This window comes from Paraburkholderia atlantica (assembly GCF_000092885.1).
Taxonomy (GTDB): Bacteria; Pseudomonadota; Gammaproteobacteria; order Burkholderiales; family Burkholderiaceae; genus Paraburkholderia; species Paraburkholderia atlantica.
Map to the genome: position 1 here is coordinate 2,062,252 of NC_014117.1, position 56,559 is coordinate 2,118,810.

General features: G+C 64.6%; 55 protein-coding genes (1 of these 55 only partly in view). 10 read left to right on the forward strand and 45 right to left on the reverse strand.

Translation table 11 applies throughout. The annotated features are described in order from the left end of the window. Positions 1–91: 91 nt before the first annotated feature. From BC1002_RS09180 to ndk, 16 genes are all read right to left on the reverse strand, one after another. Positions 92–664 (reverse strand): phosphoribosyltransferase, encoded by a 573-nt coding sequence (locus BC1002_RS09180; RefSeq protein ID WP_013089770.1) that lies wholly within the window; start codon positions 662–664, stop codon positions 92–94. A gap of 18 nt (positions 665–682) precedes the next feature. After that, complete coding sequence (locus tag BC1002_RS09185) at positions 683–2,029, reverse strand: adenylosuccinate synthase (RefSeq protein ID WP_013089771.1); 1,347 nt, start codon at positions 2,027–2,029, stop codon at positions 683–685. A gap of 219 nt (positions 2,030–2,248) precedes the next feature. Beyond that, positions 2,249–3,400, reverse strand: coding sequence for an ATP phosphoribosyltransferase regulatory subunit (locus BC1002_RS09190; RefSeq protein WP_013089772.1), 1,152 nt, complete (start codon positions 3,398–3,400; stop codon positions 2,249–2,251). Positions 3,401–3,616: 216 nt separating this feature from the next. After that, positions 3,617–3,808: a DUF2065 domain-containing protein gene (locus BC1002_RS09195; RefSeq protein WP_013089773.1), complete on the reverse strand. Its 192-nt coding sequence runs from the start codon at positions 3,806–3,808 to the stop codon at positions 3,617–3,619. Positions 3,809–3,851: 43 nt separating this feature from the next. Then, complete coding sequence (gene hflC, locus BC1002_RS09200; protein WP_013089774.1) at positions 3,852–4,757, reverse strand: protease modulator HflC; 906 nt, start codon at positions 4,755–4,757, stop codon at positions 3,852–3,854. A gap of 15 nt (positions 4,758–4,772) precedes the next feature. Next, entirely contained in the window at positions 4,773–6,176 is a 1,404-nt protein-coding gene (gene hflK / locus BC1002_RS09205; RefSeq protein WP_013089775.1) for an FtsH protease activity modulator HflK, read from the reverse strand. A 49-nt stretch (positions 6,177–6,225) separates the two neighbouring features. Continuing rightward, entirely contained in the window at positions 6,226–7,413 is a 1,188-nt protein-coding gene (hflX, locus tag BC1002_RS09210) for a GTPase HflX (protein ID WP_041734653.1), read from the reverse strand. 57 nt (positions 7,414–7,470) lie between these two features. Beyond that, positions 7,471–7,707 carry an RNA chaperone Hfq gene (gene hfq / locus BC1002_RS09215; protein WP_006051315.1) on the reverse strand — a complete coding sequence of 79 codons (237 nt, stop codon included), beginning with the start codon at positions 7,705–7,707 and terminating at the stop codon, positions 7,471–7,473. A 175-nt stretch (positions 7,708–7,882) separates the two neighbouring features. Beyond that, on the reverse strand, positions 7,883–9,220 hold the full coding sequence (gene der, locus BC1002_RS09220) for a ribosome biogenesis GTPase Der (RefSeq protein ID WP_013089777.1): 1,338 nt from the start codon (positions 9,218–9,220) through the stop codon (positions 7,883–7,885). 467 nt (positions 9,221–9,687) lie between these two features. Beyond that, positions 9,688–10,833 (reverse strand): outer membrane protein assembly factor BamB, encoded by a 1,146-nt coding sequence (gene bamB, locus BC1002_RS09225; protein WP_013089778.1) that lies wholly within the window; start codon positions 10,831–10,833, stop codon positions 9,688–9,690. A 71-nt stretch (positions 10,834–10,904) separates the two neighbouring features. Then, positions 10,905–11,534 (reverse strand): YfgM family protein, encoded by a 630-nt coding sequence (locus BC1002_RS09230; RefSeq protein WP_013089779.1) that lies wholly within the window; start codon positions 11,532–11,534, stop codon positions 10,905–10,907. A 66-nt stretch (positions 11,535–11,600) separates the two neighbouring features. Continuing rightward, positions 11,601–12,941 carry a histidine--tRNA ligase gene (gene hisS / locus BC1002_RS09235; protein ID WP_013089780.1) on the reverse strand — a complete coding sequence of 447 codons (1,341 nt, stop codon included), beginning with the start codon at positions 12,939–12,941 and terminating at the stop codon, positions 11,601–11,603. A gap of 21 nt (positions 12,942–12,962) precedes the next feature. Next, positions 12,963–14,279, reverse strand: a complete 1,317-nt coding sequence (ispG, locus tag BC1002_RS09240) for a flavodoxin-dependent (E)-4-hydroxy-3-methylbut-2-enyl-diphosphate synthase (protein WP_013089781.1) — start codon at positions 14,277–14,279, stop codon at positions 12,963–12,965. 85 nt (positions 14,280–14,364) lie between these two features. Continuing rightward, positions 14,365–15,501, reverse strand: a complete 1,137-nt coding sequence (locus BC1002_RS09245) for a helix-turn-helix domain-containing protein (protein ID WP_013089782.1) — start codon at positions 15,499–15,501, stop codon at positions 14,365–14,367. A gap of 211 nt (positions 15,502–15,712) precedes the next feature. Further along, positions 15,713–16,864, reverse strand: a complete 1,152-nt coding sequence (rlmN, locus tag BC1002_RS09250) for a dual-specificity RNA methyltransferase RlmN (protein ID WP_013089783.1) — start codon at positions 16,862–16,864, stop codon at positions 15,713–15,715. A gap of 217 nt (positions 16,865–17,081) precedes the next feature. Continuing rightward, the gene (gene ndk, locus BC1002_RS09255) at positions 17,082–17,507 is read right to left on the reverse strand and encodes a nucleoside-diphosphate kinase (protein WP_013089784.1); all 426 of its coding nucleotides are present in this window, start codon (positions 17,505–17,507) and stop codon (positions 17,082–17,084) included. 270 nt (positions 17,508–17,777) lie between these two features. On the opposite strand from ndk, the gene BC1002_RS09260 reads away from it, so the two are divergent. Then, positions 17,778–18,476 carry a Bax inhibitor-1/YccA family protein gene (locus tag BC1002_RS09260; RefSeq protein ID WP_013089785.1) on the forward strand — a complete coding sequence of 233 codons (699 nt, stop codon included), beginning with the start codon at positions 17,778–17,780 and terminating at the stop codon, positions 18,474–18,476. 147 nt (positions 18,477–18,623) lie between these two features. On the opposite strand, the gene BC1002_RS09265 is transcribed toward BC1002_RS09260, so the two are convergent. From BC1002_RS09265 to BC1002_RS09310, 10 genes are all read right to left on the reverse strand, one after another. Continuing rightward, positions 18,624–19,397 carry an MBL fold metallo-hydrolase gene (locus BC1002_RS09265; RefSeq protein WP_013089786.1) on the reverse strand — a complete coding sequence of 258 codons (774 nt, stop codon included), beginning with the start codon at positions 19,395–19,397 and terminating at the stop codon, positions 18,624–18,626. 7 nt (positions 19,398–19,404) lie between these two features. After that, positions 19,405–20,544, reverse strand: coding sequence for an outer membrane protein assembly factor BamC (gene bamC / locus BC1002_RS09270; RefSeq protein ID WP_013089787.1), 1,140 nt, complete (start codon positions 20,542–20,544; stop codon positions 19,405–19,407). Between the two features lie 123 nt (positions 20,545–20,667). Continuing rightward, positions 20,668–21,585 (reverse strand): 4-hydroxy-tetrahydrodipicolinate synthase, encoded by a 918-nt coding sequence (dapA, locus tag BC1002_RS09275; protein ID WP_013089788.1) that lies wholly within the window; start codon positions 21,583–21,585, stop codon positions 20,668–20,670. A 43-nt stretch (positions 21,586–21,628) separates the two neighbouring features. Further along, positions 21,629–22,231 (reverse strand): class I SAM-dependent methyltransferase, encoded by a 603-nt coding sequence (locus tag BC1002_RS09280; RefSeq protein ID WP_013089789.1) that lies wholly within the window; start codon positions 22,229–22,231, stop codon positions 21,629–21,631. A gap of 28 nt (positions 22,232–22,259) precedes the next feature. Next, positions 22,260–23,462, reverse strand: coding sequence for a tryptophan--tRNA ligase (locus BC1002_RS09285; RefSeq protein WP_013089790.1), 1,203 nt, complete (start codon positions 23,460–23,462; stop codon positions 22,260–22,262). A gap of 6 nt (positions 23,463–23,468) precedes the next feature. Beyond that, the gene (locus tag BC1002_RS09290) at positions 23,469–24,131 is read right to left on the reverse strand and encodes a site-2 protease family protein (RefSeq protein WP_013089791.1); all 663 of its coding nucleotides are present in this window, start codon (positions 24,129–24,131) and stop codon (positions 23,469–23,471) included. Between the two features lie 56 nt (positions 24,132–24,187). After that, on the reverse strand, positions 24,188–24,823 hold the full coding sequence (locus BC1002_RS09295; RefSeq protein WP_013089792.1) for an L-threonylcarbamoyladenylate synthase: 636 nt from the start codon (positions 24,821–24,823) through the stop codon (positions 24,188–24,190). A 113-nt stretch (positions 24,824–24,936) separates the two neighbouring features. Beyond that, positions 24,937–25,767 (reverse strand): 3',5'-nucleoside bisphosphate phosphatase, encoded by an 831-nt coding sequence (locus BC1002_RS09300; RefSeq protein WP_013089793.1) that lies wholly within the window; start codon positions 25,765–25,767, stop codon positions 24,937–24,939. A gap of 176 nt (positions 25,768–25,943) precedes the next feature. Beyond that, positions 25,944–26,828, reverse strand: coding sequence for an alpha/beta fold hydrolase (locus tag BC1002_RS09305; protein ID WP_013089794.1), 885 nt, complete (start codon positions 26,826–26,828; stop codon positions 25,944–25,946). Positions 26,829–26,926: 98 nt separating this feature from the next. Next, a complete protein-coding gene (locus tag BC1002_RS09310) occupies positions 26,927–27,802 on the reverse strand; it encodes a ferritin-like domain-containing protein (protein WP_013089795.1) in 876 nt (291 codons plus the stop codon). 280 nt (positions 27,803–28,082) lie between these two features. Here BC1002_RS09310 and BC1002_RS09315 point away from each other — a divergent pair, with 280 nt between their 5' ends. The 3 genes from BC1002_RS09315 (at position 28,083) to BC1002_RS09325 (ending at position 30,191) form a co-directional block, all read left to right on the forward strand. Next, positions 28,083–28,607: a gamma carbonic anhydrase family protein gene (locus BC1002_RS09315; protein ID WP_013089796.1), complete on the forward strand. Its 525-nt coding sequence runs from the start codon at positions 28,083–28,085 to the stop codon at positions 28,605–28,607. A 63-nt stretch (positions 28,608–28,670) separates the two neighbouring features. Then, positions 28,671–29,621, forward strand: coding sequence for an Hsp33 family molecular chaperone HslO (gene hslO / locus BC1002_RS09320; protein ID WP_013089797.1), 951 nt, complete (start codon positions 28,671–28,673; stop codon positions 29,619–29,621). A gap of 207 nt (positions 29,622–29,828) precedes the next feature. Then, positions 29,829–30,191 (forward strand): hypothetical protein, encoded by a 363-nt coding sequence (locus tag BC1002_RS09325; protein ID WP_013089798.1) that lies wholly within the window; start codon positions 29,829–29,831, stop codon positions 30,189–30,191. 99 nt (positions 30,192–30,290) lie between these two features. Here the strand turns inward: BC1002_RS09325 and ftsB are convergent, their stop codons facing one another. The 9 genes from ftsB to BC1002_RS09370 all read right to left on the reverse strand — a co-directional run bounded on the left by ftsB (position 30,291) and on the right by BC1002_RS09370 (position 41,528). Beyond that, complete coding sequence (gene ftsB / locus BC1002_RS09330; protein WP_013089799.1) at positions 30,291–30,728, reverse strand: cell division protein FtsB; 438 nt, start codon at positions 30,726–30,728, stop codon at positions 30,291–30,293. A gap of 113 nt (positions 30,729–30,841) precedes the next feature. After that, complete coding sequence (gene eno / locus BC1002_RS09335; protein WP_013089800.1) at positions 30,842–32,125, reverse strand: phosphopyruvate hydratase; 1,284 nt, start codon at positions 32,123–32,125, stop codon at positions 30,842–30,844. Positions 32,126–32,290: 165 nt separating this feature from the next. Then, on the reverse strand, positions 32,291–33,145 hold the full coding sequence (gene kdsA / locus BC1002_RS09340) for a 3-deoxy-8-phosphooctulonate synthase (protein ID WP_013089801.1): 855 nt from the start codon (positions 33,143–33,145) through the stop codon (positions 32,291–32,293). Beyond that, a complete protein-coding gene (locus BC1002_RS09345; RefSeq protein ID WP_013089802.1) occupies positions 33,142–34,803 on the reverse strand; it encodes a CTP synthase in 1,662 nt (553 codons plus the stop codon). The genes kdsA and BC1002_RS09345 overlap by 4 nt, the downstream gene beginning before the upstream one ends. Positions 34,804–34,946: 143 nt before the next feature. Continuing rightward, entirely contained in the window at positions 34,947–35,750 is an 804-nt protein-coding gene (locus BC1002_RS09350; RefSeq protein WP_013089803.1) for an alpha/beta fold hydrolase, read from the reverse strand. Positions 35,751–35,864: 114 nt separating this feature from the next. Further along, positions 35,865–38,498, reverse strand: a complete 2,634-nt coding sequence (locus tag BC1002_RS09355) for a DNA internalization-related competence protein ComEC/Rec2 (protein WP_013089804.1) — start codon at positions 38,496–38,498, stop codon at positions 35,865–35,867. A 113-nt stretch (positions 38,499–38,611) separates the two neighbouring features. Then, positions 38,612–39,400, reverse strand: a complete 789-nt coding sequence (locus tag BC1002_RS09360; protein WP_013089805.1) for a TatD family hydrolase — start codon at positions 39,398–39,400, stop codon at positions 38,612–38,614. Positions 39,401–39,526: 126 nt separating this feature from the next. After that, the gene (lolD, locus tag BC1002_RS09365) at positions 39,527–40,243 is read right to left on the reverse strand and encodes a lipoprotein-releasing ABC transporter ATP-binding protein LolD (RefSeq protein WP_018435427.1); all 717 of its coding nucleotides are present in this window, start codon (positions 40,241–40,243) and stop codon (positions 39,527–39,529) included. Positions 40,244–40,274: 31 nt separating this feature from the next. Next, complete coding sequence (locus tag BC1002_RS09370; RefSeq protein WP_013089807.1) at positions 40,275–41,528, reverse strand: lipoprotein-releasing ABC transporter permease subunit; 1,254 nt, start codon at positions 41,526–41,528, stop codon at positions 40,275–40,277. A 306-nt stretch (positions 41,529–41,834) separates the two neighbouring features. On the opposite strand from BC1002_RS09370, the gene BC1002_RS09375 reads away from it, so the two are divergent. From BC1002_RS09375 to BC1002_RS09395, 5 genes are all read left to right on the forward strand, one after another. Next, on the forward strand, positions 41,835–42,935 hold the full coding sequence (locus BC1002_RS09375) for a hypothetical protein (RefSeq protein WP_013089808.1): 1,101 nt from the start codon (positions 41,835–41,837) through the stop codon (positions 42,933–42,935). 16 nt (positions 42,936–42,951) lie between these two features. Further along, the gene (recJ, locus tag BC1002_RS09380; protein ID WP_013089809.1) at positions 42,952–44,658 is read left to right on the forward strand and encodes a single-stranded-DNA-specific exonuclease RecJ; all 1,707 of its coding nucleotides are present in this window, start codon (positions 42,952–42,954) and stop codon (positions 44,656–44,658) included. A 110-nt stretch (positions 44,659–44,768) separates the two neighbouring features. After that, positions 44,769–45,873 (forward strand): peptide chain release factor 2 gene (gene prfB, locus BC1002_RS36175; RefSeq protein WP_013089810.1). Its coding sequence is split into 2 segments (ribosomal slippage): positions 44,769–44,849 and positions 44,851–45,873, totalling 1,104 coding nucleotides; the frame shifts between segments, so codons are not numbered across the junction. A 135-nt stretch (positions 45,874–46,008) separates the two neighbouring features. Continuing rightward, positions 46,009–47,565 carry a lysine--tRNA ligase gene (gene lysS / locus BC1002_RS09390; RefSeq protein WP_013089811.1) on the forward strand — a complete coding sequence of 519 codons (1,557 nt, stop codon included), beginning with the start codon at positions 46,009–46,011 and terminating at the stop codon, positions 47,563–47,565. Positions 47,566–47,911: 346 nt separating this feature from the next. Continuing rightward, on the forward strand, positions 47,912–48,655 hold the full coding sequence (locus BC1002_RS09395) for a glycine zipper 2TM domain-containing protein (RefSeq protein WP_013089812.1): 744 nt from the start codon (positions 47,912–47,914) through the stop codon (positions 48,653–48,655). Between the two features lie 110 nt (positions 48,656–48,765). On the opposite strand, the gene iscX is transcribed toward BC1002_RS09395, so the two are convergent. The 10 genes from iscX to BC1002_RS09445 all read right to left on the reverse strand — a co-directional run bounded on the left by iscX (position 48,766) and on the right by BC1002_RS09445 (position 55,994). After that, the gene (iscX, locus tag BC1002_RS09400; protein WP_008922031.1) at positions 48,766–48,963 is read right to left on the reverse strand and encodes a Fe-S cluster assembly protein IscX; all 198 of its coding nucleotides are present in this window, start codon (positions 48,961–48,963) and stop codon (positions 48,766–48,768) included. Positions 48,964–48,978: 15 nt separating this feature from the next. Further along, complete coding sequence (gene fdx / locus BC1002_RS09405; protein WP_013089813.1) at positions 48,979–49,320, reverse strand: ISC system 2Fe-2S type ferredoxin; 342 nt, start codon at positions 49,318–49,320, stop codon at positions 48,979–48,981. Between the two features lie 132 nt (positions 49,321–49,452). Further along, a complete protein-coding gene (gene hscA / locus BC1002_RS09410; RefSeq protein ID WP_013089814.1) occupies positions 49,453–51,324 on the reverse strand; it encodes a Fe-S protein assembly chaperone HscA in 1,872 nt (623 codons plus the stop codon). A 182-nt stretch (positions 51,325–51,506) separates the two neighbouring features. Next, entirely contained in the window at positions 51,507–52,034 is a 528-nt protein-coding gene (gene hscB, locus BC1002_RS09415; RefSeq protein WP_013089815.1) for a Fe-S protein assembly co-chaperone HscB, read from the reverse strand. Positions 52,035–52,172: 138 nt separating this feature from the next. After that, on the reverse strand, positions 52,173–52,496 hold the full coding sequence (gene iscA / locus BC1002_RS09420) for an iron-sulfur cluster assembly protein IscA (RefSeq protein ID WP_013089816.1): 324 nt from the start codon (positions 52,494–52,496) through the stop codon (positions 52,173–52,175). Between the two features lie 81 nt (positions 52,497–52,577). After that, positions 52,578–52,991 (reverse strand): Fe-S cluster assembly scaffold IscU, encoded by a 414-nt coding sequence (gene iscU, locus BC1002_RS09425; RefSeq protein WP_013089817.1) that lies wholly within the window; start codon positions 52,989–52,991, stop codon positions 52,578–52,580. A 72-nt stretch (positions 52,992–53,063) separates the two neighbouring features. Beyond that, positions 53,064–54,287: an IscS subfamily cysteine desulfurase gene (locus BC1002_RS09430; RefSeq protein ID WP_013089818.1), complete on the reverse strand. Its 1,224-nt coding sequence runs from the start codon at positions 54,285–54,287 to the stop codon at positions 53,064–53,066. 83 nt (positions 54,288–54,370) lie between these two features. Beyond that, complete coding sequence (iscR, locus tag BC1002_RS09435) at positions 54,371–54,901, reverse strand: Fe-S cluster assembly transcriptional regulator IscR (protein ID WP_013089819.1); 531 nt, start codon at positions 54,899–54,901, stop codon at positions 54,371–54,373. A 201-nt stretch (positions 54,902–55,102) separates the two neighbouring features. Beyond that, positions 55,103–55,603, reverse strand: a complete 501-nt coding sequence (locus tag BC1002_RS09440; RefSeq protein WP_013089820.1) for a low molecular weight protein-tyrosine-phosphatase — start codon at positions 55,601–55,603, stop codon at positions 55,103–55,105. Positions 55,604–55,754: 151 nt separating this feature from the next. Next, positions 55,755–55,994 (reverse strand): hypothetical protein, encoded by a 240-nt coding sequence (locus tag BC1002_RS09445; RefSeq protein ID WP_013089821.1) that lies wholly within the window; start codon positions 55,992–55,994, stop codon positions 55,755–55,757. A gap of 274 nt (positions 55,995–56,268) precedes the next feature. Between BC1002_RS09445 and BC1002_RS09450 the strand changes: the two genes are divergently transcribed. Then, positions 56,269–56,559, forward strand: the 5' portion of a protein-coding gene (locus BC1002_RS09450; protein WP_041734376.1) for a hypothetical protein. 204 nt of this gene lie beyond the right edge of the window; the window shows 291 of its 495 coding nt (coding positions 1–291); its start codon is at positions 56,269–56,271; the stop codon falls past the right edge of the window.

Here is a 56,559-nt window from a genome sequence, read left to right on the forward strand (position 1 = left end):
GCGGACGTCCCGGCGCCGCGTGGCTCATAAAAAAACGGAGCCCGACTGGGCTCCGTTTTGTGACACCGCGATTGATCCGCGCGGCCTCGCATCAATTGCCCGACGCCTCCTCGGCCTGGGCAATGCCGCGCTTGATCCACGCGCCGAGGTTATGCGGACGCACCGTGTCCCACTCCTCGAACGGCTGATGAATCCACGGGTTGGTGGGCAGGTACTGCACGTGGTAATCGGGCTTCACTTTCGAGCAGCCCTTGTACCACAGCACCGCCGAGCGCACCGCGGTGATGGCCGGATAGCGTTCCTTCAGATGCTGCTGTACGCGCGCGAGCGTGACACCCGAATCGACGAGGTCGTCGACGAGCAGCACGTTGCCGTGCAGTTCGCCGCGGGTCATCGTGATGTATTGCGCGATGTCGAGTTCGCCCTGCTGCGTGCCCGCCGCCTCGCGATACGAACTCGTTGCGAGAATGGCCAGCGGCAGATCGTAGATGCGCGACAGCTGGTCGCCGACGCGCAGACCGCCGCGCGCGAGGCACAGGATCTTGTCGAACTTCCAGCCCGATTCGTGCACGGCGAGTGCGAGCACCTCGATCAGCCGGTGATATTCGTCCCAGCCGACCCACAGGTTCTTGTCGTCGTTACGCGGATCTTTCATCGCGATCATTGGTACACCTTGCATCACTTAGACCTTGAACGGATGACGCAGCAGAATCGTTTCGTCGCGATCCGGACCGGTGGACACCATGTCGATCGGAATACCCGCAACTTCCTGCACGCGCGTCAGATACGCACGCGCGTTGGCGGGCAGCTTGTCCCATTCCTTGATGCCGACCGTGCTTTCCTTCCAGCCCGCGAAGGTTTCGTAGACCGGTACGCAGCGTGCGACTTCGGTCGCGCCGCGCGGCAGCAGATCGACGTTCTGGCCGTCAACCGTGTAGCCGACGCACAGCTTCACTTCGTCGAGACCGTCGAGCACGTCGAGCTTGGTCATGCACAGACCCGTCACGCCATTGATCTGGATCGAGCGGCGCAGCGCGGAGACGTCGAGCCAGCCGGTGCGGCGCGGACGGCCGGTGACCGAGCCGAATTCCTTGCCGACGGTGGCCAGTTCGAGACCGATCGGGTCCTGGCGCGAGGCATTGTCCGCATCGTACAGTTCGCTCGGGAACGGGCCCGAACCGACACGCGTGCAGTACGCCTTCGTGATGCCGAGGATGTAGTTGAGCTTCTGCGGACCGACACCCGCGCCCGCTGTCGCGGCGCCCGCGACGCAGTTGCTCGACGTGACGAACGGATAGGTGCCGTGATCGATGTCGAGCAGCGTGCCCTGCGCGCCTTCGAACAGCAGGTTGCCGCCGTTCGCGTTGACGTCGTACAGACGGCGCGACACGTCGGTCACCATCGGCTTCAGACGGTCGGCGTAGCTCAGCATCGTGTCGAGCGTTTGCTGGAAGTCGACCGCGGCGGCGCCGAGGTACTGCGTGAGCACGAAGTTGTGATAGTCGAGGTTTTCGCGCAGGCGCTCGGCGAAGGCCGGCGCGTCGAACAGGTCCTGCACGCGCAGGCCGCGGCGCGCGACCTTGTCTTCGTAAGCCGGGCCGATGCCGCGGCCGGTCGTGCCGATCTTGCTCGCGCCGCGGCGCGCTTCGCGGCCCTGGTCGATCGCGATGTGATACGGCAGGATCAGCGTGGTGGCTTCGGAAATCAACAGGCGCTTCTGGACGTCGATGCCGGCGGCTTCGAGTTCGCCGATTTCCTTGAACAGCGCTTCCGGCGACAACACGACGCCATTGCCGATATAGCACGCGACGCCGGGATGCATGATGCCCGACGGAATCAGACGCAAGATGGTTTTCTTGCCGCCGATGATGAGCGTGTGACCGGCATTGTGACCGCCCTGGAAGCGAACGACGCCCTGAGCGTGGTCCGTCAGCCAGTCGACGATCTTGCCCTTGCCCTCATCACCCCATTGGGTACCCACGACGACGACGTTGCGCCCGGGGTTCACATTCACTGCGCTGGCAGACATGTTGTTTCGTAAGCTGGTTAAAAACGTATTTTACCTAGGTTCGCGGAAGCTTCCGGAATTTTTCCGTTTCCGCTCAACGGTATGCACGTTATGTTGAGTATTGCGAGGGATGCGCGGCCGCGAAGAGTCGCTCGGCCGCGCCCGGTTCGGGCGATGGTTCACCGCCCTGGGGCGAACGCCGGAAATGTGTTTCCGGCAGAGTCGATCGGAATGCGCGGCTCAAGCGCGCGGTTCGACCACCCATGCGCCATTGCGCTCGACCAGCACGCGGTCGAACGCGAATTCATCGAGATCGTGCTTGTGGCCAGGCAGCGCCTGGATCACCACTTCACCGGCGTCGCGCAATGCCGCGACCGCCACGCGCAACGCTTCGTCGTGCCGCCACGGCGCGAGGATCGCGCTGCTGCGCGCTTCGATCGGCGAGATCCGCGCGACTTCACGCAGATCCAGCGAAAAACCCGTTGCCGCGCGGGCGCGGCCATAGGCCTGGCCGACGTGGTCGTAACGGCCGCCGCGCGCCACCGCGTTAGGCACACCGTCCACGTAAGCGGAGAACATCACGCCACTGTGGTACGCGTAGCCGCGCAGATCGGCGAGGTCGATCATCACTTCGGCGCCGTCGACCTGGCTCGCGAGGAACGCGAGGTCGTCGAGCGCGCGGGCAATCGCCGGCGAATTCGGCAGACGCGCGCGGGCCTCTTCGAGCACCGATGCGTCGCCGTACAAAGTGGGCAGCGCGCGCAGCGCATCGCGAATCACCGGCGAGAATTGCGCGGTCATCTCGACGAGGCGCGGCACGTCCTTGCCGGCCAGGGCGTCGTAGAGCGCCTGGCCGAGTTCCTCTGCGGCCGGCTCGGCTTCGATCAGCGCCGCCAGCACGCCCGCGTGACACAGGTCCAGACGCACCTTCGCGAGTCCGGCGAGACGCAGTGCGTCGAGCATCAGCTGCTGGATTTCGAGGTCCGCTTCGAGGCCCGCGTGGCCGTAGATTTCCGCGCCGATCTGGATCTGCTCACGCGTCGCATGCAGGCCGCGCGGCCGCGTATGCGCGACGTTGCCCGCGTAGCAAAGACGCGTCACGCCCTGGCGGTTCAGCAGATGCGCGTCGATGCGCGCGACCTGCGGCGTGATATCGGCGCGCAGACCGAGCGTGCGGCCCGACAACTGATCAACGAGCTTGAATGTGCGCAGATTCAGATCGTGCCCACCGCCGGTCAGCAGCGACTCAAGGTATTCGAGCAGCGGCGGCATCACCATCTCGTAGCCGTACGAGCGGAAACGGTCCAGCAAATGACGCCGCAATTCTTCGATCTTGCGGGCCTCCGACGGCAGCACGTCGGCGATATTCTCAGGAAGCAACCAGGTCGACATCGATACAGTCCTACGGCGTTGAACACGGCGTCTTGAAGCGCCGATGATGAGAGTGAATGGCGTGTAGCGGCTTGATTCTGGCGGCTGACACCGACGCTCGGGCGGCGGTTTGCGGCTCGCGTCCGACCTGCGGCGGCTGGACCGGACAATCGGCGCTTCGCTCGGGCGGTGAAACACGCCGCAACGCGCGGCGTTCGTCAGACAAGCAAGCCGGCTTCAGGTCGCGATGAACAGTAGAACCAGCCCGAGCAACATCACGATGAGCCCACCGACACGAATCTGATGCGGCGGTCGTTCCGCTATTTTACGGAACGTGTCGCGCCAGGCGCTCGGAAAAACGAACGGAAACATCCCCTCGATAATCAGCATCAGCGCGATCGCGAGCAGTAACGAACCAGCTATGTCCATGCGAGTGAAGCGGCCGCGATGCGGATGCCGCGGCCTTCGGTAATCAGCGTTTGTGCGCAGCAGGCGCGGAAGCGTCCGGCGCGACGCCGCCGGTCGGGCTACGCATGAAGCGGAAGAACTCGCTGCTGGAGTCGACCACGATCAGATCGCCCGGTTTGAAGGTCTTCCGATACGCCTGCATGCTTTGATAGAACTGGTAGAACTGCGGATCCTTGCCGAACGCTTCGGCGGCGATCTCCGCGGCCTTCGCATCGCCTTCGCCACGAATGCCCTGCGCCTGCGCGAGGCCGTCGGCGAGCACCGCCTGTTGCTTCGCGAGCGCGTCCGCGCGGATCTGATTCGCTTCGGCGGCGCCCTTCGCGCGCTCGTCCGCCGCGATCTGCTGGCGCGCGGCGATCATGCGCTTGAACACCGAGTCGGCCACCGCCGCCGGGAAATCGACACGCGTGAGCTGCACATCCACGACCGACACGCCGAGCGATGCCGCGCTCTTGTCCATCGCACCGCGCGCCTCTTCGGCGACCGCCTGCTGTTTGGCGAGCGCGTCGGACAGCGTGAACTTGCCGAACGCGTCGCCGAGCGCGCCGCGCGACAGCAGCGCGAGCCGGTCCGCCAGGCTTTGCGGATCACCCTTCGTTTCGGCGATCAGCTTCAGCGGATCGGTCACACGAAACTTGACGACCGGGTTGACCAGCAGATCGGTTTTATCGGACGTGACGTAATGATCTTCGTCGGGTGCGTCGAGCGACTGGATGCGATTGTCGACGAACGTCACCGTTTGCAACGGCGGCGGCAGCTTCACGTGCAACCCCGGGCCGAGCAGCTTGGGCATGGCGTCGCCGCGCGCGGACAGCACGGCCATATGCCGTTGATCGACGACGAACACCATCGACGATGCCGCGAACAGCACGATGACTACGGCGACGACGAGCGCAATGATTCGGTTCATATTCTCGTGCGCTCCTTATTGAACGTCTTCTTCGCGCATGCGATTGCGGAACGCTTCGCGCGAACGCAGCGACGCGGCACTCGGCCGGCTCGCCGGCGCAGGCGCGGAAGCGGCGGGGCCAGATGCGCCCTCGGCGGCGGAGCCCGCCGCGGCACCGGTCTCAGCGGCCGACGCGGCTGACGGCGCAGCCGCACTCGCCGCTTGCGGCGCGCCCGCGACAGCAGGACCCGAAGCGGCGGCGCCCGCCGCCGCGGCCTGACGTTCGCGGTTCTGCTCGACGAGCCTGTCGAGCGGTAGATACAGCACGTTGTTGCCGTTCTTCGCGTCGACGAACACCTTGGTCGCGTTCGCGTAAATCTGCTGCATGGTTTCCATGTACAGGCGGAAGCGCACGAGCGCCGGCGCCTTCGCGTATTGCGCGTAGACCTGCTTGAAGCGCTCCGCCTCGGCCTGCGCCTGCGCGATCACGGTCTGGCTGTAAGTCTTGGCTTCCTGCACCTGACGATCGACGTCGGCCTGCGCGCGCGGCACGAGATCGGCGGCATAAGCCTGCGCATCGCGTTTCAAGCGTTCGTTTTCGTCGTGCACCTTCGCGGCGTCGGCGAACGCGGGTTGCACCTGCTCGGGCACCTGCACGCTCTGAATCGTCACACCCGTGACCCCCAGCCCGGACTGATACTGGTCGAGCGATTGCTGGATCGACGCGATCAGCTGCTGGCGCAGTGTTTCGTGATCCTGATCGAGAATATCGCTGGTGCTGTGCGCGCCGACGATGCCGCGCACCGCCGCCTGCGCGGCATGCATCACGCTCTGATCGGGATCGACGCTGCGAAACAGGAAGTCGTTGGGCTTGCGGACCTGGTACTGCACGGCGAAGCGCACGTCGACGATGTCGCCGTCGTGCGTGAGCATCGATGCGTCCTTTACGTTCGCGAGACGCACCACATTGCTACGGCCTATCTCGACCTGGCGGATCTGGCCGACGTTGACGAACTCGTGGGACTCGAACGGATACGGCAGACGCCAGTGCACGCCCTGCGCCGCTGTATAGCGATACTTGCCGAACTGCAGCACGACCGCCGCCTGGCCATCCTGCACGACGAACACGCCGCTGCCGAGATAGATTGCGATCAGCACGCCGATCACGATGCCGACGCCGATGCGCGCGCCGCGGCCGTTGTCCGGACGGCCACCGCCGCCGCCGCCGCCCTTGCGTCCGAAAATCCGGGACAGACGGTGATTGAAATCGCGCCACATTTCGTCGAGATCGGGCGGACCTTCACCGTCGCGCCCCGGTCGCTTCGGATCGTTCGGCCGTTGCCGGTCGCCGTTGCCGTCGCCCCGGCCCCAACGCGGATCGTTCAGTGAAAGCAAGGCGCGCATACGCAGCCAGATACTCCGCTCGTTGTAATCGTTCACCTGTGTTCGTTCACCAGAGTAGACAGCGGGTCAGTGCAATTGGAACGGGTCAGTGCCCGAGTTCTGGAATCTTGTGGTCTTCGCGCAGTTGCGCCGAGCGGCCGTCTTGCGACGCATCGAGCGGCATGTCGGCAAGCGGTTCGGCTGTAGCGATTTCAGCGATGGCAGCGCGCAACGCATCCAGCCCCTGCCCGGTGCGCGCGCTCAAAAAGACGCGCGAAATATTACCATACTCGTCCCGCTCGACCGCGTCCCCACGGGCTGCCAGCTCTGGCACCGCATCTATTTTGTTGAACACGAGAACCTGGCGGATCGTGTCCGCGCCGATCGCGTGCAACACCTCGTTGACCTGATCGATCTGATCGAGCCGCACCGCGCTCGATGCATCGACGACATGCAGCAGCAGGTCCGCGTGAATGGTTTCCTCGAGCGTCGCGCGAAACGCCGCGACGAGCTGATGCGGCAGTTCGCGGATGAAACCGACGGTATCGGACACCACTACCTGCCCCGCTTCGTCACCCAGATACACGCGCCGCGAGGTGGTATCGAGCGTCGCGAACAGCTGGTCGGCGGCATACGCCTGCGCCTTGGTCAGCGCGTTGAAAAGCGTCGATTTCCCCGCGTTCGTATAGCCGACGAGCGACACCGACATCGTCTGGTTGCGACTACGCGCGCGGCGCTGCGTGCCGTGCTGGCGGCGCAGCTTGTCGAGGCGGATCTTCAGCGCCTTGATGCGCTCGCCGATCAGCCGGCGGTCGGTTTCGAGCTGCGTTTCACCCGGACCACGCAAACCGATCCCGCCCTTCTGACGTTCGAGGTGGGTCCACGCGCGAATCAGCCGGGTCGACAGATATTGCAACTGCGCGAGCTCGACCTGCAGCTTGCCTTCGTGGCTGCGCGCGCGCTGCGCAAAAATGTCGAGGATCAAACTGGTGCGATCGACCACGCGCCGATTAAGCGCCCGCTCCAGATTGCGCTGCTGCGCAGGCGCCAGCGCATGGTTGAAGATCACGAGTTCGATGTCGTTCGCTTCACAGGCAAGGCGCAATTCTTCGGCCTTGCCGCTGCCGACGAACATCTTCGCGTCGGGACTGGAACGGCGTCCGGTGAGAGTGACTACGGGATTCGCGCCCGCGCTTTGCGCGAGCAGGCTGAGTTCTTCGAGACTGGCTTCGAAATCGATCTTGCCGAAGTCGATGCCAACGAGCGCTGCATTGATCAAATTGGAGGGTATCAAAATGACGCGGCCGGGAGTGATCGCCAACGGGCGACGCTGTGCCGGCCGCGGCGAGGGTTAGGACTGTTCGGAATCCGGGTGGAAATTCACCGGACGGGCCGGCACGACCGTCGAAATGGCGTGCTTATAGACCATCTGGGTGACCGTATTCCGGAGCAACACGACGTACTGGTCGAACGATTCGATGTTCCCTTGAAGCTTGATGCCGTTGACCAGGTAGATCGACACCGGCACATGCTCTTTACGCAGTGCGTTCAAAAACGGGTCTTGTAACAATTGCCCTTTGTTGCTCATAGCAAACTCCGTATTTTTTTGCAGGTTGACTGAATTGACGGCGAAGAAAAAGAGATCCGCCACCAACCGCTACACTATAGCTGATTTTCATTTCGACGCGCGGGCCCGGGATCCCCGGCCAAACCCAACGTACATGCGGGTTTCAGCCCTGGCTTAAGACCCGCTTCAGCGTGCTTCAGCCTTTGTCCGCGTAGGGGTTGGTCGACGATCTGAACTCTATTCGCAATGGAGTCCCCGTCAGCTTGAAAGTTTCCCGGAAGCGATTTTCGAGGTACCGCTTATACGTGTCGGTGATCGCGTCGAGCGCATTGCCGTGAATCACGATAATCGGCGGATTCTGCCCGCCCTGGTGTGCATAACGCAGCTTCGGCCGCACCGGACCGCGGCGGCGCGGTTGCTGGAACTCGACCGCCTCGATCAGCGCGCGTGTCAGCTTCGGCGTCGGCAGCTTCGACATCGCGGCCGTGTACGCGTCGTCGACCGAACGCATCAGCGGCCCAATTCCGGTTTTTTCCGCGGCGGAAATGAAATGGAATTTGGCGAAGTCGAGGAATTTTAGTTTGCGTTCGAGGTCGGCTTTGGTGCGCTCGCGCACATGCGGATCCAGACCGTCCCATTTGTTCACGCCAACCACCAGTGCGCGGCCCTGCTCGACGACGAAGCCGGCGATGTGCGCATCCTGATCCGAGATGTCCTGACGCGCGTCGAGCAGCAGGATCACGACGTTCGCATCGGAGATCGACTGCAACGTCTTCACGACCGAGAACTTTTCGATCGCCTCGAACACCTTGCCGCGACGGCGCAGGCCGGCCGTGTCGATCAGCGTATACGGCTTGCCGTTACGTTCGAAATCGACGTAGATCGAGTCGCGCGTAGTGCCAGGCATGTCGAACGCGATCACGCGTTCTTCGCCGACCAGCGCATTGATCAGCGTCGACTTGCCGACGTTCGGCCGGCCGACGATCGCGATCTTCACGCCGCGCGCTTCCTTGTCTTCCTCGCTCTCTTCCGGCTGACCGGCATACGCGACTTCGAGCGCCTCGTTGATCATGTCGGTGACGCCGTCGCCGTGCGCGGCCGAGATCGCGCGCGGGTCGCCGAGGCCGAGTTCGTAGAAGTCGGCCGCGACGTTGGTGTACTTCATGCCCTCGGCCTTGTTGACGACGAGGAAGATTGGCCGGCCGACCTTGCGCAGATAGTCGGCGATCGACTTGTCCTGCGGCGCGAGACCGTTGCGGCCATCGACGATGAACACGACGACGTCCGACTCCTCGACCGCCTGGCGGGTCTGGCGCGCCATCTCATGCAGGATGCCGTCTTTGGCGACCGGCTCGAAGCCACCGGTATCGACGACCAGATAAGGCCGCTCGCCGGTGCGTCCTTCGCCGTAGTGGCGATCGCGCGTCAGACCGGGCAGGTCGGCAACCAGCGCGTCACGCGAACGCGTGAGGCGGTTGAACAGCGTGGATTTCCCCACATTGGGGCGCCCAACGAGGGCAATAACGGGTTTCATCTGATGTTGTTCACGGTGAAACGCGGGATCGCAATCGATCGCGCGCGTAGCGACGCCAGGCAGCCGCCACGCGGCGGCGTTTTGACGAAATTATCACGAATTCAGCCTGCTCCGGATGCGCGATCGTTACGCGCACCCAGGCGGACGGGAGTGGGCTGCACAGACGCCATCGGGGGTCGCCTGCTTCAGACCGGGCGGCTCGACGACTGACGCTCGCGTGCGAGCGCGCTGGGGTTCGCAAAGCCGCCAACCAAGCGCACGCGCCGCCTTCGATGCCGGCGGGTGCAGCTTCGATCCGGCTTGCCGGACCAACCCGTCCGGCGATTTCTTCTATTGAGCCTGCCCGATCACGCGACGGACGGAGTGGCAACCCGACGCAGGAGCCGTGCGCCAAAGCCCACGCAGACTTCAACTAAAAAGCGCGCGGCCGGCAAAGCCGGCCTGCGCGCCTGACATCACTACAGCGATCAGCGCGGACGATAGCCGAACAGGCCGCCATCGCGCGTCTGTACGACCAGCGTGTCGCCGGCCAGCACCGGCGCCGCGGTGATCGCGCTGCCGTCGGTCTTGACCCGCGCGACGAGCGTGCCGTCGGCGGTCGATAGGAAATGCACGAAGCCTTGGTAGTCGCCGAACACGGCCGCGCGGCCGAGCAGCATCGGCACGCTCAGTTCGCGGTTCTTCAGTGCCTCGTTCTTCCACAGCACCGAACCGTTGTTCACGTCGAACGCGGACACGACCGACCAGTCGTCGGCGGCGACCACGCTGCGCTCATCCTGCGCGAGGCCACTCGTGCTCGAGAACGGCTTGCCCCACAGCGCGCGGCCCGAGTTCGCGTCGAAACAGCCAATCTGGCCCTGGAACGTCACCGCGCACGTCTCCGAACCCACCAGCGTGGGCGGGCCGGTCACGTCGTTGATACGCTCAACCTCGGTCACGCCCTTCGGATAAGACACCGGCGTCTGCCAGTAGGCGTCGCCTGTCTGCAGATTGATAGCGGCGAACGAACCGCCCGGGAAGCCGGCCAGCACCGCGGCATCGCCTGCGAACGTCATGCCCGACGACACGCGCAGGTTCAACGGCACCGCGCGGTTGCGGAAGTTCCACTTCTGCTCGCCGGTTTGCGCGTTGAACGCGACGATCTGACCGTCGATCGTGCGCACGACCACGAGACCGTTGCCGACGAGCGGCGGCGAAATGATTTCGCCCGGCGCCTTCGCTGTCCACAGCTCCTTGCCGTCCGCGCCGAGCACGTACACGTCGCCCTTCAGGCCGCCGACCGCGGTGAGTGTGCCATCGCTGCCGACGCCCGCCGACAGATCGTCATGCAGCTTGACGCGCCACACGTCCTTGCCGGTTTGCGCGTCGATCTTGGCGACCGTGCCGTTCGTGCCCGCAGCGTACACGGCATTGCCGACTGCAACCGGCGAGAACATATAGCGGCCCGCCTTGCCAACGCTTGCCGACCAGGACTGCTGCACGTCGAGCACGGGTTTGAACTCGGTGAGCGGCGTCGGCACACGGCGCTCGTCTTTCGTGGATGAGCAAGCCGCCAGCGTGAGAACGGTCATCGCACAGATAACGGGCACGGCGTAACGTTTCAGCAGATTCATCGGTGGACGAAGCATTCAGGAAATGGATTAAGGGAGACCGTCTTGCGGTCGTGGCTCGCGGCGCGGGACGCTCAGCCGCCAAGCGCATCCAGCTTGAACTGGATCAGTTGGCGCGCCGAACTGTCGCTCTTCGACAGCGAGTCGAGCGCGAGCTTGTAGGCTGCGCGCGCGTCGTCGCGCTTGCCCTGGGCGGCGAGCAGGTCGCCGCGGCGGTCCGCCACGACGCCCTTGAAGGCATCGGATTGCGGCTCGGCCAGAAGCGCGAGGCCCTGGTCGTAGGCCTTGTCGTCGAGCAGCAGCGATGCCATGCGCAGCTTCGCGACCTGCTTGAACTCGTCGTCTTTTGCGTGATCGATCGCCCACTGCAGTTGCGCCTTCGCGCCGGCTTCGTCGCCGGCGGCGTAGAGCGCCTTGGCAACGCCGAGCGCGGTCATCTGAGCGTAGGCGGTGCGGCCGAACTTGTCTTCCATGTCGGCGGCGACGCGTGCAATCCGCGCCTTGTCGCCGGTTGCCGTGGCTTGTTGAACCTGGTCATACAGCACCGCGGCTTCCGCGGCCTGACGACGCTGCCAGAAATTCCAGCCATTCCAGCTCGCGCCTGCCAACAACACCACCAGAACGATCCACGTGGTCGCATTGCCCCACTGATTCCACCATGCCTTCAGACTTTCAATCGATTCTTGTTCGTCGTGGTAACTCATTGCCCGGCGATTTCCTCATTCTTGCTACGTGTGCGTGTCGAGCCAACCGGTTCGACGACATCGCGATCAGTCGTCGCCGTCTTCGGCGGATGCAACCATCGCATTGATTAGATATTCGGTCAAGTCTTCGGCAGGCACGTTCTGTTGCTCGTTCTTACCGCCGTGGGCCTGGGTATCGCGCAGCGGTTTCACGCCGACCGTGCCATTGGCGATCTCGTCCTCGCCGAGCACGACCGCAAACGCTGCGCCGCTCGCGTCGGCGCGCTTCATCTGCGACTTGAAGCTTGCCGACTGACCGTCCGCGCTGCAATGCAGGATCACGTCGAGACCGGTATCGCGCAGACGCTCGGCGATGATGAAAGCCTGCTCGCGCGCGGCGTCGCCCTGATGGACCACGTACACGTCGCAACCTTCGTCTTCCGGCACGAGCTGCTCTTCCTTCAGCAACTCGAGAATCCGCTCGATGCCCATCGCCCAGCCGCACGCGGCGGTGGGCTTGCCACCGAGCTGCTCGATCAGGGGATCATAACGGCCGCCCGCCGCGACCGTGCCTTGCGCGCCGAGCTTGTCGGTCACCCACTCGAACACGGTCAGATTGTAGTAATCAAGACCGCGCACGAGACGCGGATTGATCGTAAACGGAAGATTGTTGGCCTTCAGGAGACGCTGCAGACCTTCGAAGTGCGCGCGCGATTCTTCGCCGAGAAAGTCGATCAGCTTGGGCGCGTTCTGCGCGACTTCCTGCAGTGCGGGATTCTTCGTATCGAGCACCCGCAGCGGGTTCGTGTATAGCCGGCGCTTCGCGTCTTCGTCGAGCACGTCCATGTGCTTTTCGAGGTACGCGATCAGCTCGACGCGATGCGCGGCGCGCTCTTCAGCGAGACCCAACGAGTTGATTTCGAGCTTGATGCCGGTCAGGCCGAGGTCGTCCCACAGACGCTGGCACATTATGATGATTTCCGCGTCCGCATCCGGACCCGCGAAGCCGAGCGCCTCGACACCGACCTGGTGGAACTGCCGATAACGGCCGCGCTGCGGACGCTCGTGACGGAACATCGGACCGATGTACCACAGGCGCTTCGGGCCGTCGTACAGCATGTTGTGCTCGATCGACGCGCGCACTACCGCCGCCGTGTTTTCCGGGCGCATCGTCAGGTTTTCGCCGTTCAATGCATCGGTGAAGCTGTACATCTCTTTTTCGACGATGTCGGTCACTTCGCCGATACCGCGTGTGAACAACTGCGTGTGCTCGACGATCGGCGTGCGGATATTCTGGTATCCGTACGAACGCAGCATCGACTTGACGGTGGTTTCGAAAAATTCCCAGAGCCCGGCTTCCTGCGGAAGGATGTCGTTCATGCCCTTCACGCCGGAAAGCTTCTCGAGCTTTTTCTTCTGTTCAGTCATCTGTGTTTCGATTGCCGATATTTAGTTGAGCGCTTCGGCGCGGCCATAGCGGCGCTCGACGTAGTCGCTCACGATTTGCTGGAATTCTTGCGCGATGTTCTCGCCGCGCAGCGTCTTCACCTTCTCACCGTCGATGAACACCGGCGCGGCCGGGTTCTCGCCTGAGCCCGGCAGGCTGATGCCGATATTCGCCTGCTTCGACTCGCCCGGGCCGTTGACGATGCAGCCCATCACCGCGACGTGCATCTGCTCGACGCCGGGATACTGGTCACGCCACACCGGCATCTGCTGACGCAGATAGGTCTGAATCTGCGACGCGAGTTCCTGGAACAGCGTGCTCGTGGTGCGGCCGCAGCCCGGGCACGCGATCACCATCGGCGTGAACGAGCGCAAGCCCATGGTCTGCAGGATTTCCTGACCGACGATCACTTCGCCGGTGCGCGACGCGCCGGGTTCCGGCGTCAGCGAAATACGGATCGTGTCGCCGATGCCCTGCTGCAACAGGACCGACAGCGCCGCAGTCGACGCGACGATGCCCTTCGAGCCCATGCCTGCTTCGGTCAGGCCCAGGTGCAGCGCGAAATCGCAACGGCGCGCGAGTTCGCGGTACACGGCGATCAGATCCTGAACGCCGCTGACCTTGCACGACAGAATGATCTGGTCGCGCCCGAGACCGAGTTCGACCGCACGTTCCGCCGAGCCGATCGCCGACTGGATCAGCGCTTCGTACATCACGCTTTGCGCTTCCCACGGCGTAGCGCGCGAGCCGTTCTCGTCCATCATTTTGGCGAGCAGGTCCTGGTCGAGGCTGCCCCAGTTCACGCCGATGCGCACCGGTTTGTCGTATTTGACCGCCGCCTCGATCATCTGCGCGAACTGCGTGTCGCGCTTCGCGCCGTGCCCGACGTTGCCCGGATTGATCCGGTACTTCGACAGCGATTCCGCACAGCCCGGATAGTCGCGCAGCAGAAGATGGCCGTTGTAATGGAAGTCGCCGACGAGCGGCACCATCACGCCCATGCGGTCGAGCTGCTCACGGACCGCCGGCACAGCCGCTGCCGCTTCCGGTGTATTCACGGTGATACGCACCAGTTCGGAACCGGCTTGCGCCAGTTCCTTGATCTGGATCGCGGTGCCGATCGCGTCGGCGGTGTCGGTATTGGTCATCGACTGCACGCGCACCGGCGCATCGCCGCCGATGGTCACGAGCTGGCCGCCCCAGCGGACGTTGACCGCATGCGATTTGCGCCGCATCGCGGGGCCGCCGAACACCGGCTCGTCTGAAACGATCTTGCTACAGGATTGGGATTGAGCTTCGGTTTGCATCGAAAAACCCATTTACGCCGCATGCGCTATGCAAAAACGCAGCGCCTCAATTGAAAAAGCGCCGCGGACCGATTGGCCGCGGCGCGTACCGTGTCTGTCAAGGCAGCGCAAAGCGCGCCACATTGCCCTTGGCTGCCGCATATTTCGACGGATCGACCGGCTGGCCGTCGAGAGTCACCGACTCGAGACCCGCCTTGTTGCCGACCGTCACCTTGAACGGACCGGCGCCCGTCACTTCCTTCGGATCGCCAGCATGCACGAGGCCGGAGAACAGTTCCTTGCCGTTCTTGTCACGCACGCTGAACCAGCTGTCCTGCGTCACGCGCAGCGCGACGACCGACTCGCCGGGCGCTGGCGTAACCGCGGGTGCCGACGCGCTCGCCACGGCCACCGGCGCATTCGCGCTCTCCATGACAGCCTGTGCCTGAGCCTGCGAGCCGGCCTTTGGTGCCGCTGCCGTGGGCGCCGGCATTGCCGCTGTATTCGCTGCCGGGGCCGAGCCTGGCGCGATGCCGGTGGCAAGCGGCGCGGGCATCGGCGTTGCCGACGCAGACGCCGCATTATCCACGCTCGCCGCGTTGTCCGCCGTGACCGCCGCGTCTGACGTCGATGCGCCTTCCGCCGTCGCCGGGCCTTGCGCGACCGCGCCCGACGCCGCCGTGTCGCTGCTCGTCGAACTATTCGCGCTGGCCTTCAGGCGCGCGAGCCACGCGGACGAATCGCCGCCGTTGGTGCGCCACATGCCGAGCGCGATGACCGCGACGACGATCGCTGCAACGCCCCACAGCCACGAACGGCTCTTGTGCCCGCTGTCACCGAGCGACAACGAAACCTTGCCGCGCGGCAGATCCTTGCCCGATGACGCGGGCATCGACAGATTCGGCGCCGGCACCCCTCTCTCGCGACGCAGCGCCGCCGTAAAAGGCGCCGGATCAGCGCCCAGCATTTTCGCGTAGCTGCGCACGACACCGAGTGCGAACGTCGTGTCCGGCAGATGGCTGATGTCGCCCGCCTCGAGCGCGCTCAGCTTGACGACCGACACCTTCAGTCGCGCCGATACGTCCTCGATCGCCCAGCCTTTCGACTCGCGCAACTGGGTCAAGCGCGCGCCAACCGCTGCCAACGAATCGAGGGCCGGCTGCACGACAGGCTGGACCACAGCCCTTGCAACGGGTGCCGGATGGCCATCGTTCGTGTCTGTCTCGTGCGGCTGCGGGTGCTGCGGCTCACTCATCCCAAATCCTTTCGCGTCGATTCTTTTAATCGTGCGACCGGACGGGCTCGAGCCTCACGTCCAAATCGCAGACCGTTTATAACAAAATGTGCGGCTTTGTGTGCCGCTCCCGATCGATTCTGCAAACTTTCTTTTCAACCGCCGGTGGCATCGGAGCATTTTTGCGCTCGCGGCACAATGCCCCGAACGCCGACGCCCTGCTGCCCGACGACTACACGGCGCGAACCTCGATGACCTTTGCCGCCTTCCCGGTGCGCTCAGCAAGACGCGTGCGGTCTTTCACCGCGCCGGCCAGCTGACCGCAGGCAGCATCGATATCGTCACCGCGGGTCTTGCGCACAGTCGTGACGACGCCAGCGTCGATCAACACCTGCGCAAACCGCTTGATCTGTTCCGGCTTCGAGCGAATGAGGCCCGATTCGGGGAACGGATTGAACGGAATCAGATTGAACTTGCACGGCACGTCGCGCGTGACGGCGAGCAGCTCGCGCGCATGCGCCTCGCTGTCGTTCACGCCATCGAGCATGCAATATTCGAACGTAATGAAATCGCGCGGCGCCACTTTGAGGTAGCGCTCGCACGCCGCCATCAGCTCGCGCAGCGGATACTTTTTGTTGAGCGGCACCAGCACGTCACGCAGCGCGTCGTTCGACGCATGCAGCGACACCGCGAGGGCCACGGGTACGTCCGCGCCGAGCCGGTCCATCATCGGTACGACGCCCGAAGTGGACAACGTGACGCGCCGGCGCGACAGGCCGTACGCATTGTCGTCGAGCATCAGACGCATGGCGGGCACGACCGCGTCGTAATTGAGCAGCGGCTCGCCCATCCCCATCATCACGACATTCGTGACGACGCGCTCGCCCTTGCCGTCGCCGCCGATCGCGCGGCCGCCGGCATCGCCACGCGACGCGCGCAGCGCAAACTCGGCCATACGCAACTGGCCGATGATTTCGCCGGTGGTGAGATTGCGGGAGAACCCCTGCTTGCCGGTCGAGCAGAATCGGCAGTTGACCGCACACCCGGCCTGCGACGACACACACAGCGTGCCGCGCGTTTCTTCGGGGATGTACACGGTTTCAACGGCGTTGCCGTTACCGACGTCGATCAGCCACTTGCGTGTGCCGTCCGACGAAATATGGTCGCTGACGACGCCCGGCATTGTGATCGTGGCGCGCCCTTTGAGCTTTTCGCGCAAGGACTTCGCGAGATCGGTCATGCCGTCGAAGTCGGCAGCGTTGTATTGGTGAATCCAGCGCTGCAATTGCTTGGCGCGAAACGGTTTCTCGCCCAGGCTGTCGCAATACGCGACGAGCCCTTGGGCGTCGAGGTCGAGAAGGTTGACGGAGGGACTGCTCGTCATATCGAATCCTGCCATTTCAGTGCGAGACTACATTCATGCAACAAGCTGCATGAACGCCATGCCGTTCGCGCCCATTCCTGCTGCTTTTACCTTACTACTTTTGCCGTGCACCGCGCGCGATTCATGCGATAAAACAGTTCGACCGCACGAAACGCGCCACGAGAAAGAGGCTTGCGATACGCGACTGAGGTCAGTGCTCGACCTCAGCGCGAGGCGCTCAACGCGAGTAGACGTTGACTTGGGGGAAGAAGAACGCGATTTCAGCCGCAGCCGTTTCCGGCCCGTCCGAACCGTGCACCGCGTTGGCGTCGATGCTGTCGGCGAAGTCGGCACGGATCGTGCCCTTTTCTGCCTTCTTCGGGTCCGTCGCACCCATCAGGTCACGGTGCTTCAGGATCGCGTTCTCGCCTTCCAGCGCTTGCACGACCACCGGACCCGAGATCATGAATTCAACGAGGTCTTTGAAGAACGGCCGTGCTGCGTGGACAGCGTAGAACTTCTCGGCGTCAGCACGCGACAGGTGAACCATGCGCGATGCCACGATCTTCAGGCCAGCGTTTTCGAAACGGGTGTAGATCTGGCCGATCACGTTCTTGGCCACTGCGTCCGGCTTGATAATCGACAGGGTGCGCTCGATCGCCATAAAAACTCCAAAAAATTAAGAGGTTACAGATTCAAATGAATCCGCTATTGTAGCATGTTCCCGTGTATCATTGCCATTGAACCCTTACAGAATTGAAAGGATCAAGGCAAGGGGCGCAAAATACTGGTAGCGTAGGCCATGGAGGGCGACTGAAAGGTATTGAAACTCCGTGCCGCCGCGCTAATCTTACGGATGAACGGTGCGCCCGCCGGCGCTTCGCAAACTTCCGTATCACCATCACGAAACATGCTTCCGAGGTAAGGAGAGACCATGAACGAACATCCGTATATGTTTGGCCGCAACGGCGCGGTCAGCACGGTCGAAACACGCAACCGCGTGCTACGGAACACCTACTGGCTGCTGGCGCTGTCCATGATTCCAACCGTGCTCGGCGCCTGGGTCGGTCTTGCCACCGGCTTCTCGCTGTTCGCCGCCACGAGCCCCGCCATGAGCATGTTGGCGTTCTTCGCGATCGCCTTCGGCTTCATGTTCGCGATCCAGCGCACCAAGGACAGCGCCATCGGCGTCTTCGTACTGCTCGGCTTCACGTTCTTCATGGGGCTGATGCTGTCGCGCATTCTCGCGTTCGTTCTCGGCTTCTCGAACGGCCCGTCGCTGATCATGCTCGCGTTTGGTGGCACTGGTGTGATCTTCGCGGCCATGGCAACCATCGCCACGGTCAGCAAACGAGACTTCTCGGGCCTCGGCAAGTGGCTGTTTATGGGCGTGATCGTGATCTTGCTGGCTTCGGTCGCGAACGTGTTTCTGCAACTGCCGGCACTGATGCTGACGGTTTCGGTCATGGCAATCGTGATTTTTTCCGCCTACATCATGTTCGACGTGCAGCGCGTCGTGAACGGCGGCGAGACGAATTACATCACCGCGACGCTCGCGATCTACCTGGATCTGTATAACGTGTTCGTCAACCTGCTCGCGCTGCTCGGCATTTTCGGCGGCAACCGCAATTAAGCTTGGCCAGTCGCGCGGCGTGACCTACGCCGCGCTCGACGCCCAAAGCAAAAGCCCATAACGATTGATCGTTATGGGCTTTTTTTCATTACCTGAGCACCTGACGCATGATGCCCGGCGTGACCGGAGGCCAACCCCGCGCCACAGTCACAGAGTCAACCACGCGAAACCTTCACTCTGCGACGCAACCACCACCTCGGTGAGGGCCGCGCCAAGCACGCCCGCCAGCGCCGCCTGCGCGAGTTCCGGCAGATTGTTCTGCTGGCTCAGATGCGCGGCGACCAGATGCCGCAAGCGCGAGTGGTCGAGCGACGCCAGTATTTCAGCCGCCGCGTCATTGTTCAGATGCCCGTGATTGCCGCCGATACGCGCCTTCAGCGACGGCGGATAACGACTGCCCGCGAGCATTTGCACGTCGTGATTGCATTCGAGCACGAGCGCGTCGCAACCACTCAGCACCGCGCTGATATGTGGCGTGGAGGTGCCCACGTCGGTGAGCACGCCGAGCCGGCTCGCGCCATTCGAGAACACATATTGCAACGGTTCGCGGGCGTCGTGCGGAACGGTATAAGGGAGAACGCTGAGCTCGCCGATCGCTACCGCCTCGTCGCCCCATAGCACCTGCAGGTCGACATCGGCATCGTCGGCGCCCACCGCGCGCGCGGTGCCCCAGCTCATGTAGAGCGGAATCGACCATTTGCGCGCCAGCGTCAACGCGCTGCCGATGTGGTCGCTATGTTCATGCGTAATCAGGATCGCATCCAGATGCTCGGCGCTCGCGCCGAGCCGCGCGAGACGCCGCTCGACTTCACGCGCGGAAAACCCGCAATCGAGCAGCACGCGCGTGGTGCTCGCGCCGCTGTGCGCTTCCACCAGCAGCGCGTTGCCTTCACTGCCGCTGCCGAGGCTTGCGAAGCGCACGACCCGCCTAGTTCAGTTGCGCGTGCAGCAGCGACACGATGCGCTGCGCGTCCGACGACGTATCGATCTGGCCGTTCGCGTTGACGACCGCAACCTGCGTCACCGCGTCGCCCTTCGCGCGCACGTTGACGAGGAATTCCTGGCCCGGCTTGCGCGTCGAATTGCCGCTGTAGAACAGTTTGCCGAACAGGCCTTCCTTCTTCAGCTCCTGCATCGAATCCGCGTAGCGCACGTAGTAGATGCCCTTCTCGCGATCGCGGTTGTCGACTGTGAAGTTGGTGCGATCGAGCGCGAGGCCCACACGCAACCAGGCGCGGTCGAACGACTCCTGCAGATCGAGCGTCGACGCGCCCGCGTTCTGCTCGATGGTGGTCGGCGCGCTGGCCGGGCGCGCGTCGGTCAGCAGCTGCTTCGACTGTGCTTCGGTCAGGCCGAACTTCTGCATCAGCTTGGCGAGGAACAGCGCCTCGAGCGCCGGGTCACGCGGACGCTCTTCCCAGCGCGAAGACGTCTTGTCCTGCCCGGTCATAACCTCTTCCATCGCACTGTGCGTGATCGAGATATCGGTCGCACTGTCCGAACCGCGCGAGACCAGCGTGCGGAAACTGTCGCGGGTGCCCGACGAATAGGCGAAGTCGATGACCTTGCCGATCGTGCGGCGGAACCAGTCGTCAGGAATGTTCGCGCGGTTCTCCGCCCAGTCGGTCGTCATGATGCCGGTGGCCGGCGCGTCGGTCTTCAGCACGAAGCCGTTCTCCTGCCAGAACTCCTGCAGTTGCGGCCACAGCTGTTCCGGGGAACGGCCGTCTACCACCAGCCAGCGACGGTCGCCGTCGCGCTCGATATGCATGCCGAGCGGATCCTGCGCGGTCGGCTGACCTTCGGTCGCGTTGCCGGCGGCCGTGACAGCGCGCGTCGGCGTGCCACCGAGCGCCAGATTGGCGGGCGGCGCCACATAGCGCTGGTCGTTCGGCGACGTGCTCAGGTCGCTCGGCACGGCGAGCGGCGGCGCGCTCGAGGTCGCCTTGTAGTTGACGCGGTCGGAAGCGAACCAGTCGTTCAGCGTGTCACAGCCGGCGAGCGTCGACAGGGCAAGCGCCAGCGCCGCCATGCGGGTTGCGTGGAGGGAAAGTGCGGAACGTTTCATGAGGTCCTTCGTGATGCTGGAACGCGATGCCTCGTTCGGTCTGCCGGGAACGTGGGCTGAAGCGACGTCGGTTAATGAAATGCCGGTGGCGGTCTGGCGTGGGCGGCTGGACGGGCGGGCCGTTCAGCCGAGCAGGCCCGCTTCGCGCAGCGCGCCGCGCACCACTTCGTGGTATTGCGCGTCGAGCGGCGTGAGCGGCAGGCGGATGCCGCCCTGCACACGCCCCAGTTGCTGCAGCGCCCACTTCGCCGGAATCGGATTCGCTTCGGCAAACAGGTATTTGTGCAGCGACAGGAGTTTCAGATGAATCTCGCGCGCGGTTTTCGCGTCCGCGGCGAGCGCGGCCTTGCACAGCTCGCTCATTGCGCGCGGCGCGACGTTCGCGGTGACCGAAATATTGCCGTGACCGCCGAGCAGCATAAGCGCGATCGCAGTGGGATCGTCGCCGCTATAGATGCTGAAGTTTGCCGGCGCCGACTTGATCAGATGCGCCGCGCGGTCGATGTTGCCCGTGGCTTCCTTCACGCCGACGATCCCCGGCACCTGCGCGCAGCGCAGGATGGTCTCGTTGCTCATGTCGGCGACAGTGCGGCCCGGCACGTTGTACAGGATCACCGGCAGATCGACGGATTCGGCGATCTTCGCGAAATGGCGGTAGATGCCTTCCTGAGTCGGCTTGTTGTAATACGGCACGACCTGCAGCGTGGCGTCCGCGCCGACGTCTTTCGCGTGCTGCGTGAGTTCGATCGCCTCCGCGGTGGAGTTGGCACCCGCGCCCGCGATGACAGGAATCCGTCCAGCGGTGTGGTCGACCGCGGTCTTGACCATCAGCACGTGCTCTTCGACCGACAGCGTGGCCGACTCGCCGCTCGTGCCGACCACGACGAGCGCATTCGTGCCTTCCTCGATGTGCCAGTCGATCAGTTTGCGAAACGCCGGCAGATCGAGGCTGCCGTCTTCGAGCATCGGAGTGATGATGGCAGGAATGCTGCCGCGGATCTGAACGCCGTCCTGGTGACCGCTGTGGTTGCCGTTAGTCATGAAACGCCATGAATATGATCAGGTAAACCGCGATTGTAGCGGATTAGCCAGCCAACTCGTAACAAGGTGGCGGTGTTGCCCGTGCGGGATCATCCGCACGGGCCGCTTCCCGAACCGCGCAGATGCGCTGAACGTAGGCCGGACGCGGCTCGGCGAGAAACCCGTCCTGAAATGCGATCACCCGCAGATGGCCCCGCACGATGTCGAGCAGCTCGCCAGGCGCGAGCAAAAACGCCGGATTGGAGGGTTTGCCGACGCTTTCGTTTCCTTGCGCAAAGGTCTCGTAAACCAGTACGCCGCCGGGCGCGAGCGCGCGCAGCAACTGCGGAAAAAGCGGCCGGTGCAGGTAATTGGTGACCACGACGGCGGCGAACACCGCCTCGCCCGGTAATGGCCACGGCGCGCCTTCGAGGTCGGCCGCGACAGGGGTGACGAGCGGCGCGTCGCCCAGCAGGCCGAGGGCAGCCGCGTCCCGATCGATCGCGGTGACCGGATGGCCGAGCGACGCAAAAAAGCGCGCGTGCCGCCCGGCCCCCGAGGCCACGTCGAGCACCGCGCCGCCCGGCGCGATCAGGTGCGCCCAGTGACGCACCCAGCGCGACGGTTCACCGAGGCCATGCAAGCCAGGAGTAACGGGCGTGCTCATCGCTGCGGTGCGGCGCCACGAGTGCGCATCAGTTGTACGAAAGCCCCATCGCCTCACGAACGTCGCGCATCGTTTCGGTCGCGAAGCGGCGTGCCTTGTCGCAGCCATCGGCGACGATCGCGCGCAACAGCGACGGGTCGTCCATGTACTTCTGCGCACGCTCGAGCATCGGCTGCTGCTCGCGCAGAATCCCTTCGACGACCGGCTGCTTGCAATCGAGGCAACCGATGCCCGCCGAGCGGCAGCCCTTCTGCACCCACTCGTGGGTTGCTTCGTCGGTATAGACCTGATGCAGCTGCCACACCGGGCACTTGTCCGGATCGCCCGGATCGGTGCGGCGCACGCGCGCGGGGTCGGTCGGCATCGTGCGGACCTTTTTCGTGATCGTTTCCGCGTCTTCGCGCAGGCCGATCGTGTTGCCGTACGACTTCGACATCTTCTGGCCGTCGAGACCCGGCATGCGCGACGCCTCGGTCAGCATCGCCTGCGGCTCTACCAGGATGATCTTGCGCGAACCTTCGAGATAGCCGAACAGGCGCTCGCGATCGCTCATCGACAGGCTTTGCGATTCCTGCAGCATCGCCCGCGCGCGTTCGAGCGCTTCGTCGTCACCTTCCTGCTGATACGCGTTGCGCAGCTCGTGATACAGCTTCGAGCGTTTGCCGCCGAGCTTCTTCGCGGCTTCGTTCGCCTTCTCCTCGAAGCCCGGCTCGCGGCCGTACAGGTAGTTGAAACGACGTGCGATTTCGCGCGTCATCTCGACGTGCGGCACCTGGTCTTCACCGACCGGCACGAGCGAGCCGCGATACAGCAGAATGTCCGCCGCCATCAGCACCGGGTAGCCGAGGAAGCCGTAGGTGGACAAATCCTTGTCCTTCAGCTTTTCCATCTGCTCCTTGTAGGTCGGCACGCGCTCGAGCCAGCCGAGCGGTGTGCTCATGCCGAGCAGCAGCGCGAGCTCGGCATGCTCGGGCACCCTGCTCTGGATGAACAGCGTCGCCTGCGCCGGATCGATGCCGGAAGCGAGCCAGTCGATCAGCACGTCCCACACGTTCTTTTCGATCACTTCGGGCGTTTCATAGTGCGTCGTCAGTGCGTGCCAGTCGACCACGCAGAAGAAGCACGGGTACTCGGACTGCAGCCGCACCCAGTTTTTCAGCACGCCGTGATAGTGGCCGAGGTGCAGCGACCCGGTGGGCCGCATGCCGGAGAAGATACGGTCTGGGAACATGGTTATTTAGAAAAGCGAGACAAGAGGAGTCAGAATTGCGGTAATCGCGCTATAGCCGAGCGTAACGAGTGGCCTCAGCCAGAAACGCGTGAGGGTACCCGTCATCACGAGCGCCATCACGATGAAAAAGCCGTACGGCTCGAGCCGCGACAACGCGAACGATTGCTTCGGCGGCAACAGCGCCATCACGACGCGGCCGCCATCGAGCGGCGGCAGCGGAAACAGGTTCAGTACGCCGAGCACCAGATTGACGCCGACGCCCGCGCCCGCCATACGTGTAAAAAACGGTTCGTTGACATTGAGCACCGCGAGCACGATGCCGAACACGCCCCAGAGCAGCGCCTGGAAAAAATTGCATACCGGCCCGGCCGCCGCGACCCAAAGGCTGCCCCAGCGCGGATTGCGCAGATTGCCGAACGCGACCGGCACCGGCTTCGCATAGCCGAACATGAACGCGCCGCTCGTCGCGAAGTACAGCAGCAACGGAATGGCGATCGTGCCGAGCGGATCGATATGCCGCATCGGGTTGAGCGACACGCGGCCGAGCACGTACGCGGTGTTGTCGCCGAGCCAGCGCGCGACGTAGCCGTGCGCAGCCTCGTGCAGTGTGATCGCGAAGATCACCGGCAGTGCGTACACCGCAATCGTCTGTATCAGGGAAGAATCCATAACTCGCTATTGTAACAATGCGCTTGCGCGTGTCTGTCCGCTTTCGCTCGGGCCGCTCACGCCGTTTGCTCGAGGCCGAACGGCTCGAGCTGGCCGCGCCCTGCCCGCACCAGCACCGGCTCCGAGCCGGTCAGATCGATCACGGTGGACGGCTCGCACACGCACGCGCCCCCGTCGATCACCAGATCGAGCTGCTTTTCGAGCCGCGCGCGGATTTCCTCGGGGTCGTTCAGTGGCTCGGTTTCGCCGGGCATGATCAGCGTCGTGCCGAGCAGCGGCTGGCCGAGCTCCTCGAGAATCGCGAGCGTGATCGCATGATCCGGCACGCGCAGACCGATCGTCTTGCGCGACGGGTGCGACACGCGTCGCGGCACTTCCTTGGTGGCCTGCAGCACGAACACGTACGGACCTGGCGTCACCGATTTCAGCAGCCGATACTGCCAGTTGTCCACCATCGCAAAATTAGCGAGTTCCGACAGATCGCGCACGAGCAGCGACAGCAGCTGCTTTTCGTCGAGTCCGCGGATACGCCGCAGGCGTTCGACCGCATCCTTGTCGTCGAGACGGCAGGCGAGCGCGTAGGTCGAGTCGGTCGGCAAGGCGACCACGCCGCCGTCGTTGATGATCTGCGCGGCCTGCTTGACGAGGCGCGGCTGCGGATTGTCGGGATGAAGCCGAAAGTATTGGGACATGGAGACTCACGATGGCGGCAGACGAACTGCGGCGGATGGGCTGCGGCGAGCAGAGCGCGTGCCGCATCCAGCCGGCCCGCGCGCGAGACGTGCCGTTCCGGCACGGCGCGCGGTCACAGCCAGCGTTCCCAGACCGGCTTCAAATCGGCGGGTAGCGGCGGCAGTGTGCCGAGTTCGATGCGGCCTTCGCCGGGCGCATGGAAGTCGGAACCGCGCGAGGCCTCGAAGCCATAGCGACGCGCGACGTCCGCATATTCGCGGTATTGGTCGGGCGTATGGCTGCCGGTCACGACCTCGATCGCCTTGCCGCCGAGGTCGATGAATTCACCGAAGAATGCGTCGAACTCGAGTTGCGAATAGGCGTAGCGGCCCGGATGCGCGACGATCGCGACGCCCCCCGCGGCATGGATCCAGCCGAGCGCGTCGGCGAGCTTGGCCCAGCGGTGCGCGACGTAACCCGGCTTGCCGTCGCCGAGATAGCGGTCGAATACTTCCTGGGTGTTTGCGCAGTGGCCGTGTTCGACCATGAAGCGCGCGAAATGTGTGCGCGACATCATGTCGGGATTGGACACGTAACGAAGCGCGCCCTCGTACGCGTCTGGAATGCCGAGCGTGGCCAGTTGCTCGCCGATTGCTTCGGCGCGCGCGGCGCGGCCGTCGCGCGTGCGAGCGAGACCGTCGATCAGGATCTGGCTGGTCGGATCGATGCCGAGTCCGACGATGTGCACGGTGCGCCCCGCCCACGTGACCGAAATCTCGACGCCGCTCAGGTAGTTCATGCCGAGCGCCTCGGCCGCGGCGCGCGCCTCGTGCTGGCCACCCACTTCGTCGTGATCGGTGAGCGCCCACAGCGTCACGCCGTTTGCGTGCGCGCGGCGCGCGACGTCGGTCGGCGCGAACTGGCCGTCGGAAACGGTGGAGTGGCAGTGAAGATCGGCGTTCATCGTGGTCCTGGAAGGGTTCTGCGGTCATTTTACTGCAATGCAGTAAGGGTCCGCAGGGGTATCTCGCGACGCCGGCCGCGGCTTACCCGCGTGCCGCGAGGTAGAACCGGGCAGTGCCGAGACCGCCGTCCGGGCGACCCGCGAGCGCCGTTTCAGCCGTAGCTTCATTCACCGTGCTACGCGCAGAAACCCTCGATCAACGCGGCGATCTGCTCCGGCTGGTCGTGATGCACCATGTGCCCCGCGCCGTCGATGATCTTTTCGCGCCAGTCGGCAAACGCGTGGAAACGCGCCTTGAATTCGTCGAGCGGCACGTCGCCGGCGATCCGCGCGAGCGTCGCCGAGCCGGCGGCCTCGACGTGCAGCACCTTTGCGCTGACCTTGCGCCACACCGCCATCACTTCGTCGAGGCGATACAACGTCGGGCCACGGACCTTGTGCGCCGGATCGGCGAGCAGCATGAAGCGCCCTTCGCCATCCGGCTTCGACCAGTGCTGCGCGAGAAACTGCGCGCGCCGCGGATCGAGGCGCGGATTGGTTTTGATCAGGCGCGCGGCGACCTCGTCGAGCGACGCGTAGCGCTTCAGCTGCGGTGGATCGCGCAGTTCGTCGAGCCAGGTCAGCAGGCGCTTCGGCGCCTGCGCCGGATGCGAATGCGCGAGCCCGAAGCCCTCCAGATCGACCACGCGCCGTACTCGCTCCGGCCGCACGCCCGCGTACAGGCACACGACGTTGGCACCCAGGCTGTGACCGACGAGGTTCACCTCGCCGTCGGGCGCGTAGTGGTCGATCAACGCGTCGAGATCGCCGAGATAGTCATGCACCCAGTAGCTGCCGCCGCCGCTCTCGGCGACCGGCCAGTCGGACAGACCGAAGCCGCGCATGTCGGGCGCGATCACCTGCCAGTCGCCGCCGAGCGCATCGACGACGAACTGGAACGACGCGCCGACGTCCATCCAGCCGTGCAGCATGAACAGCATCGGCGCGTCGGGACGTCCCCAGCGCCGCACGTGCAGCCGGACGCCATGCGCGGTAACGAACTCAGAGCGGGAAGTATTCATCAACGTCGCACCCGTAAAAAGAATGGTCGTTCGATTATAGGGACGGAGGCGCAACAGGTGGTGACGGATTGTTGGGGCGACGCCGGGTCGTCCGTAGCCTATGTGCCTTGCTGCGCATCCTCACGGGCGAGCGCGGCGAGTTCGGCATCGTCGAAACCAGCGTCGCGGCGTGCTTCGAAATTGAACGGGCCACGCAGTTTCGGCGCGTGATACTGGTCGGCCAGACGCAGATACGTCTGGTGCGGATCGAGGCCGTCCGCGTCGCACAGGTGACGAAACCAGCGGTTGCCGATCAGCACGTGGCCGATTTCATCGCGCAGGATCACGTCGAGAATCGCCGCCGACGCGTGATCGCCGGCCTGCTGCAGACGCGCGCGGATCGGCGGCGACGCGTCGAGGCCCCGCGCTTCGAGCGTACGCGGCACGAGCGCCATGCGCGCGAGTACGTCGCCGCGGGTGCGCTCGCACATGTCCCACAGGCCGCCATGCGCCGGGAAATCGCCGTACGCGTGGCCGTGTTCGGCGAGACGCGCGGCGAGCAGCGAGTAGTGATATGCCTCTTCGGCGGCGACCTTGAGCCAGTCGGTATAGAACCCGGCGGGCATGCGGGGGAAGCGCCAGACTGCGTCGAGCGCCAGATTGATCGCGTTGAACTCGATGTGCGCGAGCGCGTGGAGCAGCACCGCACGGCCCTGCGGCGACTGCATGCTGCGTCGCCCGAGTTGGCGCGGCTCGACCAGTTCCGGCCGTTCAGGACGGCCCGGCAGGCCGGCGGGCTCGGCGAGATCGAGGTCGGCGTCACAGAGCGCGCGGCCGTTGAGTACCGCAGCGTACAGTTCGCGGGCCGCCGCGGCCTTCGCGGCCGGTTCCCGCGCGCACAGCGCGGCGAGCGCGGCGCGGCGCGCACACAACGGCTCGTCGTGAGAATTCGATGCGGAAGACGCGACAGAAACGGGCGAAGCGGCGGACGTCATGACAAAGGGATAGGCGACGGAAGCGGTGAAGGCGATGGAAAGACGGCGCCGGACCCGCACGCGAGCGGCCGAGCGGCTCAAGCACACAACCGTTTACAATACCCGATTCGACCATCCGGCGCGCTTCCGGGCACGCCCGTCAGTTGGCGACGCAGGACCGCCAAACTCGCACCGCGCCGGGCGCACGCCGCCCTGCCCATGCGAGGCAATCGATCAGACACCCATCGTGCACGGGATCGGAGCAGCCCCAAGGCCTGGCTCCGACCGACAAGGAGACATTGTGACGATTTACAAGCTGGGCGAAGCCGCCCCGATCATTCATGAAAGCGTGTTCGTCGCGGATTCGGCGAACATCATCGGCAACGTGACGCTCGCGGAGAACGCAAGCGTGTGGTTCGGCGCGACGCTGCGCGGCGACAACGAGCCGATCACGATCGGCGCCGGCAGCAACGTGCAGGAAAACGCGGTGCTGCACACCGACCCCGGCTATCCGCTGACGGTCGAGTCGAACGTGACGATCGGCCATCAGGCGATGCTGCACGGCTGCACGATCAGGGAGGGCGCGTTGATCGGAATTCAGGCGGTGGTCTTGAATGGCGCGGTGATCGGCCGCAACTGTCTGGTCGGAGCGGGTGCGATCGTCACCGAGGGCAAGGTGTTTCCGGACAATACGCTGATCCTCGGCGCGCCCGCGAAGGCGGTCCGCGAATTGACGGAAGCGGATATCGCCAACCTGCAGCGCGCCGCGGCAAGCTATGCCGGGCGGCGCGAGTATTTCAAGGCGCAGCTCGTACGCATCGGCTAGACGGCCAGCGCGCGGCGCGCAAAGGCGCGGCATCACGCCGCGTCATTCCAGCGAGGAAAAGTTGTGAGCGACCAGTTGCAAAAATTCATGTTCAGCGCGGCGCCGGTGCGCGGCGAGATCGTTTCCCTGCGCAATACCTGGCAGGACGTGCTGACGCGCCGCGATTATCCGGCGCCCGTGCGAACGATTCTGGGCGAAATGATGGCCGCGTGCGCGCTGCTGTCGGCGAACCTGAAGTTCGACGGCACGCTCGTCATGCAGATTTTCGGCGATGGCCCGATCAAGATGCTGGTCGTGCAGTGCAGCTCGAACCTGACGATGCGCGCCACCGCGAAGCTGTCCGGCGAAACCGCCCATACCATCGACGACACGACCTCGCTGATCGATCTCGTGAACGCGAGCGGCCACGGCCGCTGCGTGATCACGCTCGACCCGACCGACAAGCAGCCCGGCCAGCAGCCGTACCAGAGTATCGTGCCGCTATCGGGCGCGAATGGACCGCTGAAGTCGATCGCCGAAGTGCTCGAGCACTACATGCATCACTCCGAGCAGCTCGACACGCGCATGTGGCTCGCGGCGAATACGGAGCGCGCGGTCGGCATGCTGCTGCAGAAGCTGCCGGGCGACGGCGGCATCGTCCCGCATCCGGGCGCGCTCGACGCGGATACGTGGGAGCGCGTGTGCACGCTCGGCGGTACGCTGTCACAGGACGAGTTGCTGAAGGAAGAACCGGAGACGGTGTTCCGGCGCCTGTTCTGGCAGGAAAACGTCCAGCATTTCGAGCCGGTCACCGCGCGTTTCGAATGCACTTGCTCGCGCGAAAAAGTCGGCGCGATGCTGAAGATGCTTGGCCGCGATGAAGTCGACGGCGTGATCGAGGAGCGTGGCCACGTCGAGATTCACTGCGAGTTTTGCAATCAGCGCTACGAGTTCGACCCGGTCGACGTCGCGCAACTTTTCGTCGCCGGAGGACTCTCACAAGGCGTGACGCCGGCGGCCGCGCAGCGGCACTAAAACCCACGCTTTCGCTGAAGCGGAGTGCGTGCCCACGAAGTGATCGCGCTTTTCGACGGAAGTCCTGACCGTGCCGCCCCTTGCCTCGTCACGGCTCGGGCGGCGCGTTGCATTTGAGCGCCGCGTTGATACATTGGAAGGATGCGGCGCCGCGTGTTGGAATACGCCTGCTCGAGCCTCGGACCTTGGACCGATGGAGATTCGACCATGAAGCACACGCTTTCGTTGATGCTGGCCGTCCTCGCGGGCTGCGCGGCGCTGGCAGCCTGCTCGATCGATCCGCCGGGCCCTGCGCCGATTCTGAGCCGTCTGCCGCCCGATCAGGCGGAGGCCATCAGCCATACACAGACGCTGACACCGGAGGAACGCGCGCGCTATGACGCGATCGAGCAACAGGTGATGTTCGAACAGAATCAGGCGATCGCCACGGACGCCGCCGCGCAAGCCTGGTCCCGCTATTACTCGCGCTCGCCGCCCGTGAGGTTTTCCTTGGGCTTCTCGAGCGGCGGCTGGGGACGTGGCTGGGGAACCGGGGTCGGCGTCGGGTTCGGGCCGTATTGGGGCTGGTAGCAGCGCATACGGCAGCCCACAAAACAAAAAGCGCGGTTCCAGATGAACCGCGCTTTTTTTTGCGCCCTTCGTGGCGAAGCCGATGCGAGATATCGAACCTCAGTGCGCCGGCTTCTTCTCCTTCGCAGCCGCCGCCTTCCCGCCATGCTTGCGATCCGGTTTCGCGCGCGACTCGGGATTCGGCACCACGTGCAGCGGCGCGGCCGACACCTCACCGCGCGTCGACGTATCCGCCGACGGCGTATTCGCCAACGGCAACGGCTGGTTCGGTGACACGAACTGCGCGAACACTTCGCCGTCCTTGACCATGCCCATTTCGTAGCGCGCCCGTTCTTCTACCGCGGCGGTGCCGTTCTGCAGATCCTGCACTTCACCCTGGATGCGCTCGTTGCGCAGCTTGGCATCGGCATTCTTCTGCAGTTGCTGCGCGAGTTGGCCCTGCAACTCGTGCACGCGCAACCAGCCGCCATGCCCCCACCAGAGCGGGTACTGGATCAATGCCAGCAGAACGATCAGGACAGCAGTGACAAGCCGCATGAAGTAAGCACAATAAATACGCGCCGCCCTGCGCTATACGCAGGGCGGCGAGGTCAGTCAGAAACGAAGGATAACCGGCTCATCGATCGACGTGAACAATCTGGCGACAACGCTTAGCGCAGATTGTAGAACGCCGACTTGCCCGGGTAGCTCGCGATATCGCCGAGATCTTCCTCGATACGCAGCAGCTGGTTGTACTTCGAGATGCGATCCGAACGCGACAGCGAACCGGTCTTGATCTGGCCGGCGTTCAGACCGACGGCGATGTCCGCGATCGTCGAGTCTTCGGTTTCGCCCGAGCGGTGCGAAATCACGGCCGTGTAGCCCGCGCGCTTGGCCATTTCGATCGCCGCGAAGGTTTCCGTCAGCGTGCCGATCTGGTTGATCTTGATCAGGATCGAGTTCGCGATGCCCTTCTCGATGCCTTCCTTCAGGATGCGCGTGTTCGTGACGAACAGGTCGTCGCCGACCAGCTGGACCTTGTCGCCGAGCTTGTCGGTCAGGATCTTCCAGCCTTCCCAGTCGCCTTCGTGCATGCCGTCTTCGATCGACACGATCGGGAACTTGTCCGCCAGGTTCGCGAGGTAATCCGCGAATTCCGTCGACGACAGCTGCAGGCCTTCGCCCGCGAGCTGGTACTTGCCGTCGTGGTAGAACTCGCTGGCCGCGCAGTCGAGTGCGAGCAGCACGTCTTCACCGGCGCGATAGCCCGCCTTCTCGATGGCTTGCAAAATGGTGGACAGGCATTCCTCGTTGCTGCCGAAGTTCGGCGCGAAGCCGCCTTCGTCGCCAACGGCCGTGCTCATGCCGCGATCCGACAGGATCTTCTTCAGCGCGTGGAACACTTCGGCGCCGCAGCGCAGTGCTTCGCGGAAGCTCGGCTGGCTGACCGGCACGATCATGAATTCCTGGATGTCCAGGCTGTTGTTCGCGTGCGCGCCGCCGTTGACGATGTTCATCATCGGCACCGGCAGTTGCATCGCGCCAGAGCCGCCGAAGTAGCGGTACAGCGGCAGGCCGGCTTCTTCAGCGGCGGCCTTCGCGACGGCCATCGACACGGCCAGCATCGCATTCGCGCCGAGGCGCGACTTGTTGTCGGTGCCGTCGAGCTCGAGCAGCGTCTTGTCGAGGAACGCCTGCTCGGAAGCGTCGAGACCCATGATCGCTTCGGAGATTTCCGTGTTGATGTGCTCGACGGCCTTCAGCACGCCCTTGCCGCCGTAGCGGCCGGCTTCGCCGTCGCGCAGTTCGATCGCTTCGCGCGAGCCGGTCGACGCGCCCGACGGCACGGCTGCGCGGCCCATCGTGCCCGACTCGAGCAGCACGTCGCATTCGACGGTGGGGTTGCCTCGCGAATCGAGAATCTCTCGACCGATGATGTCTACGATAGCACTCATGGTTTCCTCAAAGGATGACGTTGAATTCTTTACTGGGACCTTGCATCGCGTACCTGCCGGTCTCCCCGACAGACAACTCGCGCGCCGATACGTTCGGCGACCACTATGCGAAAACGCCGCGGGTCGATGATCGAGAGCAATCGTGACACGCGGCGCACACCTGAATCAGTTGAAGTCGCTTTCGAGGAACGGGCCGCGCTTGACGGCCTGGTCGAGCGTGACGAGCGTCTCGAGGAGGTCGGCCATGCGATTGAGCGGCACCGCGTTCGGCCCGTCCGACTTTGCTTGCGCCGGATTCGGGTGCGTTTCCATGAACAGGCCCGCGACGCCGACCGCGACCGCGGCGCGCGCGAGCACCGGCACGAATTCGCGCTGGCCGCCCGAGCTCGTGCCCTGACCGCCCGGCAACTGCACCGAGTGCGTCGCGTCGAACACGACCGGCGCGTTGGTCTCGCGCATGATCGCGAGCGAACGCATGTCCGACACGAGGTTGTTATAGCCGAACGACACGCCGCGCTCGCACGCCATGAAGCGGTCTTCCGACAGACCTGCTTCACGCGCGGCGTCACGCGCCTTGTCGATCACGTTCTTCATGTCGTGCGGCGCGAGAAACTGGCCCTTCTTGATGTTGACCGGCTTGCCCGAGCGTGCACACGCGTGGATGAAGTCCGTCTGACGGCACAGGAACGCGGGTGTTTGCAGCACGTCAACGACCGACGCGACCTGCTCGATCTCGTGCTCGGCGTGGACATCGGTCAGCACCGGCAGACCGAGCTGGCGCTTCACTTCTGACAGGATGCGCAGACCTTCGTCCATGCCCAGACCGCGGAACGACTTGCCGCTGCTGCGATTGGCCTTGTCGTACGACGATTTGTAGATGAACGGAATGTTCAGCTTCGCGCAGATTTCCTTCAGGCGGCCGGCCGTGTCGATCGTCATCTGTTCGGATTCGACGACACAGGTACCGGCGATCAGGAAAAACGGCTTGTCGAGCCCGATTTCGAAATCGCCCAGTTTCATGCTTTCTCCTCGACCCTCGACTGCTGATGCGCGAGCGCCGCTTCGACGAACGACTTGAACAGCGGATGACCGTCACGTGGCGTGGACGTGAATTCCGGGTGGAACTGCACGCCGACGAACCACGGGTGCATGCTGCGCGGCAGCTCCATCATTTCCGGCAGATCCTCGCTCGGCGTACGGGCGCTAATGATGAGGCCACCTCCTTCGAGCTGGGGCACGAAACGGTTATTCACCTCATAACGGTGACGATGACGCTCGTTCACATCCGTGCCGTAGATCTCTTCGGCGAGCGTGCCCGGCTTGATCGGGCAGCGCTGCGAGCCGAGACGCATCGTGCCGCCGAGGTCCGACTCTTCGGTGCGCTTCTCGACGCGGCCTTCGCGGTCGTACCACTCGGTGATCAGCGCGACCACGCGGTTCTTCGTTTCCTGATCGAACTCGGTGCTGTTCGCATCCTTCAGGCCGACCACATCACGCGCGAATTCGATCACGGCGAGTTGCATGCCGAGGCAGATGCCGAGATACGGCACCTTCGCTTCGCGTGCGTAGCGGATCGCGGCAATCTTGCCTTCGGTGCCGCGACGGCCGAAGCCGCCCGGCACGAGCACCGCGTCGAGATGCTTGAGGCTTTCGACGCCTTGCGTTTCGATCTCTTCGGAGTCGATGTACTCGATGTTCACGCGCGTCGACGTGTGCATCGACGCATGGCGCAGCGCTTCGATCAGCGACTTGTACGACTCGGTCAGATCGACGTACTTGCCGACCATGCCGATCGTCACTTCGTGCTTCGGATTCTGCAGCTTCTCGACGAGGTCCGACCACATGGAGAGGTCCGCCGCCTTCGGCGCGAGCTTCAACTCTTCGCAGATGATCGCGTCGAGACCCTGGTCGTGCAGCATCTGCGGAATCTTGTAGATGCTGTCCGCGTCCCACACGGAAATCACCGCGTCTTCAGGCACGTTCGAGAACAGCGAGATCTTCGCGCGCTCGTCGTCCGGAATGCGGCGGTCGGCACGGCACAGCAGCACGTGCGGCGAGATGCCGATTTCGCGCAGCTTCTGCACGCTGTGCTGGGTAGGCTTGGTTTTGAGTTCGCCGGCCGTGGCAACCCAGGGCACCAGCGTCAGGTGCACGAAGCACGCGCTGTTGCGGCCGAGGCGCAGGCTCATTTGACGCGCGGCTTCGAGGAACGGCAGCGATTCGATGTCACCCACCGTGCCACCCACTTCGACGATCGCGACATCCGGCTCGCCGCACGTCGCAGAAGCTGCGCCGCGTTCGACGAATGCCTGGATTTCGTTGGTGATGTGCGGAATGACCTGCACGGTCTTGCCGAGATAATCGCCGCGGCGTTCCTTGCGGATCACCGATTCGTAAATCTGGCCCGTGGTGAAGTTGTTGGCCTTGCGCATCTTCGTGCTGATGAAGCGCTCGTAGTGGCCGAGGTCGAGGTCGGTTTCCGCTCCGTCTTCCGTCACGAACACTTCGCCGTGTTGAAACGGGCTCATCGTGCCGGGGTCGACGTTGATGTAGGGATCGAGTTTGAGGAGGGTGACTTTAAGACCGCGCGATTCGAGGATCGCGGCGAGGGAAGCGGCGGCAATACCCTTGCCGAGGGAAGATACTACGCCGCCGGTGACGAAAACATATTTGGTCATCGCTGGATGCTCGCGGGAAAAACGGATTATACCGTAAAGGATGGTCCCGACCCAGCAAAAAACGACCGGCCCGCCGTGCGCCGATGCCGCCTCGCGGGGCAGCCGGCGCAGCAGTTTGGGGCGCGCTTCGTGAGCGCAGCGCGTCAGGCGGTTCGCTCCAGCTCGCGCAACATGCGTTGCACCGCACGCGCGGTTTCGATCGGCTTTTCCATCGGATACAGATGGCTGCCCTCGATCCACTCGACGTGCCCGCCGGTCGCGCGCCGCGTTGCGTCGAGACCGACCTGGCGGATTTCCTTCGAGCGTGTGCCGGCGATGAACCCGACCGGCACCGGCGCGCCGCGCGCGAGCCGCGCGCCGAGCGTATGCGGCAAAGTTCGGTAGATTTGGTATTCGGTGCGGCGATCGAACACGAGCACCCGGGTACCGTCGGGCGAACTCTGCGGAATGCCGAAGTCGATGTAGTCGGACAGCATGCGCTCGTCCCAGCGCGCGAACGCGGGTTTCGAATAGAAATGCCGCCATGCTTCGTCGCGGCTCGTCCATTGGGTGCGGCGCTTGCGCGTCGCGGCGGCGGGCGACAGCCGCTCGTCGAGCCCGGTCCATTGCGACACGCGCAGCATGCTGCTGCGCCAACCGGCGATGACCGGCGAGTCGAGCATCACGACGCCCCTCACCCACTGCGGCTTTTTCAGCGCCGCCATCAGCGACAGATACCCGCCGAGCGAATGCCCGACGAGCCACACCGGCTGCTCGTATGTGCGGGCGATGTCGTCGAGCAGTTGCTCGACCAGATGAGGCCAGTCCTGCGTGACCGGAAAGCGCGCATCATGACCGATCCGCTCGATCGAGCGCACCTCGTAGTCGTCGGAGAGTTCGGCGAAGATGGTCCGGTAAGTCGAGGCCGGAAAGCCGTTCGCGTGCGAGAAATGGATGATGTTTTTCAACTGCGGCAATCTCCGTTGTGTTTTTTACGCGCGGGCGGGCGCTTTTCCTGTGCCGCTTATAGCGCTGTTTGCGCCGCTTGTCTGCGCCGTTGCGCTCATTGAGGCGCGACGCGCTCAGGGCTCCATCCAGTAGCGGCGATGCATGTCACGGTAGCGCACGAGCGTGAGCACGGCGCCCTCCTCACCGCGCGCGCCCGGATCGACGTCGACCCTGACGGCGCCATCGCGATCGCTGCGCGCAAGCTCGATATGACGCGCCACATAGCGCGCGAATACGCCTGCGTTCGGATGATGAAAACGATTCTCGTAGCCTACCTGAAATAACGCGATGGACGGATCGATAGAGTCGAGGAACGGTTCGGTCGACGAGGTCTTGCTGCCATGATGCGGCACCATCAATACTTGCGCGCGCAGCATCTTGCGATCGCGTGCGAGCAGCGCACGTTCGGTCGGCGCTTCGATGTCGGCGCTCAGCAGGGCCGCGACACGCGGCGCGTTCGCACCGGCCAACGCTGCCGCTTGGCCTGCGTTGGTGGCGGACAACGTGCTGACCCTCAACACGCAGCAATGCTCGTTCGCCTTGCCGGTGAGCGCCCCGGCGTCCGGCCACAATACCGCGAACTCGACACCGTCCCACTGCCAGCGCTGCCCCGCCACGCACGGCAGCGTGCGTGTGCCATGCTGCTTTGCCTGAGGCCACAGCGAATTGTCCGGCGCGAGGCCGGCCACCAATTGACGCACCTCGATCGCATCGAGCACCGCCGGCGCGCCGCCCGCATGATCCGAATCGGCGTGACTGATCATCAACGTATCGAGCGTCGTCACGCCTTGCGCCTGCAGGAACGGCACCACCACGCGCTCGCCCGCGTGCGTCGATTCGGGGCCCGGACCCGCATCGAACAGCAACGCGTGATGGGCGGTCTGCACGAGCACCGACGAGCCCTGCCCGACATCGAGCGCAGTCAGACGGAACGCGCCCGATGGCTCGGCGAGCGCGCCGTTTGCGCTGGGCATCAGCATCGGCAGCCACGTCAGCGGCGCCGCCCAGCGCAGCGGCCAGCCGCGCGGCGCGAGACACCACAGCACACCGACCGCCGCCGCGGCGAGCGCCCACGCATGCGGCTGCGGCAACCACCACAAGGTCCAGCGCGGCCCCGACACCAGCTGCAGGCCGGCCGCGAGACCATCGAGCAGCGTGTGCGCGGCGCGCCACGCGAACGCATCGAGCGGCGCGGGCAATGCGACGCCCGCGAGCACTGCCGGCGTGACGAGCGCGCTCACCCACGGAATCGCAAACGCGTTCGCGAGCGGACCGACGAGCGGAATCTGCGCGAACCAGTTGGCGGTCAGCGGCGCAAGCGCGACAGTCACCGCGATCTGCACGTGCGCGGCGCTGCGCAAGCGTTCGGCGAGTGCGCGCAGATGCCGGATCAATACCGGACGCAGCGCCAGCCACCTGTGTTGCGCCGCGCCGCCCTCCCCGTCTTCATGCTGACGGGACGTCTGCGGACCCCGCACGCGCGGCCGTCCCGACATCGCGAACAGGATCGCGCCGACCGCGCAGAACGACAGCCAGAAACCGGCCGACACGACCGCCCACGGATCGACCAGCAGCACGAGCCCGAGCGCCCACGCGAGCACGGTCGAGCGCGCCAGCTGCCGGCCGCCGACGAACGCGAGCGCGACGAGCGCGGCCATCCACAGCGCGCGTTGCGCCGGCACGTTGAAGCCCGCGAGCGCGGCATGCAGCGCGGCGAAGATCGCACCGGCCGTCACGCCGACGAGCTGCGCGGGCAAGCGCAGCGGCCAGTTGCGGCCGAGCCAGCCCGACCGTCGCCAGATTGCTGCGGCGAGCCAGCCGGTCAGCCCCGCGACGAAGCCGATATGCAAGCCCGAAATCGCCACCAGATGACTCGTGCCGGTTTCGCGCATCAATTGCCAGTCGGCGCGGCTCAGCTGGTCCTGCGCGCCGATCGCGAGCGCGACGACGATGCCGCGATGCGGCGCATCGGCCAGCACTGTGTCGATACGCGCACGCAACGCGGCGCGCCAGCGGTCGACCAGCACGGCGAACCCGTGCGCGGGACCGGCGAGGCGCCGCGCATGATCCGGCACGCTCACGTAGCCAGTCGCGCGGACGTTGCGTGCGAGTAGACTCGCCTCGGCATCGCGCACGCCGAAATTCGCGTTGCCGTGCGGGCGCTTCAGGCGCACGGTCAGACGCCAGCGCTCGCCCGGTTCGAGCCGCGGCGTCGGGGCGTCGCGCGCGATCCAGGCGAGTTGGATCACGCGCGGGAAAGCGGCGAGCCGCGCATCGTTCGTCTCGACGTCGAACAGGAAGCGCGCGCCTTTGTCGTCGCGCGTCGGCAATCCCTTGATAGTGCCGACCACCTCGATGTCGCGCCCTTCCCACTCATGCGGCAGACTCGCCGCGAGCCGCGTTTGAGCGCGCACAGACGCATAGCCGAAACCGACGCAGATCGCCGCGCACCACACGGCGCCCCAACCCGCCACCCGTCGCATGCGGGCGTCGCGCCGTACGCGCTTGGCGAGCCGGCTCGACAAGCGCCGCTCGTATTCGAGCTGGTACGCCACGCCCGCCCCATCGCCACGCAAACCCCACACGGCAACGCCGGCGGCCGCGCAGCCGACCAGTATCAACGTCCACCATCCGCCCGCATCCGGCAACGCCGCCTGTTGCTGCAGCCAGATCACGCCCAACGCAAACCCACACCAGACCGCCCGCATCCGCCCTCCGCGTCGTTGGCGCCGAGCGTCGTCACGCGCCGGCGAACAGGCAGCAACGAGCCCGCCGGGCGTGGGCATCGCCCGGCGCGAACCCTTTCGATCAACGAAATCGATTATGCAGAGGAAAGCGCGAGTCGTGGCAGCGCGGCGAGCGCGTTAGCCGTTGTGCCAAGGGCGGCTGCGTCGGAAGTGACACCGCGCAGTTGCGCGAGGCTCGCGCCGATCGCCGGAATCTGCTCCGGCGAATTGCGCTGCCTGTACATCCACGACGGCGCGATATCGGGCGCGTCGGTCTCGACGACCAGCGCGTCGAGCGGCAGCTGTTCGGCGAGTCGGCGGATCTGCCGCGCGCGCTCGAACGTCAGGTTGCCGCCGAAGCCAAGATGCAGGCCCTGATCGATATAAGCCTGCGCCTGCTGGAAACTGCCATTGAATGCGTGCGCAATGCCGCGATGGATCTGATGCCGCCGCAATCCCGCGATCACCTGATCCTGCGATTTGCGCACATGGCAGATGACCGGAAGATCGAATTCGCGCGCGAGCTGCAGCTGGCCGTTGTAGAAAAACTGCTGGCGCGCATCGTCGAGACCGTCGACGAAAAAGTCCAGCCCGATCTCGCCGATGCCGACGAAGCGCGGATCGTCGAGACTCGCCTCGATCTCCATGCGCAGCAGGTCGAGGTCGGCATCGACGGCGCCTGGCGTGTACATCGGATGAATGCCGAGCGCGTACGCGCCGCCGTCGACGCGATGCGCGAGCTCGCGCACCGCCGCGAAGTTTTGTCGCCCGATCGCCGGAATCACGATGCGCGACACGCCCGCCTCGCGCGCGGACGCGGCGACCGCGTCACGATCGGCGTCGAACTCCGAAGCGTCGAGATGGCAGTGCGTATCGATCCACATGGGTTGTCTCACTGGCAATGTGACCGGCCCGAAGGTGGTCCGGCGGTTCGCGGCGGCGGTCAGTCATCCGCGGACCACTCGCAACGACCGTGCCGGGGTTTGGCTCAACCCGGGCTCAATCCGGGTTCAGACCGGCACGGGCGGCTCTTCGTGGAGCACGCCGTCGCGCAGCCGCATGATGCGATCGCAGCGCCCCGCCAGTTCCGGGTCGTGCGTGACGATCACGAAGCTCGTCTCGAGCGTGCGCGACAGTTCGAGCATCAGGTTGAATACCGTGTCGGCGGTGCCGCCGTCGAGGTTGCCGGTCGGCTCGTCGGCGAGCACGCAGGCGGGCTTCGTGACGAGCGCGCGCGCGATCGCGACACGCTGACGCTCGCCGCCCGACAGCTCGCCCGGCCGATGCTTCGCGCGATGCCCCATGCCGACGCGCTCCAGCACCGCCATTGCCTCGCGGCGCGCGACTTCGGTCGTCTCGCGACGAATCCGCAGCGGCATCGCGACGTTATCGAGCGCGGAAAACTCCGGCAGCAGATGGTGAAACTGATAAACGAAACCGAGCGCGCGATTGCGCAGGTCGTTGCGCTCACGCTCGGAGAGCTTCGTGAACGGCTTGCCGAGCACCGACACCTCGCCCGCGCTCGGATCGTCGAGACCGCCGAGCACGTGCAGCAGCGTGCTCTTGCCGGAACCCGACGCGCCGACGATCGCGAGCTTTTCGCCTCGCCGCACGGCGAGTTCAGCATTGTTGAGCACCTGCACGTTCAGGCCACCCTGCACGAACGATTTGGAAATGCCGGTGGCTTCGAGCACGTACGGATACGATGCGGGGTCCTGAGCGGTCATGGATGAATCGGTTGAGGGATGGACGAGGCGGTCATTCATAGCGCAGCGCCTCCGCCGGACGGACTTTCGCGCCGCGCCAGCTCGGATACAGCGTGGCGAGCGCGGACAGCACGAACGCAATGATGCCGATGCGAGCGACGTCGGCCGGAACCAGCTCGGACGGCAGCTCGCTGATGAAGTACACCGACGGCGGCAGGAACTGCACGCCGAGCAGATGCTCGATCATCGGCACCAGCCACGGAATGCTCCACGCGATCAGGCAGCCGAGCGCGACGCCGGTCGCCGTGCCGATGAAGCCGATCGTCACGCCCTGCACGACGAAGATCTTCATGATCGAGCCGGGCTGCGCGCCTAGCGTGCGCAGGATCGCGATATCGGCCTGTTTGTTGGTCACCGTCATCACCAGCGACGACACCAGATTGAACGCGGCCACCGCAATGATCAGCGTCAGGATGATGAACATCATGCGCTTCTCGATCTGCACCGCCGAGAACCAGGTCTTGTTCTGCTGGGTCCAGTCGCGAATGTACAGGTCGCCCGACAGCGTGCGCGCGAGCTGATGCGCGACTTCCGGCGCGCGCTGCATGTCGGTCAGGCGCAGCCGCACGCCGGTCGGCGCGGGCAGCCGGAACAGCGCCTGTGCGTCCTTGATGTTGATCAGCGCTAGCGTGCTGTCGTATTCGTAATGCCCCGACTCGAAGATGCCGACCACCGTGAACTGCTTCAGGCGCGGCAGCATGCCGGCCGGCGTGATCGTGCCTTCGGGCGCGACGAGCGTGATCTTGTCGTTCAGTTGCACGCCGAGATTGGCCGCGAGATCGGCGCCGAGCACGATGCCGAAATCGCCGGGCACGAGGTCGGACAGCTTGCCGCCTTTCATTTCCTTGCCGATATCGGACACTTCGGGCTCGAGCGTCGGCTCGATGCCGCGCAACGCGACCCCGCTTACCGCATCCTGGCGCGTGAGCAGCGCCTGGGCCTCGACGTAGGGCGCCGCGCCGATCACCTGCTGGTTCTGCCGCGCTTCCTTCGCGGTCAGTTGCCACTCGGGCATCGAACCGGTCGGCGAAAAGATCTCGACGTGCGCGAGCACCGACAGCATGCGGTCGCGCACCTCTTTCTGAAAGCCGTTCATCACCGACAGCACCACGATCAGCGCCGCGACGCCAAGCGCGATGCCCGACATCGACACCAGCGCGATGAACGATATGAAGCCGTTACCGGTCGTGCGTTTGCCGGCGCGTGTGTAGCGCCAGCCAATCTGCCATTCGTAGGGAAATTTCAAGCGAATCCTTTTGTGCGTTCTTCGACTGTGTGTCGGGAGCGGCGGACATCGAGCGTGTGCCGAGCGGCCCGAGCGTCGTGATCGTTGGGCTCGCGGCGGCGCGGATCGTTCCGCGCCCGCGCAGCCGCTGTGCGGCTCCGCCGGCGCATGGAGGCGTGGCGGCACGGCGTGCCGCCCGTGCCTCGTCCAGCGATCAAGCGCGAAGTTTGCCACACAATGCCGCCGGCTCGCGCAAAGCGCATGCCTCGGAACGTCATCGAGAAACCGGCCGTGCTTCGTCGAAATACTCGCACCGTTTGCCCTACAATGCGCAGCATCATGCCTGCCGACCGCCTCCATCTTCTGCTGCCCTTCGCGCTGCCCGCCGCCGCCGACGCCTCCACCGCGCTTCACGACATCCGCAGTCCCGCCCTCGACAGGCTGATCGCGCGCGCGACGCTGATCGAACGCGTGATCGGCGAGGATTTTCAACGCACGCTGCCGCACGAGCGCTGGGTCGCGCGACAATTCGGCGCGCTGCCTGATGGCACGGCCGCCGCCGACGAAGCCCCGCTCGCGCCCTACATGCTGCGCGCCGACGGCGGCGAACCCGGCAGCGCGACGTGGGCCTGCGTGCAGCCGGTGCACGTGCACATCGCGCACGACCACCTGGTGCTGATCGACCCGGCGTCGCTCGATCTGTCGGACGAAGACGCAACCACGCTGCTCGCGCTGGCGCGTCCGCTGATCGAGGAGATTGGCGTACGCATCGAAGCGCCGAAGCCGACCCGCTGGTATCTGTCGAGCGACGCGTTCGGCACGCTCGCGGGCGCGTCGCCGTTGCGCGCGAGCGGCCGCAACATCGAGATCTGGCTGCCGCACGAAGCGCATTCCGGCGAACGCTCGCGCGCATGGATGAAGCTGCAGAACGAAGTGCAGATGGCATGGTTCGAGCATCCGGTCAACGAAGCGCGCGAAGCACGCGGGCTGCCAGCCGTCAACTCGATCTGGTTTCATGCGCAAGGCGCCGCACGGCCCGTGCGCAGTCCGTTCGCGCAGGTGCTCTCCGACGCCGCCGCGACGCGCGGCCTCGCGCTCAGCGCGGGGATCACCCCAGGCGCGCCGCCGGCGTCGTATCGCGAACTGCGCGGTGCAGCCAACGGCAACGGCAGCGGCGCGACACTCGTCGAACTCGATCCATTCTCCGCGCCCTACATCGAACAGGACTGGGCGCGCTGGAACCAGGCATTCGCCGCGCTGCAGACCGACTGGTTCGAGCCCACGCTGGCGGCACTGCAGGCGGGCGAACTCGCGGAGCTCGGCCTCACGCTGTGCGGCGACACCGGCTCGGTGACGCTGACCGTCACGCGCGGCGATCTGCGCAAATTCTGGCGGCGGCGCGTACTGGCCTCGCTTTTCATCGAATGATCCACGGCCCTTCCGCATGACCCGAATCGTTACGCGCCCCTGCTCCCCCGTCGACGCCGAAGTGCTGACCCGCTGCGGCATGCATCCGGTGCTCGCGCGCCTGTACGCATCGCGCGGCGTGTGCCTGCCCGAAGAGGTCGAAACCGGCCTTGCGCGGCTCGTGCCGCCCGCCGACCTGAAGGGCTGCGACGCGGCCGCCGCGCTGCTCGCCGACGCGCTCCAGCAACAGCGCCGCATGCTGGTCGTCGCCGACTACGACTGCGACGGCGCGACCGCCTGCGCGGTCGCGGTGCGCGGACTGCGCATGTTCGGCGCGCGCATCGACTATCTGGTGCCGAACCGCATGGAGCACGGCTACGGACTCACGCCGGACATCGTCGAGCTCGCGGCCCGCAGCGCGGCCGGCAAACCCGATCTGCTGATCACCGTCGACAACGGCATCGCGAGCGTCGACGGCGTCGCAGCCGCCAACACGCTCGGCATCGACGTGCTCGTCACCGACCACCACCTGCCCGGCGACGAGTTGCCCGCCGCGCGCGCGATCGTCAATCCGAACCAGCCGGGCTGCACGTTCCCGAGCAAGTGCCTGGCCGGCGTCGGCGTGATGTTCTACGTGCTGCTCGCGCTGCGCGCCGAACTGCGCCGCCGCGGCGCGTTCGGCGACGCACTGCCCGAACCGCGCCTCGACGGCCTGCTCGATCTGGTCGCGCTCGGCACCGTCGCCGATGTCGTCAAGCTCGACGGCAACAACCGCGTGCTGGTCGCGCAAGGTCTGCAGCGCATCCGCAAGGGTCGCATGCAGCCGGGTATCGCCGCCCTCTTTCGCGCCGCCGCGCGCGATGCGCGCAATGCCTCCGGCTTCGATCTCGGCTTCGCGCTGGGACCGCGCCTGAACGCGGCGGGACGGCTGTCGGACATGTCGCTCGGCATCGAATGCCTGACCACCGACGACGTCGGCCGCGCGTGGGAACTCGCGCAGCAGCTCGACACGATGAACCGCGAGCGCCGCGAAATCGAGGCCGGCATGCAGCAGCAGGCGCTGGACGACCTGTCGACGGTCGACCCCGACGGCGCGACCACGATCACGCTGTTCAATCCGGGCTGGCATCAGGGCGTGATCGGGATCGTCGCGGGACGGCTGAAGGAGAAATTCCACCGGCCGTCGTTCACGTTCGCGCCCGCCGACGACACCGGCGTGCTCGTCAAGGGCTCGGGACGCTCGATCCCGGGCTTCCACCTGCGCGACGCGCTCGATCTGATCTCGAAGCGCGAACCGGACCTGATCGTCAAATTCGGCGGCCACGCGATGGCCGCGGGCCTGACGCTCGCCGCCGCCGACGTGCCGCGCTTCACGGCCGCGTTCGAGGCGGTCGGCCGCGAATGGCTGTCCGCGGAGGCGCTCGCGCGCACCGTCGAAACCGACGGCGAGCTCGAAGACGCGTACTTCACGCCGCAATTCGTCGAGATGCTCGACGCGGCCGTGTGGGGTCAGGGCTTTCCGGCGCCGGTGTTTTCGGGCGAATTCGAGGTCGCCTCGCAGGCGCTCGTGAAGGACAAGCACCTGAAGCTGCAACTGCTGCGTGGCCGCCAGCGCTTCAACGCGATCTGGTTCAATCACACCGATACGCTGCCCGCGCGCACCACCGTCGCCTACCGGCTCGCGAGCGACACATGGAACGGCGTGTCGCGCGTGCAACTGATCGTCGAGCACGCGGTGAGCTGAAATCTTCCGCAAAATCAATCGCGAACACGCGCCGGATCGCCCGCAGGGCTCCGGCGCGGCGTGCCGATCGGCTATAATTTCTCCTTTTTACGAAGCTATAAAAGATCGACATGGAAGCGGAACGTCTCAACGCGATCGAAGCCTCTCTGGCCGACCTGCGCAAGCGCGCGGACGACCTACGGGGGTATCTTTGACTACGACGACAAAGCACTGCGTCTAATCGAAGTCAACCGGGAACTCGAAGACCCGGACGTCTGGAACGATGCGAAGCACGCCCAGGCACTCGGTAAGGAAAAGAAGCTGCTCGACGACACGGTCGGCAAGCTCACGTCGATCACCAACGACGTGAACGACGCGCAAGACCTGTTCGACATGGCGCGCGAAGAAGCCGACGACGAAACGCTGCTCGCCTGTGAAGCCGATGCCCAGGCCATCGAAGCGCGCGTCGCCGACATGGAATTCCGCCGGATGTTCGCGAACCCGGCCGACCCGAACAACGCCTTTCTCGACATCCAGGCCGGCGCCGGCGGCACCGAAGCGTGCGACTGGGCGTCGATGCTGCTGCGCCAATATCTGCGCTACTGCGAGCGCAAGGGCTTCAAGACCGAAGTGCTCGAGCAGACCGAAGGCGACGTCGCCGGCATCAAGAACGCGACGATCAAGATCGAAGGCGAATACGCGTACGGCTTCCTGCGTACCGAAACCGGCGTGCACCGCCTCGTGCGGAAGTCGCCGTTCGACTCGTCGGGCGGTCGTCACACGTCGTTCTCGTCGGTGTTCGTGTACCCGGAAATCGACGACTCGATCGAAGTCGAGATCAACCCGGCCGATCTGCGCATCGACACGTACCGTGCTTCGGGCGCGGGCGGTCAGCACATCAACAAGACCGACTCCGCCGTGCGTATCACGCACATGCCGTCGGGCATCGTCGTGCAGTGCCAGAACGACCGCTCGCAGCACCGCAACCGCGCCGAAGCAATGGCGATGCTGAAGTCGCGACTGTACGAGGCGGAAATTCGCAAACGTCAGGCCGAGCAGGACAAGCTCGAAGCCGGCAAGACCGATGTGGGTTGGGGCCATCAGATCCGCTCGTACGTGCTCGACAACAGCCGCATCAAGGATCTGCGCACCAACGTCGAAATCAGCAACACAAAGAGCGTGCTCGACGGCGATCTCGATCCGTTCATCAGCGCGAGCCTGAAACAGGGCGTCTAAGCGCGCACGGCGCGGCCGCGTTCACCGATCGGGAGCGCGTTTGCTTCGTTTTCCAGTACCGCCTGAGGTTTTTACACTGACTGGCTTCCCGATCCGCGGCGCACGCCGCGGCGGGCCACCGAATACCAAATCATCATGACTGAACCGACCCAGCCGAATGCGGCCCAGCGGAATGCCGCCCAGCCGAATGTCGTGCCCGAAGTGGACGACAACAAGATCATCGCCGAGCGCCGCGAAAAGCTGCGCGAGCTGCGTGAGCAAGGCGTCGCTTATCCGAACGACTTCCGTCCCACGCACCACGCCGAAGATCTGCAGTCGCAGTACGAGCACACCGACAAGGAAGCGCTCGAAGCGAATCCGCTCGAAGTCGCGATCGCCGGCCGCATGATGCTCAAACGCGTGATGGGCAAGGCAAGCTTCGCGACCGTGCGCGACGGCTCGGGTCAGATCCAGTTCTTCATCACCCCGGCCGACGTCGGTCAGGAAACCTACGACGCGTTCAAGAAGTGGGACATGGGCGACATCGTCGCCGCGCGCGGCGTGCTGTTCCGCACCAACAAGGGCGAGCTGTCGGTGCGCTGCACGGAGTTGCGTCTGCTGTCGAAGTCGCTGCGTCCGCTGCCGGACAAGTTCCACGGTCTCGCCGACCAGGAAATGAAGTACCGCCAGCGCTATGTCGATCTGATCGTCACGCCGGAAACGCGCCGTACGTTCGTCGCGCGCACGAAAGCGATTTCGTCGATCCGCAAGTACATGGCCGACGCGAACTTCATGGAAGTCGAAACGCCGATGCTGCATCCGATTCCGGGCGGCGCGGCGGCCAAACCGTTCTCGACGCACCACAACGCGCTCGACATGCAGATGTTCCTGCGCATCGCGCCGGAGCTGTATCTGAAGCGTCTGGTGGTGGGCGGCTTCGAGCGTGTGTTCGAGATCAATCGTAACTTCCGCAACGAGGGCGTGTCCGTGCGCCACAACCCGGAATTCACGATGATCGAGTTCTACGCGGCCTACACCGACTACAAGTGGCTGATGGACTTCACCGAGCAGCTGATCCGCCAGGCCGCGATCGATGCGCTCGGCACGGCCACCATCACTTACCAAGGCCGCGAACTCGATCTGTCGAAGCCGTTCCATCGTCTCACGATCACGCAGGCGATCCAGAAGTACGCGCCGCAATACACGAACGAGCAACTCGCCGACACTACGTTCCTGCGCGCCGAACTGAAGAAGTTCGGCGTCGATGCCTCGCAGCCGCAGTTCCTGAATGCGGGCGTCGGCTCCCTGCAATTGGCGCTGTTCGAAGAGACCGCCGAGTCGCAATTGTGGGAGCCGACCTACATCATCGACTATCCGATCGAGGTGTCGCCGCTCGCGCGCGCGTCGGACAAGGTGGCAGGCATTACCGAGCGCTTCGAGCTGTTCATTACCGGCCGCGAAATCGCCAACGGTTTCTCTGAGCTGAACGATCCGGAAGATCAGGCCGCGCGCTTCAAGAAGCAGGTCGACCAGAAGGACGCCGGCGACGAGGAAGCAATGTTCTACGACGCGGACTACATCCGCGCGCTCGAATACGGCATGCCGCCGGCGGGCGGCTGCGGTATCGGCATCGACCGTCTGGTGATGATGCTGACCGATAGCCCGAGCATTCGCGATGTGATTCTGTTCCCGCATCTGCGTCGTGAAGATTGAGCGACGCTGAGCGCGAGTAGCCGTTCCACTTCGCGTGCAATGTGATGGTTTTGAACAACGCCCGGTCGAGCCGGGCGTTTTTTATGCGCCCGTTTTCGCTTGCCGGGACCGTTTTCTGCTATCGATCGTTTTGTAACCGGCGGTAAAAGCTGCTCCATCGCACGCAAGTCGCCGTGATCGCGACAGCCTTAAAGGCTTGCGGACACCAAGGCGCGCCGCGTAGAGGCCACCGGCCCACGCCCCCAGGCCGCCATCGAGCCGGTTACAAATCGAAACGTCGCCCGGATCGAATTGCCCGACACTCAGTCTCATAACGAGTCGGCTCTGTCAGAAACGGAGGCCCCATATGGATACCCCTACTCATCAATCCACGCAGCCGCGTCGTCTTCATCCGTTGATCGCGGTTGCCGCCGGCGCGGTGCTCGTCGCAAGTCTCGTCGCTACCGCCGCGATCACCGGCGTGTTCCCCAAGGCGTCGGGCAACGGCGCACAGAACGATCAGACACAGGCCGCGCAGGTCAGCACGCAAGTGCCGGGCGTCGTCGATTCGGCCGCGCCGGTCAATCCATCCGCGCAACAGCAGCAGGTTCAGGCTCAGCCAGCGGCGCAGCCAGCGCCGGCCCCCGCTCCGGTGCAGCAACAACAATATGCGCAGCAGCAACAGGCGCAAGCCGCGCCGCAGTCGCAGTACGCGCAACAACCCGAGCCGCAAGCGGCGCCGCAGTATGCGCAGCAGCCGGCGCCACGAGCCGCTCATTGCTCGAATTGCGGCACCGTCGTCGCGATCTCGGCGGTTCGGCATGAAGGACATGGCACCGGAATTGGCGCGGTCGGCGGCGCGGTGGCCGGTGGCGTCGTCGGCAATCAGTTCGGGGCCGGCAGCGGGCGTACCGCGATGACGCTGCTCGGCGCGCTCGGCGGCGGGTTGGCCGGCAACTCGGTCGAAAAACATCTGCGCAGCACGACGTCGTATTCGGTGCGCGTGCGCATGGAAGACGGCAAGACGCGCTACTTCACGTATCACGAGGCCCCGCCGTTCCACGACGGCGAGCGCGTGCGCGTGCAGAACGGCGGCCTCGTCGCCGACTGAAATCGGCCGCTCCACCTCGCGCTCTAGTCTCGTCAACGCAGCCAAGAAAAAGGCGATTCCATCGGAATCGCCTTTTCTTTGCAGTTCAATGAACCGGTTCGAACGCGCGTTCAATAATCCGCGTCTTCGATCCACGCCGCCTGAATCGCTTCGAGAATCTTTTCGCTCGAGCGGTTCGGATCGTCGTCGAAGCCTTCGAGCTCCATCACCCAGCGATGCAGGTCGGTGAAACGCACCTGCTGCGGATCGACATCCTGATGCTTGTCGGTCAGAGCCATCGCGATTTCTTGCGTATCGGTCCACTTCATGGCGGCGCCCTCCTGTTAGTGGTTTTCCTTCGCGTGATTGATCGAGTAACGCGGAATTTCGACGACCAGATCCTGCTCGTCCGGCATGATCGCTTGACAAGACAGGCGCGAAGCCGGTTCGAGCCCCCATGCCTTGTCCAACAGATCGTCCTCGTCTTCCTCGGACGGCGTCAAGGCGGCGAAACCCTCACGCACGATCACGTGACAGGTCGTGCATGCGCACGACTTCTCGCACGCATGCTCGATTTCGATACCGTTATCGAGCAGGTTGTCGCAGATGCTCTTGCCGGGAACGGCGTCGATCACCGCGCCTTCCGGGCACAGTTCGACGTGAGGCAGCACAACGATTTGAGGCATACAGTTTCCGTTTGGGTCTGAGGCACGGCGTGCAGGCTCCGTACCATTTTACTGGCGTCGCGCGGACGTTTTAAGTCCACGCGGCGCGCTCCGGTGATTCGTGCGACGTGCGCAGTTCGTCCGTTCGTCCGCTCAGATCTCGTCGAGCTTGCGGCCCGACAGCGCGCGGCGAATTCCCTTGTTCATGCGGCGCGCGGCGAATTCGTCGGTGCCTTCGGCGAGCGCCTTCGTCGCGGCTTCGATCGCGCCGACGTCCTCGCCCGGCGCGACGTTGCGCAGCGCGGCGAGCAGCGCGTCGAGTTCGGCGCGTTCGCTATCGTCGAGCAGTTCGGCGTCGGCGGCGAGCGCCGCGTCGGTCGCTTCGACGAGACGCTGCCCTTCGACCTGCGCCTCGCGCAGAGCGCGCGCCCGCATATCGATTTCAGCGGTCGAAAAGCTGGCTTCGAGCATGCGCGCGATGTCGTCATCGGCGAGTCCATACGAAGGCTTCACGACGACCGACGCCTCCACGCCCGACGCGAGTTCGCGCGCGAACACGGACAGCAGGCCGTCGGCGTCGACCTGATAGGTCACGCGAATGCGCGCGGCGCCCGCGGCCATCGGCGGAATACCGCGCAGCTCGAAGCGCGCGAGCGAACGGCAATCGCTGACGAGCTCGCGCTCGCCCTGGACGACGTGAATCGCCATCGCGGTCTGGCCGTCCTTGAAGGTCGTGAAATCCTGCGCGCGCGCGACTGGAATCGTCGAGTTGCGCGGAATGATCTTCTCGGTGAGACCACCCATCGTCTCGACGCCGAGCGACAGTGGAATCACGTCGAGCAGCAGCCACTCGTCGCCTTCCGCGCCGCGGTTGCCGGCCAGCAGATCGGCCTGGATCGCGGCGCCGAGCGCGACGACCTGATCCGGATCGAGATTCACGAGCGGCGCCTGGCCGAAGAACGCCTCGACCGCGCGGCGGATCACCGGCATGCGCGTCGCGCCGCCAACCAGCACGACACCCTTGATCTCTTTCGTGGTGACTTTCGCGTCGCGCAGCGCCTTTTTCGTCGGGCCCAGCGTGCGTTGCACCAGCTCGGCCGTGATGGACTCGAAAGTGGTTTCGTCGATCGTCAGATCGAGCGCGGTGCCGTTGGCAAGCGTGAGCTTGAGGTCAGCCTTCGGCGCGCTCGACAACGCCTCCTTGGCCTCGCGCACGCTATCGAGCAGCAGGCGCACGTCGTGCGGTGCGAGCGTCTGCGGCGCGATGCCGGCCTGTTCGAGCACATGGCGGTACAGCGCATGGTCGAAGTCGTCGCCGCCGAGCGCGGAATCGCCACCCGCCGCGAGCACTTCGAACACGCCCTTGGTGAGCTTCAGGATCGACAGGTCGAAGGTGCCGCCGCCGAGGTCATAGACCGCGTACAGACCTTCGGCGCCGTTGTCGAGACCGTAGGCAATCGCGGCCGCGGTCGGTTCGTTCAGCAGACGCAGCACGTTCAGCCCGGCGAGGCGCGCGGCGTCTTTCGTCGCCTGGCGCTGCGCTTCGTCGAAGTATGCGGGCACCGTGATCACCGCGCCGACCAGTTCGTCGCCGAGCGTGTCTTCGGCGCGCTGGCGCAGCGTCGCGAGAATTTCAGCCGATACTTCCACCGGGCTCTTCACGCCGTCCACAGTACGGATCTGCACCATGCCGGGTGCGTCGATGAAGTCGTACGGCGCGTTTTCGGCGCCCTCCACCTCGGCCTTGCCGCGGCCCATGAAGCGCTTGACCGACACGATCGTGTTGCGCGGGTCGCTGGCGGCCTCGGCCTTCGCCCGGCGGCCGATGCGACGGCCGCCCTGTTCCAGGTAGCGCACCACCGAGGGCAGCAGCACGTGCCCGTCTTCGTCGGGCAGCACATCGGGCAGGCCGCTGCGCACGGCGGCGACGAGGGAGTTGGTGGTGCCGAGATCGATACCGACCGCCAGACGCCGCTGGTGAGGCGCCGGCGCCATGCCGGGTTCGGAGATTTGCAGTAAGGCCATCTGGATCTTCTCGGGGACGTTGTGCCCCGTCCTGAATGTTCGCGTTGCTGGGGGTGATGCCACGGCTCGCGGCCGCTCTGGTTTTTGTTTGTCGCTTGCTACATCGCTGCCTACCGGTGCTGCTTCGGCATGTCGCTGTTTGCCGGCGCCGCACATTTTTGCGCGCGCCGCGAGAAATCGCGCTAGCCTTCGAGCCGCTCGATCTGCGCGCCGATTTCCGACGCGACGCGCTCGATGAACATCATCTGCCGCACCGCCTCGGCCGCCGCCTGATTCGCGCCGCTATCGAGCGATGCGCCGAGCTTGTCGAAGCGCTGACGTTCCTCGTCGCGCAACTCGATGAGCAGCGCGTCGAGCGCGTCGACGTTCTTCGCTGCTGCCGCGTCCTCGATGTTCTCGCGCCACTCCATCTGCTGCATCAAAAACGCGGGCTCCATTGCCGTGTTGTTCTCCGCGCCGACGTTGATGCCGCGCAGCGACAGCAGATAGGTCGCGCGCTTGAGCGGATCGCGCAGCGTCTGATACGCCTCGTTCGCGCGCGTCGCCCATTGCATCGCGATACGCTTTTGCGCATCGCCGGCCGCCGCGAAGCGATCCGGATGCACCTGCGCCTGCACGGTGCGATACGCGTGATCGAGCGTGGCCGCGTCGAGCGCGAATTGCGCCGGCAGACCAAACAGGTCGAAGTGGCTGTCGTTCAGCGAGGCCATCGAATCAAAGTCCATTGATGAAAACGTGGTGTGGCAACGTTGGGCCGTGTCAGGCGTGAGCGCTTCACGCGAGCCCGGATCAAACTAAAAAGGCGGCCCGCGCCGCCTTTGATCCGCCGCACGCGGAAAGTAACGAATCTAGACGCGGAACGACTCGCCGCAGCCGCATTCGTCTTTCACGTTCGGGTTGTTGAACTTGAAGCCTTCGTTCAGCCCTTCGCGCGCGAAGTCCAGCTGCGTGCCGTCGATATACGCGAGACTCTTCGGGTCGACGACAACCTTCACGCCGCCTGTCTCGAATACCTGATCTTCCGGCGCGAGTTCGTCCACGTACTCGAGCTTGTAGGCGAGGCCCGAGCAACCGGTGGTGCGCACGCCAACGCGCAACCCGATGCCTTTACCTCGGCGGGTCAGATACTTCTGGACGTGCTGTGCTGCCTTTTCGGTCAACGTAATTGCCATAACGTTTCTCAGTTGCCAGAGTGCGCGGCGCGCGGGTCCGCGTCGCGCTCACCGGTTGCTTCGTTCTTACCTTGTTGCTGCTCAGGCGGCCTTGCCGTCTTCGGCAACCGCTGCTTCGCCGTGGCGCTGCTTGTAGTCGGCGACCGCTGCCTTGATCGCGTCTTCCGCGAGGATCGAGCAGTGAATCTTCACCGGCGGCAGTGCCAGTTCTTCGGCGATCTGCGTGTTCTTGATCGACATGGCCTGGTCGAGCGTCTTGCCCTTCACCCATTCGGTGACGAGCGAGCTCGACGCGATGGCCGAGCCGCAGCCGTACGTCTTGAACTTCGCGTCTTCGATGATGCCGTCCGCACCAACGCGGATCTGCAGCTTCATCACGTCGCCGCAGGCCGGCGCACCGACCATGCCGGTACCGACCGTGTCGTCGTCCTTCGCGAAGGAACCGACGTTGCGCGGGTTTTCGTAGTGGTCGAGGACCTTGTCGCTATAAGCCATGATTACACTCCTTGATTCGTTTCAACCTGCAATCCGATGAACGTTCGGTGTCGGTTTCGTTCAGCGGGCGCGTCAGTGCGCGGCCCACTGGATGGTCGACAGATCGATCCCGTCCTTGTGCATTTCCCACAGCGGCGACAAATCGCGTAGCTTGGAAATCTTCGTCTTCAGCAGGTTGATCACGTAGTCGATTTCCTGCTCGGTCGTGAAGCGTCCCACCGTGAAGCGGATCGAGCTGTGCGCCAGTTCGTCGTTGCGGCCAAGCGCGCGCAGCACGTACGACGGCTCCAGCGACGCCGACGTGCACGCCGAGCCCGACGACACCGCGACGTCTTTCACCGCCATGATCAGCGATTCGCCTTCGACGAAATTGAAGCTGATGTTCAGGTTGTGCGGCACACGCTGTTCCATGTCGCCGTTCACATACACTTCCTCGATTTCCGACAGGCCTTTGAGCAGCCGGTCACGCAGCATGCGGATGCGCTCGTTTTCGGTCGCCATCTCTTCACGCGCGATACGGAACGCTTCGCCCATGCCGACGATCTGGTGCGTAGCGAGCGTACCCGAACGCATACCGCGCTCGTGGCCGCCGCCGTGCATCTGCGCCTCGATACGAATACGCGGCTTGCGACGCACGTACAGCGCGCCGATGCCCTTCGGACCGTAGGTCTTGTGGGCCGAGAACGACATCAGGTCGACCTTCAGCTTCTGCAGATCGATCTGGATCTTGCCAGTGGCCTGCGCCGCGTCGACGTGGAAAATGATGCTCTTTTCACGCGTGATCTCTCCGATCGCCTCGATGTCCTGGATTACGCCGATCTCGTTGTTGACCGACATCACCGACACCAGAATCGTATCCGGGCGCAGCGCCGCCTTGAATGCGTCGAGGTCGATCAGACCGTCGTCCTTGACATCCAGATAGGTAACTTCGAAGCCTTCGCGCTCGAGCTCACGAGTGGTGTCGAGCACGGCCTTGTGCTCGGTCTTCACCGTGACAATGTGCTTGCCCTTGCTCTTGTAGAAGTGCGCGGCACCTTTCAGGGCGAGATTGTCCGACTCAGTCGCACCCGAGGTCCAGATGATTTCGCGCGGATCGGCGTTCACGAGCGCGGCGACCTGTTCGCGCGCTTCCTCGACCGCGCGCTCGGCGTTCCAGCCATAAGCGTGGCTGCGCGACGCGGGGTTGCCGAACTGCTCGCGCAGATACGGAATCATCTTGTCCACCACACGCGGATCGATCGGCGTCGTGGCGCTGTAGTCCATGTAGATGGGCAGATGGAGAGAGTCGTTGTTCATCAATTGCTCCGGGGACGTCATGTGCTCTGGCTTCGGGATTCGATATGGGGCTGCGGCGGAAGATTTCTATTGCGTGCCGCGCTTCACGAACCGGCCATGTTGAAAACGGAATTGGGACCCTTGGGCGCCACGCGGACAGGTTCGACCGCCGGCGCGTCGCTGCGCCTGTCGCGCAGCACCGCCGGCGCGCCTTCGCGCGAACGCTGCTGGTCGACCAGATCCTTTAGCGAAACCGAATCGAGGTATTCGACCATTTTCTGGTTCAGCGTCGACCATAGCTCATGCGTCATGCAGTGGCCATCGTGCTGCTTGGTGCCTTCGCACGTGCCCTTGCCGCCGCACTGGGTGGCGTCGAGCGGCTCGTCGACCGCGATGATGATGTCGGCCACCGTCACCTCTTCGGCACGACGCGCGAGATTGTAGCCACCGCCCGGTCCGCGCACGGACTCGACGATTTCATGACGGCGCAGCTTGCCAAACAGCTGCTCGAGATATGACAGGGAGATGTGTTGGCGCTGGCTGATACCCGCAAGCGTCACCGGGCCCTGCTCCTGGCGCAGCGCCAGGTCGATCATCGCCGTGACGGCGAAACGGCCTTTCGTGGTGAGTCTCATATGATGTGGGAACCGCAATTCTCGACAAGTTTTGTCAAGTATAAATACATGACCGATTTAGTCAAGTATGGGCGGTAAATTTTGTGTCATCTGCTTAATTGATCGCCAGACTTCGACGCGGCGCGAGCGTGTGCGGGGCACGCAGGATGTGTGCAGCGTTTCCCGCCTGGTGAGTCGCCCGCGTTCTTCATTTTTGGGCAGTTAACTAGCGAGCAACTGCGGGCGTAACGCGGCGATCAGCCCGCGGCATGCTGCTTCGCACTGATCGAGCACCAACTCGAAGCCTTCCGCGCCGCCGAAATATGGATCGACCACTTCTCGCGCGCCGCTCCAGCGGCCATCCGACTCCGGCACGAACTCCATCAGCAGACGGATCTTGTCACGCTGCGCAGGCGGGCACAGGTGACGCAACGCGGCGACGTTGCGGTCGTCCATTGCAATCAGCAGATCGAAGCGCTCGAAGTCCGCGACCGTGATCTGGCGGCCGCGCAGCGCGTCGAGCGCATAGCCGCGCTGGCGCGCCGCGTGTTGTGCGCGCTCGTCGGGCGCTGCGCCGATGTGCCAATCGCCGGTGCCGGCCGAATCGATCAGAATGCGGTCCGCGAGCTTCGCCTCGTCGACCAGATGACGCATCACGCCCTCCGCCGTCGGTGAACGGCAGATATTCCCGAGGCAAACGAAACAGATAGACACGGTTTTCATCTGGGATTCTTCGACGCTCTGGGCGCCGCGCGTAAGGTCGTCAGACAGTCAGCCGACTGCGCCGCGATTATACAAACCTGGACGGATTCGCGCCGAGCGTGGTACGGCCGCGCGAGCGCAACCGCCGTCCGTCGCGGTCCGCCGCGCCTGCTTACGACGCCTCGGCGAGCGGCGTCGCCGTCGCGGCAGGCATCGGTTTGGCCGGCAATGCCGACGCCGTGTCGATCATGCCGTATGACACCGCGCGGGCGAGTTCGGCGGTCAGATGGCTGGCGTCGAGCGGCATCTGCGAGGCGCGCGAAGAGGTTTGACCGTTGACGTGCAGATAGGCGAGCACCGCGAGCGATGCAACGATGGCTAAAGGCCAGTACACAGATATTGTCTTTTTCATGATGTGTTTTCCAATTAGGGGCGCATGAGCTTGAGGCGCACTATGCCTAGTCGAAATCCTATAGGAATTCACAATCAGGAAAAACCCGCGCGCGCGAGATAGATCGTTGCTCGAAATGGAACAGTCAATTGACGGCTCTTTCGGAAACATGGGCAACCGCTGGCACGAAAAAGAAGACCTTACAAACTCATACAAAAGCGGCGCGACGGAAAGCGATAATGATGGTCTTATTCTTACACCTACATTTCTTTGCACCTGCAACTGGTCCTACAAAATGAAACGCATTGCACCTCTCGCTGGCCTCGTGGCCGCCGCGCTGCTCGGCGGCTGCGCGGTCTATCCGGACGGCACGCCGATGTACGGCAACGGATACGGCGCCTATAGCGGCTATGACGGTTACGCGCCCGGCGCCGCGGTCGTGCCACAAACCAATGTGTACCTCGGCTACAGCGATTACGGTCCGGGACGCTACTACGGCCCGCCGCCGGGCTATGGCTATCGCGGTCATCCGGGCGACAACGACTGGCATCACGGCAATCACGGCAACGATCGTGGCAATAACGGC

What these genes read in the sequence shown, in the direction of transcription:
- ndk (WP_013089784.1), bottom strand. Translation starts at nt 17,507, where the DNA reads ATGGCGATCGAGCGCACCCTGTCGATTATCAAGCCGGACGCAGTGGCC.
- iscR (WP_013089819.1), bottom strand. Translation starts at nt 54,901, where the DNA reads ATGAGACTCACCACGAAAGGCCGTTTCGCCGTCACGGCGATGATCGAC.
- BC1002_RS09245 (WP_013089782.1), bottom strand. Translation starts at nt 15,501, where the DNA reads ATGAGTGAGCCGCAGCACCCGCAGCCGCACGAGACAGACACGAACGAT.
- lolD (WP_018435427.1), bottom strand. Translation starts at nt 40,243, where the DNA reads ATGACCGCTCAGGACCCCGCATCGTATCCGTACGTGCTCGAAGCCACC.
- iscX (WP_008922031.1), bottom strand. Translation starts at nt 48,963, where the DNA reads ATGAAGTGGACCGATACGCAAGAAATCGCGATGGCTCTGACCGACAAG.
- BC1002_RS09300 (WP_013089793.1), bottom strand. Translation starts at nt 25,767, where the DNA reads ATGAACGCCGATCTTCACTGCCACTCCACCGTTTCCGACGGCCAGTTC.
- lysS (WP_013089811.1), top strand. Translation starts at nt 46,009, where the DNA reads ATGACTGAACCGACCCAGCCGAATGCGGCCCAGCGGAATGCCGCCCAG.
- BC1002_RS09345 (WP_013089802.1), bottom strand. Translation starts at nt 34,803, where the DNA reads ATGACCAAATATGTTTTCGTCACCGGCGGCGTAGTATCTTCCCTCGGC.
- BC1002_RS09310 (WP_013089795.1), bottom strand. Translation starts at nt 27,802, where the DNA reads ATGACGTCCGCCGCTTCGCCCGTTTCTGTCGCGTCTTCCGCATCGAAT.
- hscB (WP_013089815.1), bottom strand. Translation starts at nt 52,034, where the DNA reads ATGGCCTCGCTGAACGACAGCCACTTCGACCTGTTTGGTCTGCCGGCG.
- kdsA (WP_013089801.1), bottom strand. Translation starts at nt 33,145, where the DNA reads ATGAAACTGGGCGATTTCGAAATCGGGCTCGACAAGCCGTTTTTCCTG.
- BC1002_RS09185 (WP_013089771.1), bottom strand. Translation starts at nt 2,029, where the DNA reads ATGTCTGCCAGCGCAGTGAATGTGAACCCCGGGCGCAACGTCGTCGTC.
- BC1002_RS09190 (WP_013089772.1), bottom strand. Translation starts at nt 3,400, where the DNA reads ATGTCGACCTGGTTGCTTCCTGAGAATATCGCCGACGTGCTGCCGTCG.
- hfq (WP_006051315.1), bottom strand. Translation starts at nt 7,707, where the DNA reads ATGAGCAACAAAGGGCAATTGTTACAAGACCCGTTTTTGAACGCACTG.
- bamB (WP_013089778.1), bottom strand. Translation starts at nt 10,833, where the DNA reads ATGAATCTGCTGAAACGTTACGCCGTGCCCGTTATCTGTGCGATGACC.
- BC1002_RS09305 (WP_013089794.1), bottom strand. Translation starts at nt 26,828, where the DNA reads ATGAATACTTCCCGCTCTGAGTTCGTTACCGCGCATGGCGTCCGGCTG.
- iscU (WP_013089817.1), bottom strand. Translation starts at nt 52,991, where the DNA reads ATGGCTTATAGCGACAAGGTCCTCGACCACTACGAAAACCCGCGCAAC.
- dapA (WP_013089788.1), bottom strand. Translation starts at nt 21,585, where the DNA reads ATGACTAACGGCAACCACAGCGGTCACCAGGACGGCGTTCAGATCCGC.
- rlmN (WP_013089783.1), bottom strand. Translation starts at nt 16,864, where the DNA reads ATGACGAGCAGTCCCTCCGTCAACCTTCTCGACCTCGACGCCCAAGGG.
- BC1002_RS09230 (WP_013089779.1), bottom strand. Translation starts at nt 11,534, where the DNA reads ATGAGTTACCACGACGAACAAGAATCGATTGAAAGTCTGAAGGCATGG.
- BC1002_RS09395 (WP_013089812.1), top strand. Translation starts at nt 47,912, where the DNA reads ATGGATACCCCTACTCATCAATCCACGCAGCCGCGTCGTCTTCATCCG.
- hflC (WP_013089774.1), bottom strand. Translation starts at nt 4,757, where the DNA reads ATGAACCGAATCATTGCGCTCGTCGTCGCCGTAGTCATCGTGCTGTTC.
- fdx (WP_013089813.1), bottom strand. Translation starts at nt 49,320, where the DNA reads ATGCCTCAAATCGTTGTGCTGCCTCACGTCGAACTGTGCCCGGAAGGC.
- BC1002_RS09195 (WP_013089773.1), bottom strand. Translation starts at nt 3,808, where the DNA reads ATGGACATAGCTGGTTCGTTACTGCTCGCGATCGCGCTGATGCTGATT.
- recJ (WP_013089809.1), top strand. Translation starts at nt 42,952, where the DNA reads ATGACCCGAATCGTTACGCGCCCCTGCTCCCCCGTCGACGCCGAAGTG.
- BC1002_RS09260 (WP_013089785.1), top strand. Translation starts at nt 17,778, where the DNA reads ATGAACGAACATCCGTATATGTTTGGCCGCAACGGCGCGGTCAGCACG.
- iscA (WP_013089816.1), bottom strand. Translation starts at nt 52,496, where the DNA reads ATGGCAATTACGTTGACCGAAAAGGCAGCACAGCACGTCCAGAAGTAT.
- BC1002_RS09430 (WP_013089818.1), bottom strand. Translation starts at nt 54,287, where the DNA reads ATGAACAACGACTCTCTCCATCTGCCCATCTACATGGACTACAGCGCC.
- hisS (WP_013089780.1), bottom strand. Translation starts at nt 12,941, where the DNA reads ATGACTGAACAGAAGAAAAAGCTCGAGAAGCTTTCCGGCGTGAAGGGC.
- BC1002_RS09325 (WP_013089798.1), top strand. Translation starts at nt 29,829, where the DNA reads ATGAAGCACACGCTTTCGTTGATGCTGGCCGTCCTCGCGGGCTGCGCG.
- ftsB (WP_013089799.1), bottom strand. Translation starts at nt 30,728, where the DNA reads ATGCGGCTTGTCACTGCTGTCCTGATCGTTCTGCTGGCATTGATCCAG.
- BC1002_RS09360 (WP_013089805.1), bottom strand. Translation starts at nt 39,400, where the DNA reads ATGTGGATCGATACGCACTGCCATCTCGACGCTTCGGAGTTCGACGCC.
- BC1002_RS09280 (WP_013089789.1), bottom strand. Translation starts at nt 22,231, where the DNA reads ATGAGCACGCCCGTTACTCCTGGCTTGCATGGCCTCGGTGAACCGTCG.
- bamC (WP_013089787.1), bottom strand. Translation starts at nt 20,544, where the DNA reads ATGAAACGTTCCGCACTTTCCCTCCACGCAACCCGCATGGCGGCGCTG.
- BC1002_RS09290 (WP_013089791.1), bottom strand. Translation starts at nt 24,131, where the DNA reads ATGGATTCTTCCCTGATACAGACGATTGCGGTGTACGCACTGCCGGTG.
- BC1002_RS09440 (WP_013089820.1), bottom strand. Translation starts at nt 55,603, where the DNA reads ATGAAAACCGTGTCTATCTGTTTCGTTTGCCTCGGGAATATCTGCCGT.
- BC1002_RS09445 (WP_013089821.1), bottom strand. Translation starts at nt 55,994, where the DNA reads ATGAAAAAGACAATATCTGTGTACTGGCCTTTAGCCATCGTTGCATCG.
- ispG (WP_013089781.1), bottom strand. Translation starts at nt 14,279, where the DNA reads ATGGGTTTTTCGATGCAAACCGAAGCTCAATCCCAATCCTGTAGCAAG.
- BC1002_RS09355 (WP_013089804.1), bottom strand. Translation starts at nt 38,498, where the DNA reads ATGCGGGCGGTCTGGTGTGGGTTTGCGTTGGGCGTGATCTGGCTGCAG.
- hscA (WP_013089814.1), bottom strand. Translation starts at nt 51,324, where the DNA reads ATGGCCTTACTGCAAATCTCCGAACCCGGCATGGCGCCGGCGCCTCAC.
- BC1002_RS09295 (WP_013089792.1), bottom strand. Translation starts at nt 24,823, where the DNA reads ATGTCCCAATACTTTCGGCTTCATCCCGACAATCCGCAGCCGCGCCTC.
- BC1002_RS09285 (WP_013089790.1), bottom strand. Translation starts at nt 23,462, where the DNA reads ATGTTCCCAGACCGTATCTTCTCCGGCATGCGGCCCACCGGGTCGCTG.
- BC1002_RS09180 (WP_013089770.1), bottom strand. Translation starts at nt 664, where the DNA reads ATGATCGCGATGAAAGATCCGCGTAACGACGACAAGAACCTGTGGGTC.
- eno (WP_013089800.1), bottom strand. Translation starts at nt 32,125, where the DNA reads ATGAGTGCTATCGTAGACATCATCGGTCGAGAGATTCTCGATTCGCGA.
- der (WP_013089777.1), bottom strand. Translation starts at nt 9,220, where the DNA reads ATGAAACCCGTTATTGCCCTCGTTGGGCGCCCCAATGTGGGGAAATCC.
- BC1002_RS09375 (WP_013089808.1), top strand. Translation starts at nt 41,835, where the DNA reads ATGCGCAGCATCATGCCTGCCGACCGCCTCCATCTTCTGCTGCCCTTC.